This is a genomic window from Desulfovibrio sp. Huiquan2017 (assembly GCF_017351175.1).
Taxonomy (GTDB): domain Bacteria; phylum Desulfobacterota; class Desulfovibrionia; order Desulfovibrionales; family Desulfovibrionaceae; genus Pseudodesulfovibrio.
The window spans coordinates 57,672-100,927 of sequence record NZ_JAFMPN010000017.1 but is presented as its reverse complement, the minus strand read 5'-3'; the positions used below and the strand labels follow the sequence as shown (position 1 = coordinate 100,927).

The 43,256-nt window shown below is 62.6% G+C and carries 40 protein-coding genes; 14 read left to right on the top strand and 26 right to left on the bottom strand.

Translation table 11 applies throughout. The features are described 5' to 3' along the window. Positions 1–642 precede the first annotated feature (642 nt). The 8 genes from J0909_RS15165 to cooS all read right to left on the bottom strand — a co-directional run bounded on the left by J0909_RS15165 (position 643) and on the right by cooS (position 12,813). Complete coding sequence (locus tag J0909_RS15165; RefSeq protein WP_286182059.1) at positions 643–921, bottom strand: type II toxin-antitoxin system RelE/ParE family toxin; 279 nt, start codon at positions 919–921, stop codon at positions 643–645. Next, a complete protein-coding gene (locus J0909_RS15160) occupies positions 908–1,153 on the bottom strand; it encodes a CopG family ribbon-helix-helix protein (RefSeq protein ID WP_207264124.1) in 246 nt (81 codons plus the stop codon). Before J0909_RS15160 ends, J0909_RS15165 begins: the two co-directional genes overlap by 14 nt. 581 nt (positions 1,154–1,734) lie before the next feature. Beyond that, entirely contained in the window at positions 1,735–3,879 is a 2,145-nt protein-coding gene (locus J0909_RS18445) for a methyl-accepting chemotaxis protein (protein WP_286182058.1), read from the bottom strand. A 184-nt stretch (positions 3,880–4,063) separates the two neighbouring features. Next, a complete protein-coding gene (locus J0909_RS15150; protein WP_207264123.1) occupies positions 4,064–5,173 on the bottom strand; it encodes an NADH:flavin oxidoreductase/NADH oxidase in 1,110 nt (369 codons plus the stop codon). 165 nt (positions 5,174–5,338) lie between these two features. Then, positions 5,339–7,519 carry a sensor histidine kinase gene (locus tag J0909_RS15145; RefSeq protein WP_207264122.1) on the bottom strand — a complete coding sequence of 727 codons (2,181 nt, stop codon included), beginning with the start codon at positions 7,517–7,519 and terminating at the stop codon, positions 5,339–5,341. 164 nt (positions 7,520–7,683) lie between these two features. Next, positions 7,684–9,696, bottom strand: coding sequence for a methyl-accepting chemotaxis protein (locus tag J0909_RS15140; RefSeq protein ID WP_207264121.1), 2,013 nt, complete (start codon positions 9,694–9,696; stop codon positions 7,684–7,686). Between the two features lie 149 nt (positions 9,697–9,845). Beyond that, positions 9,846–10,634, bottom strand: coding sequence for an ATP-binding protein (locus J0909_RS15135; protein ID WP_207264119.1), 789 nt, complete (start codon positions 10,632–10,634; stop codon positions 9,846–9,848). 301 nt (positions 10,635–10,935) lie between these two features. Next, positions 10,936–12,813, bottom strand: coding sequence for an anaerobic carbon-monoxide dehydrogenase catalytic subunit (gene cooS / locus J0909_RS15130; protein ID WP_207264118.1), 1,878 nt, complete (start codon positions 12,811–12,813; stop codon positions 10,936–10,938). A gap of 405 nt (positions 12,814–13,218) precedes the next feature. On the opposite strand from cooS, the gene J0909_RS15125 reads away from it, so the two are divergent. Then, a complete protein-coding gene (locus tag J0909_RS15125) occupies positions 13,219–13,470 on the top strand; it encodes a hypothetical protein (protein ID WP_207264117.1) in 252 nt (83 codons plus the stop codon). On the opposite strand, the gene J0909_RS15120 is transcribed toward J0909_RS15125, so the two are convergent. Beyond that, positions 13,450–14,130 (bottom strand): Crp/Fnr family transcriptional regulator, encoded by a 681-nt coding sequence (locus J0909_RS15120; protein WP_207264116.1) that lies wholly within the window; start codon positions 14,128–14,130, stop codon positions 13,450–13,452. The genes J0909_RS15125 and J0909_RS15120 overlap by 21 nt on opposite strands. A gap of 116 nt (positions 14,131–14,246) precedes the next feature. Between J0909_RS15120 and J0909_RS15115 the strand changes: the two genes are divergently transcribed. The 3 genes from J0909_RS15115 to J0909_RS15105 are packed head-to-tail and all read left to right on the top strand — an operon-like array spanning position 14,247 to position 16,444. Beyond that, a complete protein-coding gene (locus tag J0909_RS15115; protein ID WP_207264115.1) occupies positions 14,247–15,050 on the top strand; it encodes a substrate-binding periplasmic protein in 804 nt (267 codons plus the stop codon). Positions 15,051–15,054: 4 nt separating this feature from the next. Next, positions 15,055–15,672, top strand: a complete 618-nt coding sequence (locus J0909_RS15110; protein ID WP_207264114.1) for a class I SAM-dependent methyltransferase — start codon at positions 15,055–15,057, stop codon at positions 15,670–15,672. Positions 15,673–15,730: 58 nt separating this feature from the next. Then, on the top strand, positions 15,731–16,444 hold the full coding sequence (locus J0909_RS15105; protein WP_207264113.1) for a TerC family protein: 714 nt from the start codon (positions 15,731–15,733) through the stop codon (positions 16,442–16,444). Positions 16,445–16,637: 193 nt separating this feature from the next. Here the strand turns inward: J0909_RS15105 and J0909_RS15100 are convergent, their stop codons facing one another. The 10 genes from J0909_RS15100 to J0909_RS15055 all read right to left on the bottom strand — a co-directional run bounded on the left by J0909_RS15100 (position 16,638) and on the right by J0909_RS15055 (position 25,026). Continuing rightward, positions 16,638–17,270, bottom strand: coding sequence for a redox-sensing transcriptional repressor Rex (locus J0909_RS15100; RefSeq protein ID WP_207264112.1), 633 nt, complete (start codon positions 17,268–17,270; stop codon positions 16,638–16,640). A 114-nt stretch (positions 17,271–17,384) separates the two neighbouring features. Then, a complete protein-coding gene (locus J0909_RS15095; RefSeq protein WP_071545633.1) occupies positions 17,385–17,693 on the bottom strand; it encodes an ATP synthase F0 subunit C in 309 nt (102 codons plus the stop codon). A 73-nt stretch (positions 17,694–17,766) separates the two neighbouring features. After that, complete coding sequence (gene atpB / locus J0909_RS15090; RefSeq protein ID WP_207264110.1) at positions 17,767–18,489, bottom strand: F0F1 ATP synthase subunit A; 723 nt, start codon at positions 18,487–18,489, stop codon at positions 17,767–17,769. Positions 18,490–18,516: 27 nt separating this feature from the next. Further along, positions 18,517–18,930 (bottom strand): ATP synthase subunit I, encoded by a 414-nt coding sequence (locus J0909_RS15085; RefSeq protein ID WP_353616784.1) that lies wholly within the window; start codon positions 18,928–18,930, stop codon positions 18,517–18,519. After that, on the bottom strand, positions 18,902–19,204 hold the full coding sequence (locus J0909_RS15080; RefSeq protein WP_207264106.1) for an AtpZ/AtpI family protein: 303 nt from the start codon (positions 19,202–19,204) through the stop codon (positions 18,902–18,904). The genes J0909_RS15085 and J0909_RS15080 overlap by 29 nt, the downstream gene beginning before the upstream one ends. A 313-nt stretch (positions 19,205–19,517) precedes the next feature. Further along, positions 19,518–20,690, bottom strand: coding sequence for a DUF3426 domain-containing protein (locus tag J0909_RS15075; protein ID WP_207264104.1), 1,173 nt, complete (start codon positions 20,688–20,690; stop codon positions 19,518–19,520). Between the two features lie 33 nt (positions 20,691–20,723). Then, on the bottom strand, positions 20,724–21,254 hold the full coding sequence (hpt, locus tag J0909_RS15070; protein WP_207264102.1) for a hypoxanthine phosphoribosyltransferase: 531 nt from the start codon (positions 21,252–21,254) through the stop codon (positions 20,724–20,726). A gap of 14 nt (positions 21,255–21,268) precedes the next feature. Continuing rightward, entirely contained in the window at positions 21,269–21,727 is a 459-nt protein-coding gene (locus J0909_RS15065; RefSeq protein ID WP_207264100.1) for an N-acetyltransferase, read from the bottom strand. 6 nt (positions 21,728–21,733) lie between these two features. Then, positions 21,734–22,261 carry a TlpA family protein disulfide reductase gene (locus J0909_RS15060; protein WP_207264098.1) on the bottom strand — a complete coding sequence of 176 codons (528 nt, stop codon included), beginning with the start codon at positions 22,259–22,261 and terminating at the stop codon, positions 21,734–21,736. Between the two features lie 353 nt (positions 22,262–22,614). Continuing rightward, positions 22,615–25,026, bottom strand: coding sequence for a homocysteine S-methyltransferase family protein (locus tag J0909_RS15055; RefSeq protein WP_207264096.1), 2,412 nt, complete (start codon positions 25,024–25,026; stop codon positions 22,615–22,617). Between the two features lie 297 nt (positions 25,027–25,323). Here J0909_RS15055 and J0909_RS15050 point away from each other — a divergent pair, with 297 nt between their 5' ends. The 7 genes from J0909_RS15050 to glpX are packed head-to-tail and all read left to right on the top strand — an operon-like array spanning position 25,324 to position 32,830. Beyond that, positions 25,324–26,424, top strand: coding sequence for a sigma-70 family RNA polymerase sigma factor (locus J0909_RS15050; protein WP_207264094.1), 1,101 nt, complete (start codon positions 25,324–25,326; stop codon positions 26,422–26,424). A 29-nt stretch (positions 26,425–26,453) separates the two neighbouring features. Continuing rightward, positions 26,454–28,208, top strand: coding sequence for a tetratricopeptide repeat protein (locus tag J0909_RS15045; protein WP_207264092.1), 1,755 nt, complete (start codon positions 26,454–26,456; stop codon positions 28,206–28,208). Continuing rightward, the gene (locus J0909_RS15040; protein WP_207264090.1) at positions 28,205–29,083 is read left to right on the top strand and encodes a hypothetical protein; all 879 of its coding nucleotides are present in this window, start codon (positions 28,205–28,207) and stop codon (positions 29,081–29,083) included. The genes J0909_RS15045 and J0909_RS15040 overlap by 4 nt, the downstream gene beginning before the upstream one ends. Continuing rightward, a complete protein-coding gene (locus tag J0909_RS15035) occupies positions 29,080–29,397 on the top strand; it encodes a hypothetical protein (RefSeq protein ID WP_207264088.1) in 318 nt (105 codons plus the stop codon). The genes J0909_RS15040 and J0909_RS15035 overlap by 4 nt, the downstream gene beginning before the upstream one ends. Before the next feature lie 12 nt (positions 29,398–29,409). Continuing rightward, complete coding sequence (gene rpiB, locus J0909_RS15030) at positions 29,410–29,850, top strand: ribose 5-phosphate isomerase B (RefSeq protein ID WP_207264086.1); 441 nt, start codon at positions 29,410–29,412, stop codon at positions 29,848–29,850. 25 nt (positions 29,851–29,875) lie between these two features. Then, positions 29,876–31,837, top strand: a complete 1,962-nt coding sequence (gene tkt, locus J0909_RS15025; RefSeq protein WP_207264085.1) for a transketolase — start codon at positions 29,876–29,878, stop codon at positions 31,835–31,837. Between the two features lie 9 nt (positions 31,838–31,846). Further along, positions 31,847–32,830 (top strand): class II fructose-bisphosphatase, encoded by a 984-nt coding sequence (gene glpX, locus J0909_RS15020; protein WP_207264083.1) that lies wholly within the window; start codon positions 31,847–31,849, stop codon positions 32,828–32,830. Between the two features lie 323 nt (positions 32,831–33,153). Here the strand turns inward: glpX and J0909_RS15015 are convergent, their stop codons facing one another. After that, positions 33,154–34,014, bottom strand: a complete 861-nt coding sequence (locus tag J0909_RS15015) for a 4Fe-4S ferredoxin (protein ID WP_207264081.1) — start codon at positions 34,012–34,014, stop codon at positions 33,154–33,156. Between the two features lie 100 nt (positions 34,015–34,114). Here J0909_RS15015 and J0909_RS15010 point away from each other — a divergent pair, with 100 nt between their 5' ends. Continuing rightward, positions 34,115–34,468, top strand: a complete 354-nt coding sequence (locus J0909_RS15010) for a PilZ domain-containing protein (protein WP_207264079.1) — start codon at positions 34,115–34,117, stop codon at positions 34,466–34,468. 10 nt (positions 34,469–34,478) lie between these two features. Here J0909_RS15010 and J0909_RS15005 read toward each other — a convergent pair whose 3' ends face one another. The 4 genes from J0909_RS15005 to J0909_RS14990 all read right to left on the bottom strand — a co-directional run bounded on the left by J0909_RS15005 (position 34,479) and on the right by J0909_RS14990 (position 38,147). Next, positions 34,479–35,372: a DMT family transporter gene (locus tag J0909_RS15005; RefSeq protein ID WP_207264077.1), complete on the bottom strand. Its 894-nt coding sequence runs from the start codon at positions 35,370–35,372 to the stop codon at positions 34,479–34,481. A gap of 44 nt (positions 35,373–35,416) precedes the next feature. Then, positions 35,417–36,184, bottom strand: a complete 768-nt coding sequence (locus tag J0909_RS15000) for a substrate-binding periplasmic protein (protein ID WP_207264075.1) — start codon at positions 36,182–36,184, stop codon at positions 35,417–35,419. A gap of 117 nt (positions 36,185–36,301) precedes the next feature. Further along, the gene (locus tag J0909_RS14995; protein ID WP_207264073.1) at positions 36,302–37,150 is read right to left on the bottom strand and encodes a TatD family hydrolase; all 849 of its coding nucleotides are present in this window, start codon (positions 37,148–37,150) and stop codon (positions 36,302–36,304) included. 10 nt (positions 37,151–37,160) lie between these two features. Then, a complete protein-coding gene (locus J0909_RS14990) occupies positions 37,161–38,147 on the bottom strand; it encodes a glycosyltransferase family protein (RefSeq protein ID WP_207264071.1) in 987 nt (328 codons plus the stop codon). 304 nt (positions 38,148–38,451) lie between these two features. Between J0909_RS14990 and J0909_RS14985 the strand changes: the two genes are divergently transcribed. After that, on the top strand, positions 38,452–39,258 hold the full coding sequence (locus J0909_RS14985; RefSeq protein ID WP_207264069.1) for a YkgJ family cysteine cluster protein: 807 nt from the start codon (positions 38,452–38,454) through the stop codon (positions 39,256–39,258). A 1-nt stretch (position 39,259) separates the two neighbouring features. Further along, on the top strand, positions 39,260–39,742 hold the full coding sequence (rfaE2, locus tag J0909_RS14980; RefSeq protein ID WP_207264066.1) for a D-glycero-beta-D-manno-heptose 1-phosphate adenylyltransferase: 483 nt from the start codon (positions 39,260–39,262) through the stop codon (positions 39,740–39,742). Between the two features lie 330 nt (positions 39,743–40,072). On the opposite strand, the gene J0909_RS14975 is transcribed toward rfaE2, so the two are convergent. Together J0909_RS14975 and J0909_RS14970 are read right to left on the bottom strand one after the other, a co-directional pair. Beyond that, entirely contained in the window at positions 40,073–40,843 is a 771-nt protein-coding gene (locus tag J0909_RS14975; protein WP_207264064.1) for a type III pantothenate kinase, read from the bottom strand. A gap of 95 nt (positions 40,844–40,938) precedes the next feature. Continuing rightward, a complete protein-coding gene (locus J0909_RS14970) occupies positions 40,939–43,134 on the bottom strand; it encodes a methyl-accepting chemotaxis protein (RefSeq protein ID WP_207264062.1) in 2,196 nt (731 codons plus the stop codon). Between the last annotated feature and the right edge of the window lie 122 nt (positions 43,135–43,256).

Sequence of the window (43,256 nt, the reverse complement as noted above, 5' to 3'; positions counted from 1 at the left end):
ATTCTACTTTTCAGAACAACTAGTTTTCGGGGGGGATTACCTAGGCAACCTCCTTGGGATATGTGGCTCGTATCATATGGTATGGAGCGAGTTCTTCGTGAAAATCGATCGAGTATACAGCGCGAGCCAGGTTCCTCTGCCTCCTGTACACACTGTATGTGAACTCCTCGAAATATTCATACCCAGGAGAACCACAACTATCCGACCTTGAAATCCGATCAAAACTCACGCGTTCAGGGTTCCAGATTGATTGGCCAGAGATGAAGTGAATTTTTTTCTTAGGCATATTAAAATGTTTCCTCTGCAACACGATTTGCTTTCTGACGCGCATTTTCCTGTTGCTTGAAAAACGTACACCAAGCGTCAAAACCGCCAAAGAACCGTTCATTGGCGGTAAAATCGACGTCTGGAGCCCTAAACGAAGTTTTTTTTAAAAGAGGCTGATGCAGGAAAAATTTCAGGATTTATTTCAATCTCAGAAATAACTAAGATAAAATCTGAGGTAAAAAATAAGACGCCGGGGGGTCATTACAAGAGGAGGGGGAAACACCGAGAGATACCCCAACTACATGCACTGCTGCCCCCCAAAATGCGGAGGCTGATAGCTCCGGCAAAGGGCCGGGAGAGGGTGAACCCAATCAGCTACCTTTTCTGCGCGGAATGGAAGATGTTCAGGATTTCGACGGCATCACCTTTGATACGATAGGGAATGACGTAAGGGGGGAGGATGACCTCTCGGGTCAGGGGGACGCGACCGGGGCGGCCGCTTTCAGGGAATTGCTTGAGGCGTTGGCAGCCGTCCCAGATGCGTTGGGCCTCGGAGAGCATGATTTCAGTACCGGCGTTCTCTGCCAAGTAGGCTCGTACCCGTTCAAGGTCCTGGAACGCGATCGGCGTCCAGCGTGTCTTAGTCGGCGTCAACGTTCAGGCCCCACTTGGCGAAAGCGCCCTTCACTTCGGCGTTGCTGGCGAAATTACCGGCATCGGCCTGGGCAATGCTCTCGTTGATACGGGCCACCTGCCATGCCTGCTCCTCAAGGAATTGGTCCAGGGCGTTGGCAACGATGAAAGACTTGCTGCGGTTGGTGGCCTTGGCAAGTGCGTTCAGCTTGGCGGCAGTCTCTTCCGGGATACGGGCGGTAACGGTGCTCATGGTCAACTCCTTGTATACAAGGTATTCATTGTGTACATTGTAGTCAATGTTTTCCTGGCCCAAGCAGTCCTAGGCCAGCCATGTGTAAATTCGCGTGTAAAATATCCGCCATTTTCTGGGAAATGAAGATAAGACGAGGCAACAAAACCCTTGCGGCAAGCCGCTCGGCGCTTGAACTTCCGTGAGCCCTGGTCGTTNCTGGGAAATGAAGATAAGACGAGGCAACAAAACCCTTGCGGCAAGCCGCTCGGCGCTTGAACTTCCGTGAGCCCTGGTCGTTCTTCTAAGCCGACGGCCGTGGGTTCGAATCCTACCTGGCGCACCAAAATTTAAGGGACTTACGGGGTGATACCGTAGGTCCCTTTTGTTTTCTCCTAGGCATACTCCTATGGCAGTACGGCATGGAATTATACTAAAAGCACCCTCTGTAAAGTCCCCCACCTCAGAGCCAGCTAGCAGTAGAGAGCCCCCGCATGGCGGGCGGTTCCCGTTTTAGGAGAGACGCCCCGAGCGAATGAAAGGAAAAGGGGGCGGGACCTTTGCGGTCCCGCCCCCGGAGGATCAATTACTCGCAGGGTCGGCTAGAAACGCTCGAAGTCGCCCTGGTCGTCCCCGTCCATGTCCAGAGCTAATCCCTGAGAAGACGGAGTGGTCTTCCCCTGGGATATGGCGGCGGGCTTGTTCTTGACCACCTTGGTGGTGGACTGCTGGAAGCCGTGCTCCTCCACGCGGAAGAAGGCCATGACATCCTGGAGATGCCGCCCCTGAGAAGCCAGCTCCTGGCTGGTGGAGGCCATTTCTTCGGACGCCGAGGCGTTCTGCTGGATGACCGTGTCGAGCTGGGAGATGGCGTGGTTGATCTGGCTTGCCCCGGCATTCTGCTCGTTGCTGGCGGCGGTTATTTCCTGAACCAACGTCGCGGTCTTCTCGATATCGGGGACCAGGAGCTTAAGCATCTGGCCCGCCTTCTCCGCCACGTCCACGCTGCTGCTGGACAACTCGCTGATCTCGGCGGCGGCTTCGCCGCTGCGCTCGGCCAGCTTGCGGACCTCGGCGGCGACCACGGCGAATCCCTTGCCGTGTTCGCCCGCCCTGGCGGCCTCGATGGCCGCGTTCAGGGCCAGCAGATTGGTCTGCCGGGCGATCTCCTCGACGATGGATATCTTCTCGGCGATGCTGCGCATGGACGCGACGGTCTTTTCCACCGCGTCGCCACTGACCCGGGCGTCATCGGCCGCCTTGGTGGCCAACGTGTCGGTTTCCTGGGCGTTCTGAGCGTTTTGAGAGATATTCGAGGACATCTCCTCCATGGACGAGGTGATCTCCTCGATGGAGGCCGCCTGCATGCTCGCGCCCTCGGACACGGTCTGCGACGTGGTGGACAGTTCGACGCTGCCGTCGGCCACGCTCTCGGAGGCGGTCTTGACGTCCACCACCACGCTCTTGAGCTTGTCGGCCATGTCCTTCAGGGTCATGGACAAGGCCCCGATCTCGTCCTTCTGCTTGACGTCGATACGGTTGTCCGCGAAATCGCCGCTTGCGATCTTCTCGGCAAAGGCAACGGCCTTGCGTACCGGCGCGACCAGGCTGTTGGCCAGGAACCAGAGGACCAGGCAGGCCAGGACCACGATACCCGCACCGGCGCTCACCCCGATGATGAGGTTCTGCCGCGAGTTGTCGGCCATGAATTGCGCGAGTTCCCGAGCGTCGGCAAAGACCACGTTGCGCTCGACTTCGATTAAAAGGCCCCAGGGCGTTTGGGTCCGCCCCAGGTCGATGGGCGCGCTGACTTCGACCATAGCGTTGTCCGGCGACAAATTGGCGTAGGACTTGCCGCCTTGAATGCTGTCCACAATGCTCTTCCAGTCGCCCTGATAAACATCTTTGAGGGGACGGCCCACCGCTCCCGCGTCGGCGCTGTCGGCGACCACGATGCCGAGATAGCTGACGACCTGTACCCGAGCCTTGCCGTCATACAACGACTTGGCCACCTCCTCGCTCAACTGCTGGATGAACTTGAGGCGCAGGTCGGTGCCTGCGACGCCCAGGAACTTGCCGTCGCTCAGGATGGGGGCGGACATGGTGGTCAGCCACTCCTGGCGGCCCTGGACGATGTACGGGAAGGGATCGAGGATATTCTCCCTGTGGCGCTTGCGGGGGAGCAGGTACCAGCCGCCCTTGATCACCCCGTTGGGATGGGTCGAGTCGTCCTCGTATCCGACCAGCGCCTGTCGCGCGATGCGGCCGTTCTCGTCCCGGTTCCAGTAAGGGACGAACCGCCCGGTATCGTCATGGGCGGAAGCCTTGTCCCCGGCGTAAAAGGCGTCCTTCCCGTCGAGGGCTTCAGACTCCCAGGCGCTGTACGCACCGAGAAACTCGGGGTTGTCTTCGAGAACCGTGAGCAGCACGTCGCTGAATGCCTTCCGCAGGTCGAGGGAAGCTCCCCCTCCCGAGATCTTGCGAATGGCTTTGAAGGCGTCGGCGAGGGTTCGGGCAGTGTCCAAGTTGATGTTCAGTTTCCGGCTGATGACGCCCGCCTCGCGTTGGGCCACGGCCAACAAGCTCTGATGGGTCTGGCGCTCGATGAGCGTATCAACCCGCTTACCCACGAATTGATCCGATCGAGACTGGGAAACCATCTGGATACCCACCAACACCGCAACGGTGGCGAGAAGACACCCTCCCGCCATGAAGACGATTTTCGTCTTGATTGATTTGAACTGCATACACCCACCTGTTTTTTAACGAACCCACAAAGACAACACACGCCCTGCCAAGTCGGACGACTATTGTACCCATAGAGAATATCAAATGCAGCAACACCGAGCTATTATTATTATGAAGATGAAGACAAGGCCCCGGGAAAGAGCTCCCGGGGCCTTGTTCCGCCCGTTCATTCCGCGGGCTGTTTCAGCGTTCGTCGCTGGATCGATAACGATCCAGCCAGTGAGCGTAGGAGTCGGGCAAGGTGGCCCGGGCCGGCTTCTCCACCCCGAGGGCCTTGGCCAGTTCGTAGGGATAGTGTGGGTTGGCCAGGTGGCGGTGGCCGAGCATGACCAGATCCAGTTGCTCCTTTGCCAGGACGTCGCGGACCAGTTCCGGGGTGTCGATATTCCAGGCGGAGGACACCGGGATGCCGACCTCTCGGCGGATGCGCCCGGCATAGGGCGCGAGCAGGGCCGGGCCCCACGGGATGCGCGCATCCGGAGTGGAGAAGCCCAGGCTGACGTCGAGCAGATCCAGGCCGAGCGCCTTGAAGTCCTTGGCCAGGCTGATGGCGTCAGCCAGGGTCTCTTCGTCGCGGCCGTCGAACTCAATGACCCCGAGACGCGCGGTGAAGGGCAGCCGTTCGGGCCAGACATCGCGCGCTGCGGCCAGGGTCTCGCGTAAGAACCGGCCGCGTCCCGCAAGGTCGCCGCCATACTCGTCGGTGCGCTTGTTGGCGTGAACGGACAGGAAGCTCTGTCCCAGGTAGCCGTGGGCGAAATGCAACTCCAGCCATTCGAACCCGGCGTCCCGGGCGCGGCGCACGGCGCTGACGAAGTCCGCCTGGACGCGCTTGATATCCTCAAGGGTCATGGCCCGGGGGACGCGCGGCAGATTGGCCCCGAAGGGCACGGCCGACGGGGAGATGGTCTCCCAGGCCGCCGGGTCGTCCCCGGCCATGTGGTCGTCGCCCCGCCACGGCACGCGGGCGCTCGCCTTGCGTCCGGCGTGGCCCAACTGGATGCCAGCCACGGCCCCGGCCCGTTTGATGGACGCCGCGATTCCGGCCATGGCCTCGGCCTGAGCCTCGTTCCACAGGCCGAGGCAGGCCGGGGTGATGCGTCCCTCGGGCGAGACCGCCGTGGCCTCGACGATGACCAGGGCCGCTCCGCCCCGGGCCAGGGACGGGTAGTGGACCTCGTGCCATTGGTTGGGCAAGCCGTCCACGGCCTGGTATTGGCACATGGGCGGCACCACGATGCGGTTCTTCAGGGTAATGTCTTTCAGCGTAAAGGTATCGAATGTATTGGCCATGATTGTTTCCTCCGTTCGCAAGCGGGTTGTCGTCACGTCGTCTGACGCCGCCCGGCCGGTCGAGGGGCCGGGAAACTCCACGGCCTTCAGAATAGGCCCGCAGCCCGGTCTTGTCACGGGCCTTGCGAAGAAAACGGAAGACGGCGCGCTCCCCGGAAAAGGGGATCACACCTCCGGCAGGAAAATGGAAATGACGGTTTCGTCGTCCTCGTCCGAGGTATCCAGACGCAGGCCGTAGCCCATGACGTCGGCCATGAGCTTGGAGGAATAGGTGCCCAATCCGGTGCCGTGCTTCTTGCCCCAGGTCTTGTACTTCTCGAAGAACTGATCGCGGATGGCCGCAGGAACCGCGCCCCGGTTACGGATGCGGATGCGCCGGCACGGGACCCCGCCCAGGGTCACGGACACGATACCGCCGTCGGGCGAGGCGTCCACCGCGTTGGCGATGAAATTGGACAGCATGTGATAGAGCAGGTCCTTGTCCGAGCGGATGCGGCATTCCGCTGCATTATCCGCTCCCCCCACGGACAGGTCCAGGACCACGTCCTTGGCCCGGGCGGGCCCGGCATGATCGTCGAGCACCATGCGCATCACCTCGACCGCGTCCACTTCGGTCGGAACGTACTCGTAGACCCCGGTCTCCATCTTGAACAGATCCAGCGAATGTTCGACCATACCGAGGATCCGGTATCCCGTGCTCTCGATAAGCCGAATCAGGGTTTCCTGCTGCTCGGTCAGGTTGCCGTCTTCCAGAAGCAATTGAGGAATGCCGACAATCCCGTTGAGCGGGCTCTTGAGGTCGTGGCGCATGATCTGTTCCACATCATCCTTGAGCTGCTCCAAGGCCTTGCGGTCGGTGATGTCCTCGAAGGTGGCCACGAAATTGACCAGGGTCCCCTGCCGGTCGGTCACGGGGGCGATGAGGACGTGCTCCCAGACCAGGTCGCCCCGGCGGTTGCGCCGGGACACGTCCCCCTGCCAGACCCGCCCGGGCAGCAGAAACTCGCGGGCCTCGTATCCGGCGGCGCCGTCCGGGCCCTCGCCCAGGAACGGACCGATGTCCCGCCCCAGAACATCCGCCCCCGTGATTTCCCGACGCTCGAAAAAGACCGGGTTGCCGTATTCGACGAGCCCCTCCACGGAAATGATGACGATGCCGATGGGGCTGTTCTCCACGGCCCGCTGGAGCTGTCGGAGTTCGAGCTCATGCCGTTTGCGTTCGGTCACGTCCCGATCCACCCCCCGGTAGCCCCCGGGTCGGCCGTCCGGGCCCGGGATGGGCACGCAACGCGTTTCCATGACCACCTCCCGCCCCTTGCCGTCCAGAAAAACGATTTCGCTCTGCATCGGCGCCGCGTTCCCGGCGCCTCGGGCAAAGGCCTCGCGAGCGGCCCGGGCCACGTCCGCAGGCATGAAGTCGAAGGGTTGTTTGCCGAGCATGTCTTCCGGCGCGTGGCCGAGGATGGTCCGCGCTCGGGGGCTGACATAGGTGTAGCACAACCCTTCGTCCACTTCCCAGATGATGTCCCGCGAGCTTTCCACCAACCCCCGGAACTTGGTCTCCGAGTCCCGCAAGGCGCGAAAGAGGACCGCGTGGGGCGCGGTGATGCCCGTGGCCACCAGGGCCCGGTAGATGAAATAAAAGGAGAAGAGCTTGAAATAGTGGCCCACCAGATTCGAAAAGCCGTAATTGCTGATGTAGATGGTGAAGGCCAGCTCCGAAAGGATGGTGCACAGCAGGGACCCGGCCAGCCAGCGGAAAACCACCGGGTCGAACCGGTCGCGCGTGCGCAGAAGCAGCCAGCCCGCAGCCCCGAGGATCAGGCAAATGATGTACTCGTTGACCTTTTTGAATGTGGTCAGGCCGACTCCGTCCACGAAGCAGACCGGGAATATCTTCCACCAGAAGATGGTGGCCACGATCAGGGCCGTGAGCCCGAAATAGGCCGTAAACACCCGAACCGCATGCACGGTCCGGCTCTCTTTCATGAACCAGAAAGCGGCCAGCAGGGAGAGGCTCTCCATGTAGCGCGTGGCGATCCATACCTGATTGGCGTAGTAGTCGTAATCCGTGAAGATGCCCATCCCCTTGTAGGACAGGGTATGCAGGAGGTCGAGAAAGGCGATGAACAGATAGGCCACGGCCAGGAAGAGCAGGTAATTGCTCTTGATGAAGTGGCGCGAGTTCCAACCGATGGTGAAAATGCCGAAGGCCACCACGATGGAGAACATCTCCACCATGGTGTGAAAGAGCAGATAATTTTTCAGGCTGGCCAGGTACAGTCCGAACAGGACGATAACGGCCATGGAGAACCTGAAGAAGAAGGATGAGGACGTCGTGCTCACGCGGCTCCCGTTGTATCCCCTAAACCCACCGGGCGGTCTTGAGGTTTCAACGGATATACTCTCCCGCCTCGACTGGCACAATTATAACCCGATGACGATAGTGCAACACTCCAAGGCGTTTCGGGGCGGTCCCGCAGCAGAGGGCGGAACGGGCACAGGCGTCCTCAGAACCGATCGAACTCCCCGTCCCCATCGGGACCGTCGGGCCCGGACTTGGCCCGGTCCTGTTCCGGCGTCCCGGAGGGAAGCGCTCTGGCCGCCGTGCGCCGAGCCACTACCGAGGCCCGGGACCCGCCTGACGCAACCTTGAAAAATGTCATGGCCTCGGCCAGCATCTGGGCCTGAGCCGACAGTTCCTCGGCCGTGGAGGCCATTTCCTCCGAGGCCGAAGCATTGCTTTGAACCACGTTGTCCAGTTGGTGGATAGCCGCACTGATCTCGGCCACGCCTTTATCCTGCTCCATGGAGCTGGAAGCGATTTCCTGGACCAGTTCGGCAGTGCGCCCGATCTGCGGAACCAATTCGCCGAGCATGCGCCCGGCCTTGTCGGCCACGCCCATGGAAGTCTCTGACAGGCCGCCTATCTCCTCGGCCGCCTTGCCGCTGCGTTCGGCCAGCTTGCGCACCTCGGCCGCCACCACCGCGAACCCCTTGCCGTGTTCTCCGGCCCGGGCGGCCTCAATGGCCGCGTTGAGCGCCAGCAAATTGGTCTGCCGGGCGATTTCCTGAATAATGGTGATGCGCTCGGCTATGGACTTGAGCGCGTCCATGGCCTCGCCCACGGCCAGGCCGCTCTCCCGGGCCCCTTCGGCGGCCTGGGACGCGATGGTCTCGGTCTCGCTAGCCGAAGTGGCATTGGCCCGCACCCCGGCGCTCATCTCCTCCATGGACGCTGAAATTTCCTCGATGGACGAGGACTGCTCCACCACGGACTGAGACAGCGACTGAGACGAAGCCGACAGCTCCTCGCTGCCCGCCGACACGCTGTCCGTGGCCGCATTGACTTCGGCCACCACCTTGTTCAGGCGGTCGGCCATGCGGCTCAGGGCATCGGCCAATTGGCCCACCTCGTCATTCTGGTGCAGGTCCACCACGGCGGTCAGGTCGCCGGAGGACACGACCTGCGCGAAGTCCATGCCCTTGCGCAATGGGACCACTATGCCCCGGGCGATGATCCAGGCCAAAAACACGCCGAGAACGATGGAAACGGCACCGAAGATCATGACGCCCATGCGGGTTCCGTCCGCCCTCTTCAACATCTCTTCGTCGGTCATGATGTTCGCGGAAATAAGGTCCATACTCTTGTTCAGCAGCTCCTGGACCTTGGCCAGGGCGGGAACCGTGGTCCCGGCATAAATCGCCTTGGCCGCCTCATATCCCTTGATCCGGGCGTCGTTCAGGGCGAGCACCCCGTCGATGGTTTTCAAGGTCTCTTCGCCCAGCGGGCCGGTGATATCCCGGAACCATTCCTGAGCGGCGGCCCGGTTCCCCGCGGCCAGGTCCGCATCGATCTCGGAGGCGGACTCATGCAGGGAGCGATGCGGCTCGATGATCTTCTGGACCAGTGCGCCAAACTCGGGATCGGCCTGCATGCGCCGGGCCGTCTCTTCGGAATAGAGCCACTTGCCGAAATCGCACTTGTGCGGGTCGGCCTGCACGCCCGTCTTGGTGGCTTGGGGGTCGATGAGCGCGTCCTTGACCTTACCCATCCAGCGCAGATGGTCGAGCTTCTTGTCGCGCAAAAAAGCCCCGAGGGCCACATCCGCCGGGGCATATTGCTTGGCGATCTCCACCGCTGATTCATGGAGGGTATTGTGAAATTCTTCAATCTCGCCCATGAGCCGGCTCAATCCCGGCACGAGCTTCTCGGCCCGGAGCCGGGCATCGCTGTAAAACCATTTGCCGAAGGCGCACTGGTGCGGATCGGTCTGCACGTGCAGCTCGTGCACGTTGGGATCGGTCAACAGTTCGTTAACCTTCTCCGACCACTTCAAATGATCCACCACCTTTTGCGTGAAGTTGCCGCGAAGCTTGTTCCCGGTAATCACCTCCCGCGCATTGCCGACGATGCCGCTGATGCCGAACAGCGACCAGCCCCCGAGCACCACCAACAACAGCAACACCGAACCAAAACCCACAGCGAATTTGAAACAGAGTTTACAATCCTTCCAACCCATCCAACACCTCCAGGACTCTCACCATTGCACGACATCCCCCCACTTCTGAACCTAAAAAATGCTCTCCATGATAGGTTTACGCAATTATAAATATCCACAAAAATGGAATAAAACGAGGCCCTCAGGCGCACGCGCCGGTGATCGGCGGGTCAACCTGCGAGGTGTTCCAGCAGGTCACGCAGCAGGTCACGCACCAGGCCGTCCAGCCTGTCGCTCTCGGGCAGCCCGAGCACGGAGCCGTCCGTCATCTGACGCGCCGCCAGCCCGGCCAGCATCGGCACGGCCAACCAGCGCCCGGGTAATCCGTCCAGCCGGGGCGGCTCCCCACCCCCGTGCCGGTTGAGCACCAGCACTTGGTTATCCAGCCCCAAGTCCGCGGCCATGCGTCCCACTTCGGCTCCGGTCTGCAAACTGCGCATGCTCGGTTCCGACACCACCACCAGCCCGTCCACATGGGCCACGGTGCCGCGTCCGAGATGCTCCACGCCCGCCTCCAGATCCACCAGGACCCACTCGTCGCGGTCCATGACAACGTGTGCGAGAAGCGCCTTCAAAAGCGCGTTGGCGTCACAGGCGCACCCGCCGCCCGCATTGGTCACCGCGCCCATGACCAGCAGCCGCTTGTGTCCCGCCGTCACACCCGGCATCGGCTCGCCGCCCAGCGGCAGGTCCACGGCCAGTTCCTCGGGCAGGTCGCCCACCTCTGGATTCAGATTCAGGAAACCGCCCGCGTGAATGCGTTCGCGCACCAGATCACCGCGCCGGACAAGCGGTTCGGGCAACGCCGCGGGGGAAAGCCCCGAGGCCTGCCCCAGGGACAAGGCCGTGTCCGCGTCCACCAGCCACACGTTCCTGCCGCTACGGGCCAGCCAGTCCGCCACCCACGCGCACACCGAGGTCTTGCCCACGCCGCCCTTGCCTGCAAACGCTATTTTCATGAGAGATGCCTCCGGCGGCCGGGGAAGGGGAGAGGGAAACCCTTTGAAAAGGGTTGTCCCTCTCCCCTTCCCCCGGACCCCCATCCCCTCTCCTTTCCTAAATTTTTTATGTCGCTTCGCGAGGGGGATACGGGAGCGGCAAAGAATCCTGTCGTCTTGACGATGAAGCAAGAGATCGGGTGCCCCGGCACTCCCCGCCGCAACCCTCGCACGCGCGGATGCGCCTGCAAAAAGTTTTGAAGGGGAGTCCAGAGGGGAAACTTTTGCAAAAGTTTCCCCTCTGGCCGCCGGAGGCCTCCCTCTACTCGCTCAGGCCGAGGCCTTTGCGCTTGGCTTTGATGCGTTCGTCGAACATGTCGGCGGCCTTGACCATGTCCCCTTCGATGAAGAAGGTCGCGCCGACCAAGTCTTCGAGTCCGGACACGGCCAGGTCGGTGACGGCCTTGGAGCCGAGGATGTTCGGCGGATGGCCCAGGTGCGTGTAGATGCCCGAGGCCACGGCGTAGAGGCCGATGGCGGCGGCTTTCTCGGAGTACCATTCGGGCGAGGACGCGCCCACGGGCAGGTCCGAGATGTCCACGTTCAGGGCATTGGCCAGGGCCGCGCACAGTTGGAGGATGCGGGCGTTGTCCACGCAGGAGCCGTAGTGCAGGACCGGCGGGATGCCCAGCGCGCCGCAGACCTTTTTCAGGCCCGGTCCGGCCTTTTCGATGGCGTCGGGCACGAGCAGCCCGGCCTTGCCCGCGGCCGTGGTCACGCAGCCGGTGACGAGCACAAGGATGTCCTTCTTGATCAGCTCCTCAGCGAGCTTCACGTTCATGGAATCCTGTTTGATCTTGGGATTATTGCAGCCAACGATGCCCACCGCGCCGCGGATGTCGCCCGAGGCGATGGCCTGAACCAACGGGTCCAGCGAGCCGCCAAGCGCGGCCGTGACCGCCTCGTTGGAGAAGCCGGTCATGATCTCAATGGGCTCGCAGGGGATGTCCACCCGGCCCGGATCACGCTGGGCGAACGCCTCCACCGCGATGGACACGATCTCGCGGGCCTGCTCCATGGCGGTCTTGGGCTGGAAGTCGAAGTGGATGGCCCCGGTGAAACGCGCCTTGTTGGCGGTGTCGATAAACTTGGTGTGGTAGCAGCCGGAGATCTGGACCAGGGACGGCATGATGCACTGGTAATCGACCACGATGGCCTCCACCGCCCCGGTGATGATGGCCAGTTCGGTCATCAGATGGTTGCCCGCCATGGGGATGCCCTGGCGCATGAGCAGTTCGTTGCCGGTGCAGCACAAGCCCGCCACGTTGATGCCGGTCGCGCCCAGCTCCTTGGCGCGGTTGACCAGTTCGGGCTCGCGGGCGGCGGCCAGGATCATCTCGGAGACCACGGGATTATGACCATGGACCAGCAGATTGACCTTGTCGGCCTTGATGACCCCGAGATTGGCCGTGGACATCTTGGGCGTGGGCACGCCGAAGATGACGTCGGACAGTTCGGTGCCGATCATGGAGCCGCCCCAGCCGTCGGCCAGGGCCGTGCGGGCCGCATGGATGAGGGTGTTGGGCGCGTCGTTGTCGCACCCCATGTGAGTGCGGTGCATCATCTCGGCGATCTCGCGGTCCACGCCGCGCGGGGTCATCTTGAGCGCCGCCCACTTGTCCTTACGCACCTGGGGCACCCGGGACAGGAAGGAGACCTCCCTCTTGCGCGAACCGAAGTCCGCAAAGAAACATTCCATGACGTCGTGGGCCACGTCCATGGTCGGGCGGCCGTCAGTCTCGATGCCGATTTCCCCGGCGATGGCCCGCAGCTTGTTCTCCTCGGTGATCTTGTAATCTTTGGTCTCGCCCTCGACGATGGCCTCCAGGACCTCGATCAGGTCGCGCCCGTGGTCGGAATGTCCGGCCGCGCCGCCGGTCACGAACCGACCGAAGTTGCGGGCCACGATGACGTCGGCGTCGGCGCCGCACACGCCCAGCGGATTCTTCTCGCTGACCCGGCACGGGCCCATGGTACAGTTGCGGCAGGTGGTCCCCAACTCGCAGAATTTGCAATGCGGGGTCTGCCTGTCCAGCCGGTCATGGACGGTCTGGATGCCTTCGGCGCGGGCCTTCCTGAGCATGGCCTTGGCGTCGTCCCAAATGGTCAGTTCTTCAATAGGTCTCGGTTCCTTTGCCATGGATGTACCTCCTATCCCTTTTGCCGGGCTTGATGAATGCAACCCGCCCGGGCCGTGTACTAAGTTTGCGGCTACTGCGACCAACAATACCGATTCTCGCGGTTGGCGTATGTCGGCTGGCCGACAAATAAGGCGGAAAAACGGCTGTTTTCCGAAAAACGGCCAGGAAACAAGGGGATGTTTTGCCGTTTTACTGGAAATATATCTCCTCAAAGCCCCTTTTCGGGACAAAACGGCTGAACAAGTGAAAAATCGTTCAGAAGATGGGTGGCGGCACGGTGGACGACGGGACGACTCCCAAAATTTTGCATTTTCAGGATGACTTAGTCTGTCCATACATATAACGATAGAAGGAAGAAAAAAAGAAACAGACAGATCGATCACGAAACGAACCCAGGAGACGACATGGCAAAATACAATGACATCAAAGGCGTTCTGGACTTCATCCGGCAGGGATATTCAAACGATGAATCCCCCTTCCGTTTTACGGTCTCCGACATCGTGAGCGAACTCAACCTCTCGGAGACAAAGGCGAAAGACGTTATCCGGACGATCAATACCCGCGCCCGGTTCTGGCGGGGCGATTTCCCGGCGGGCAGCGACGGATTCACCGTCAGCCCCCAGGTTTACGACCGGTTAACCGACTGGTTTGCCTGATCGTTCCGAATCTCCGCCAGCGGCCTTGGCCAAAGCGTCAAGGTCGTGGATGAAGTATTCGCCGCGACCGCGTTTTTCCATCAGTCCGGCCCGCTCCATGTCGTTGAGCAGGGTGGACACGGTCTGACGCGTGGCGCCCATGAGGCGTGAGAGCTGCTCGATGGTCAGGTCCAGCCGGAGCAGGCAGCCGCCGTTCTCCGGTGCGCCCAAGGCCCGAGCCTCGGCCAGGATGAAATCCATGAGCCGGTTGTAGATATCCTTGAAGGCCAAACCGCCGATAATCGAGAAGGAGTTGCGCAGGATATGCCCCAACACGCGGACCATGGTCCGCGTGAACAGGGGGATTTCGGCCATGCAGCGCTTGACCGAGCGCACATCCGTGACCAGAATTTCCGCATCCTCCATGGTCTGGATGTAGCAGCCGGAGTGGGTCGAATAGGGATCGCCGGGGTTGAGGATGGCCAGGGTGAACTCCTTGTCCTCATAGGCCAGATAGACCCGGATGCGGCCCGAGGCGACCACAAAGACCAGATCCTCGCCCTCGTCCGGCCGAAAGATGACGGTGTTCTTGGCAAAGGTGCGCTTGCGGAAAACCGATCGCAGATCGGCCAGCTCGGGCCGGTCCAGTTCGTCGAGCAGATTGACCCCGGTGAATTTCATGCCTTCCCCCCTGTGGATCGGAGACTAGCACAGTTGCCGAAACGCAGTCCAATGGGGGCACCCTGGTCTCAATCCGGCACCGGGCAAGATGGATGACTTGATCTCCCGGGGATGCTATGCTTCGTACCATGCCCCCCCTACGAATACTTGCCGCCGCACTGTTCGCCCTGCTCCTGTCCGCGCATCCCGCCCGCGCAGGCGCCACGGCCCCCATCGCGCCCGAGGACGACTGGTCGCCCGTGCCCGTCTGCGTATTCGGCATGCCCGAGTCCGGGGACGCCGTGCGCAACGACAACACCGGCTTCGTCACCGAAGTGCTCCGGGCCGCCCTGGCCCCGGCTGGCTACGACCTGATCCACCGGGACATTCCCTACCTCCGCGCCCGCGATGAACTGTCCAGGGGGAGCATCCAATGCACGCTGACTTCCAAAGGCACACCGGAAGGGGCAGGCCAGGCCCGATCGGTCATCATCGCCTACGACCTGGCCGTGGTCTATGTCTCTGCCCGGGGATTTTCCGGCCTTCACGACCTGGCGGGCCAAAAAGTCGCCCACCTGTACGGCCACGACTTCCAGCGGCTGCTGCCGGTGCGGATTCGACCCCAGACCACGTATGACAGAACCTCGGCCATCCACATGCTCGACCGGGGACGCGTCCGCTATGTCGTCGGCGAAGAAACCATGCTCAAAGACGCCGTGCGCAAATCCGGCCTGCCATCGACCGAATTCGGTTTTTCCCGGTTCATGAGCATGGACGTGGTCCCGCTTTTCGCGCCCACGTCCGAGGGAATCCGCCTGCGGGACATCTTCGACCGGCGCATGGGCGAGATGGCCAAATCCGGGGAACTGGCGGCCATCTATACCCGACATGGGCTTCCCGAGGACCGAATCCGGCACATTCTCTCGACGGCCGGAGATTGATCCCATGGATGAATACGGCCGCATCGCCACCCTGTACGATCCCCTGGTCGGCGCGCCCCTGCGCCCCATCCACCAGGCCATGGCCGAACGGCTGGCCAAGGCGGGCGGAAACATCCTGGACCTGTGCTGCGGCACCGGGCTCCTGGCCCGGCAAGCCCTCGCTCTGGGCTTGTCCGTGACCGGCGTGGACCTCTCCCCGCACATGCTCGCCGTGGCCGGGCGCAAGCGGCCCGGCGCGACCTACATCCTGGCCGATGCCGCGGCCCTGCCCCTGCCGGACCACGGCTTCAACGCCGTATCCATCAGCTTCGCCCTGCACGAGAAGCCCCTGCTCACGGCCCGGGCCATCCTGACCGAGGCCCGCCGCATGATTCAACCGGGCGGGCTCGTCCTCGTGGCCGACTACATCTCGGCGGGCCCGAACCAGTCCTGGCTCACGGGCCGGGCCATCCGCATGGTCGAACGACTGGCCGGACGCGAACACCACGCCCGGTTCCTCGACTACATGGCCGACGGCGGCGCACTCCCCCTCCTGGGCCGCGCCGGGCTGACCGCCCGGCTGGAGCGTACCTTCATGGACGGATGGGTCGGGCTGTACGCGGCTTCGACACCGGCCGATTGATTCCGCGCCGGGCTTCCTTCATACTGGCCCCATCAAAACCCCAGACCGAGGAAACGGCATGTTCGAAGGACTGTGGACCCTGGAAAACGGTATCGCCCTGGTCACCCTGGCCGGGCTGGAGATCGTGCTCGGCATCGACAACATCGTCTTCGTGGTGGTGGTCACCAACAAGCTGCCCGCAGCCTCGCGGGACGCGGCCAGGCGGCTGGGCATCGGGCTGGCCATGGTCACCCGCATCGCCCTGTTGTTGGCCATCTCGGCCATCATGGGGCTGACCGCGCCGCTGTTCACCCTGCTCGGGCATGTGGTCTCGGGCCGCGACGTGGTTCTGCTGACCGGCGGGCTATTCCTGCTGGCCAAGGCCACCCACGAAATCCACGATAAGCTGGAAGGACCGCCTCCGGGCGAGGGGACGGACCGGGCCGTCCGCTCCTATGCCGGGGCCGTCATTCAGATCCTGCTGCTCGACGTGGTCTTTTCCCTGGACTCGGTCATCACCGCCGTGGGCATGGCCCAGCACCTCACGGTCATGATCGCGGCCATCGTCATTGCCGTGGGGGTCATGCTGTGGTTCGCCGGGCCGGTTTCGGCGTTCGTGTCCGCCCATCCCACGGTGCAGATGCTCGCCTTCTCCTTCCTGCTGCTGGTCGGCATTTTCCTCATGGCCGAGGGCATGCACAAGCACATTGATCGCGGGTACATCTATTTCGCCATGGCGTTCTCGCTGTTCGTGGAGTTCATGAACCTGAAGGTCAGAAAGCGGACCGCCTAGCCGCTCCCTCCCCTCGGGAAAAGACGAAAAGGCCGCCCCCGGGGGCGGCCTTTCTGTTCCATGCGCACGGCGGGCTCTTCCGCAAAACGACAAAAAGCCGCACGATTCGGCAGTCTCCCGAACCGCGCCGCAAGCGTAACGGCTGACCTTCGAAGGAAACGAAGGCGACCCTCGGGACAGGTGCGCGCCTGTCCTAATCGCTGCCGAGGGTTATCTGGAACGCAATGGAATACAGGTGGTCGAAGAAATCAACGTACTCCACGGGGATGTGCTTGGGCACGTTGATCCTGGACGGGGCGAAGTTGATGATACCCCGGATGTTGGCCTCCACGAGGTGGTTGGCCGCGCGTTGCGCCCGATCCGGGGGGGTGGCGATAATGCCGATTTCAAGGCCCAATTCCGGGGCCTGCTCCTTGAGGTGCGTGGGGCAGACGATCTCCATGCCTTCGAATTCAAGCCCGATCTTGTCCGGATCGCAATCGAAGGCGGCGCAGATCTTGAACCCGCGCTTCTCGAAATCGTGATGGCGCAGCAGGGCGCTGCCCATGTTGCCCACGCCGATCAAGGCGCATTTCCACTGCCGGTCGATGCCCAGCGACTGCTTGATGGAGGTGATCAGCTCCTGGACGTAGTATCCTACGCCACGGACGCCGAATTCACCAAAGTACGCCAGATCCTTTCGAATCTGGGAGGAATTGACGGAGCAGGCGCGAGCCAGGCGCTCGGAAGAGATAACCTCGTTGCCGTCACGCAGGAGGTTTTCGAGGACCTGGATGTAGACGGCAAGCCGTCCGATGGTCGCTTTGGGGATGTGTTCGCTTTTCATATCTTAGAGCTCTTTCCGGTCAAGATCGGCCTAGCCATGTGAAATTCTTAACATGAAAGAGGCTGAAAAAGGGAGGCCGAAGCCTCCCCTTCAAAAGCTTTCGTAAACCTGAAATTAGACCACGAAGAGCAGGATCAGGTTAACAACCAGGGCGTAAATGGCCAGAGACTCGATGAAGGCCAGGCCCAGAATCAGGGTGGTGGACAGCTGACCACCGGCTTCGGGGTTGCGGGCGATGCCTTCGCAAGCACCCTTCACGCCCATGCCCTGGCCGATACCGCACAGACCGGCGGCGATGCCCATGCCGATGGCGGTGGCGTAGGCCTTGGCGGACATGACCGGATCGGCGCCTTCAGCGGCGAAGGCAACGGAAGCAACCAGAACCATAGCCAGGGTGGTGAACAGAATCTTCGCGATTTTCATGTGAATCCTCCAAATGGATTGCATAATATTGTTTTGGTCCAAGGACCATTTCCCCAAGATTGGCGGACCGCTCCTAGTGCGCGTGCTCGATGGCGCCTTGCAGGTAGAGCATGGTCAGCATGAAGAAGATGAACGCCTGGATGGTCTTCGCCAGGACGAACAGGAAGTACATCGGCAGGGAGCCGAGGATCGGCGCCAGGAAGAACATCAGGATCAGGACGATTTCCTCGCCGCGGATGTTGCCGAAGAGACGAAGCGTCAGGCTGAGCGGGCGGGCAAGGTGGGAGATCGGCTCAAGGATGAGCATGAGCGGAGCCAGGAACCCGACCGGGCCCATGAAGTGCTTGATGTAGCCGAAGCCCCATTTCTTGATGCCGGTGAACTGGTAGAAACAGAACACGATGATGGCCATGGCCGCCGGCGTGTTGATGTTCGCGGTAGGCGCGTCGCAGCCCGGGATCAGCCCGAGCCAGTTCATGCCCAGGATAAAAATGAAAATGGTACACAGGAGCGGCATGAACTGACGGCCTTCCTCGCCCAGGTTGGCGACGACGAAGTCCTCCAGCCCGCCGATGATGGTCTCGAAGACGTTCTGGAGACCGCCGGGGACCAGCTGCAAACGGCTGCGGACCATCAGGCCCAAGCAGAGAATGATGGCCATGACCAGCCACATGTAGAGCACGTGGTTGATGCTGTCTACGCCCAGGAGCTGCTCAACGTGGGCACCCCAATGGCCGACGCTTTTGAGCATATCCATGTACAAGAGAGGATGCGGCAATCCGCCTGAAAAACCCATATCGAAGCCTCCTTAAAAGCAGCTCGGCTATTTCTTCCCCAACTGACTCAGACCGGTTGCCGTAATGTTGACCACCACGGTGCCCAAACCCGTTATCAACCCCCAGTGGGGAACCCGTTCGACTCCGATCAGCCACCAGAGGGCCAGCCCGCTCAGAGTCATTTTTCCCATGAATATGACAAACAGAAGATATGGTCCTCGCTTCCTGTCGTACACCAACGACTGGGTCACGCGGGCAAGTGTCCAGAAGTTGATGAGGGCGATCAACGCCCCCGCCAGATAGGCCAGGGACCACCGGGAAAACAGTGTTACCAGCATGATCACTAGAGAGGTCCCCAGCGACACATAAATCTGATTGCGGACAACGATGCGCACGTCCGGCTTGGTGAAGCCGCTTTTGACGAGCAGCCGCTCAAGCCTTTGGTTCATCCTGCCCAGCACTCTTTTCTCCATCCTGTTTCAAAGAACTTGCTTTTTTTGCCTCTTCACGCCTCTGGAGACGCCGGAAATCCTCGAAGACCATCTTGAACCCGGCGACGATCCCCAAAAAGAAGAAGGTCATGATCAGCCAGGGCTTGGTCCCGAAGTAGTCGTCCAGGAAATACCCGATGGTCAAACCGACGACGGTGGCCGAGACGATATGCAGTCCCATCGTTCCAGCGGTGCCGCCGAGCTGAGTGATCTGCACCACTCGATCATCTTTTGAAAAGAGCATGTTCGCACCTCGTGAAGGCCGTTTCCCACACGCGCCGGCGGCGGTTTAAACCCGATATCGGCATTTCGTGCAATCCTTCACAAGTGGAGGAGAAGTAGCACACGCCGCCGATTCCCGTCAACGTCTTTTTCCGCAAGAACGGCTCTTTTCCTTCTCCCCGATCACGCTGATAACCCCTTGTTATTCCGCTTGTTATTCGGGAAAAGCAAGCCTTATGTGAAAAATATCCCGTTTTTTGTCCGAGCCCTCAAAAAAGGCGGGTGGATATCGGCATCCACCCGCTGAATTTCCCATTTGCCTCCGACGGGGGCCCCTACTTCGGGTCGCCCACGTCCACCACCTTGACCATGAACTCCTTGACGCCCTCGGGCGGTTTGAAGAACACGGCCATGAACGGCGTGGACGCTCCGGGCCGGATGAAGGTGTTGTTGGACAAGATGCCCACATCCGAGGCCAGGCCGTCGGCGATTTCCTTCTCGGTCTGCACCTGGAGCTGGAACTGAGAGAGCACGTTGCCGCACAGGAACGCCTGGGAGGTCAGAACATTGTTGGCCGCATCGTAGAGGATGACCTCGACCTTGATCCGCTCCTTGGGCTTGGAGAACGTGTTGACCGCCTTGCCCTCGACCACGAACAGGTCGCCGACCTTCTCGTTCCTGACGTAATACTGCTTGACGTTCTTCAGCTCGATCTTGCGCACGCGCTCGGCCGGAGATTCGCCCGGCGCGGCCTGCTCGCCGCCGCCGGTCTCCTCCATGAACAACTGGCCCACGAAGGGCACGTTCTTGAGCATGTCGCCCAGGTCTACGCCGGCCATGGTCCAGACCCGGAAATAGATGGCCGCGCCGACGCCCACCGCCAGAACGAGCAGAACGATCAGGCAGCCCAGGGATTTGCGCCCGGCGGGTTCGGGGGTCTCGTCGAGCTCCAGGCTGTCGCCCAGTCCGCCCGCAAGCTCGTCCTCGTCCTCGTCCGCGTCGGCGTCGGTGAACAACGCATTGCCGTCGTCGGGCTCGGCTTCGTCCGCGTCCTCGAAAAGATCGCCATCGTCCTCCTCGCCATCGTCGGCAAAGAGATCGTCGGACTCCTCCTCCCCGCCGCTCACCTCGGCGAACAGGTCGTCCTCCTCCGTCTCGGGCTCGTCACCGGCCGCCGCATCGGGCTCCTCGTCGTCGAACAAGCCGTCCATGTCGGACATGTCTTCCACGACCTCGTCGGCCCGGTCGTCCTCCGCAGGCGTGGTGGCCTTACCGACCGCCGCATCCGCACCGGCGGCAACGTCCTCGAAAGTCTCGTCAAACGCTTCGCCCGCGTCCGGGGTCTCGTCTTCAAGCAGGGCCTCGAACTCCTCTTCCGGAGACGGCGGAGGCAATTCGACCTTGAACACGTGCGCGCACTTGGAGCACTTGACCTTGGCCCCGCCCGCTGGGATCTTCTCATCGGGCAGGTTGTAGTTGGTCTCGCAATTCGGGCAGGTGACGATCATAACACGATCTCCAGAAAATCCGGTTAGTTGGCTCTAAGAGTCGGTGGACAGCTCAAAAATACCGCCCAGCTCCCTGTATCGTTCGTCATAGTCCAGGCCATAGCCGACGATGAATCCGTCGCTCAGCTTGAAACCGGCAAAATCGACGGTCACGGCTTTTTCCCGTCGCTCATGCTTATCAATAAGCGCACAAATTTTCAAACTCTTTGGATTTCTGCGCCTGAGTACGTGGAGCAGGAAGTCCATGGAATGGCCGGTGTCCACGATATCCTCGATGACCAGGACATCCTTGCCCTCGATGGATATCTCCAGATCCTTGGAAAAAACGATGTCCTCGGACCTGGCCGTGGCCGATCCGTAGCTGGCCAATCGTACGAAATCTATTTCAATATCGCGGTCGATGCGCCGGATGATATCCGCAAAAAAGAGAAACGCGCCCTTGAGCACGCAGATACAGACGAGGGGGCTGTCGCCAGTGTAGGACGCGGTGATTTCGCGGCCCAGTTCCGCGTTGCGTCCGGCTATCTGTTCGGCGGTAAGAAACGGAGTCAGTTTATGTGCCATGGTCTTGTCGAGAGTTACAGGTTGATGATCATGGCCACTTCATTGCAGAGGTCGGGGAACCTCGGACAGTTGAGGCAGTCCAGGAATATTTTCTGGTTCAGGGTGTCCATTTCCTCCTGCACGAAGCCGACCTTCTTGAAGAAGCCGGGCACCTCGGTCAGGGTGTAGACCTTGTAGATGCCCAAGGTGACGGCCTCGGACAGACAGGTCTCGACCAGCGTGCGGCCGAGATTCTTGCCCCGGTGGGAGGACATGACGACCAGCGATCGGATCTCGGCCAGATTGTCCCAGATGATGTTCAGGGCGCAACAGCCGATGACCGTGCCATCGTCGTCCAGGGCGACCAGAAAGTCGCGCAGGTGCGAATAGAGCTGACTGAAGGACCGGGGCAGGACCAGGCCGTCATGCTGATCGGTGAGCATGAGCAGGCCGTGGATGGCCTTGACGTCCCCTATGCGTGCTTTGCGAATCATAATTGTCTATTGGTTGAGGTTGTCGGCCATGGCACCGAGCATGGAGCCGGGGAAGACCCCCGCCTGGGCGAAGATCTGTTTGCCGTTCTTATCGAAGATGACCAGGGTGGGGATGGCCTCCACCCGGAACTTGCGGGCCAGGGCCTGGTCGCCCCAGTAGACGGGCACGCCCAGGGGGTGCTTGTCCAGATACCGCTTGAGGGCGTCCTCGTTCTCGTCCACGGACAGGGCGATGACGTTGATCCCGTCGCCCCTGGTCTTTTGCAGTTCCGCCAGTTCGGGGATCTGCTGCTTGCAGGACGGGCACCAGGTGGCCCAGAAAAAGAGCATGGTGGGTTTGCCCGCGTTGGCCTTGAGGTATTGATCGAGTTCGGATTCGCCCAGGAAGGGGATGGAGCCTGACGAAGCGGCCGTCCCGTGGGCGGGGGCCAGGGCCGCGCCGCTGGTCTTGGGGTCGTCGCCGGATTCGCCGGAACAGGCGCTCAGAGCCAGAAGCCCCAGGGCCAGGGCGGTGATGAGCCATATTTTCTTCATGAAGCACCTCGGGAGTGGGTTTGGGGCACTCTACCAGAGTTGAATACCAAATAAAAGCACGTGCACCCCTCCCCCAAATCCACCACGGGGTCAAGTATCTTGTCGCGGCGCGGGCCTCGGCAGGGCGGCGGCGAACCTCAATTTTCTCATGACGCATCTCGATGTTCGACTTGGGGTAGCAAAGTCGCACTCCCAATAGAAACGCCCGCAATCCCCGGTCAACTCACGATTGCGGAAGGACGGCGTCCGTAGGGGGCGCAAGTCGTCTCTTGATGGAGAAATTGGAAGGTCCGGCGGAAACGGGAAGGGAATCTTTTTCTCAAAAGCCCCCCCGCTTCCCCGGCCATCGGAAGCTACTGCGTCAGCCGCTGGGCCAGCTTGACGGCGGCCACGGCGTCGGTGGACCAGCCGTGCGCGCCGATGGCCTTGCAGAATTTCTCGGTGACCACAGCCCCGCCGATGATGACTTTGGCGCGGAGATTGCGTTCGGCCACGAGCCGAACGGTGTCCTCCATGCGCACCATGGTGGTGGTCATGAGCGCGGACAGGCCGATGAGCACGGCATCGTGTCGCTCGGCGGCGTCCACGATCTTGGCGGCGGGCACGTCCTTGCCCAGGTCCACGACCTCGAAGCCGTAGTTCTTGAGCATCAGGCAGACGATGTTCTTGCCGATGTCGTGGATGTCGCCCTCCACCGTGGCCATGACGATGACCGGGCGCGCGCCCGCCCCGCCGTCCTCCTCCAGCAGCGGTTTGAGACGCTGGAAGGCGGCCTGCATGGTCTCGGCGGATTGCAGGAGTTGGGGCAGGAAGTATTCCTTGGTCTCATATTTGTCGCCGACCACGAGGATGCCGGGGATAAGCAGGTCGTTGACGATGTCCATGGCGGACATGCCCTTGCCCAGTTCGGTCTCCACCAGCCCGACCACGTTGTCCTTGTCGCCCTTGACCACCGCGGCCTGGACCGGCGGCATGGAGGCGGTCCCGGAGGGCGCGGCCTGGGCTGATGCGGCCTGGGCCCCGCCCCCGCCAACCCAACCCGAGAACTTATCGATGTAGCTGGCGGCCTGCGGGTCGCGGTTGAGCAGGACCTCGGCGGCGTGCAGGGTCTCCTGGATGCGCGCGGAGTTGGGATTGGAGATGAACGAGCACAACCCCGAGGCCATGGACAGGGACAGGAAGGTGGAATTGAGCAGTTCGCGGGCGGGCAGCCCGAAGGATATGTTGGACAGGCCGATGGTCGTGGGCAGCCCCCAGGCATCGCGGCAATGGCGCATGACGTCCAGGGAATGCCGGGCCGCCTCGGGCTTGGACGAGACGGTCAGGGCCAGGGCGTCCACCATGATCAGGCGGCGCGGGATGCCGAGCGCGTCGGCCCGGGCCAGGAGGTCCTCGATGACCGCCAACCGTTCGGCCGCGGTCACCGGAAGCTTGTTGCCCACGATGGGCAGAAGGATGAACGGCGCGCCGAAGAGCTTGCACAGGGGGCCGAGCCGCTCCATCTTGCCCGGCTCCCCGGAGATGGAGTTGACCAGGGGCGAGCCGGGATAGGCCCACAGCCCGGCCTCCACGGCCGCCGGGTCGTTGGAGTCGATGGACAGGGGCGTGGTCACCCGGCCCAGCAGGGCGGTGATCAACTCGGGCAGCAGCGCCGTCTCGTCCACCAGGGGCGCACCCACGTTGACGTCGAGCACCGGGGCGCCCAGCTCGGCCTGCTCGGCGGCCAGGCGCAGGGCCTCGGAAAACACCGATTCCTGAAGCTCGGCCGTGAGCTGTTTCTTGCCCGTGGGATTGATGCGTTCGCCGATGATCACGCCGCGATGGTCGAATCCCACGGGCACGGACACCGAGCGGGAAGTCAGGACCAGTTGGGCGGTGTCGGTCCGGCTCGGCCGTTGCCAGCGGGCGTCGCCGACCTTGTCGCGCAGGGCGCGAATGTGCGCGGGCGTGGTCCCGCAGCAACCGCCGATGAACTTGGCCCCGAGCCCGGCGAACTGCGCGGCCTGCGCGGCGAAGGGCCCGGGTTGCAGGCGGAAGGCGGTATTGCCGTTCGCGTCCAGTTCGGGCAGGCCCGCATTGGCTTCGGCAAAGGTCGGGGTCGAGAGACGCGGCGCCCAGGCGCGCAGGGTATCGCGCATCTGCTCGGGCCCGGCCGAACAGTTGGTGCCGATGAGTTCGACGCCCATGTTCTGCATGGTGTCCACAAAGGTCAGCGGCGAAGTGCCTGTCAGGGAGGCCGCGCCCTCGAAGGTCATGGAGATCGCAACGGGCAGGTCGCAGACCATGCGCGCGGCGATGACCACGGCCTTGGCCTCGGCCAGGTCGAAGTGGGTCTCGCCCAGGATGAGATCCGCGCCCCCGGCCACGCACCCCTTGATCTGCTCTTTGAAGATGTCCACCAGCTCGCGGAAGGTCATCTCGCCCAGCGGCTTGACGAAGTGCCCGGTGGGCCCGATGGAGGCGGCCACGAAGGCCCGGTCCCCGGCCACTTCGCGGGCGATGGCGGTCATGGCTCGGTTCAGCTCGAAGGGATCGGCGCTCAGGCCGAGCTTGGGGCGCGACCCGCCGAAGGTATTGGTGGTCAGGATGTCCGCCCCGGCCTCCAGGTAATCCTGGTGCACGGCGCGGATGACGTCCGGCTCCTTGAGGCCCCACAGCTCCGGGGAAAGCCCGGCGGGCAGCCCACGGCTCTGCAACAGGGTGCCGTAGCCGCCGTCGAAATAATAGATCCTGTCGTCGTCGAGTATTGACCTGAAATCGGGCACTGGTATCCTCCGTCCATTCGAGCGTGCGGCCGGGTGGACGCCCTTCCCCGGAGGAGGAGCCATTCGCGGGCCGACGTATTCTTATATCAAGATGTCTTGATGTAGCGATGGAACCGCCGGAACGCAAGCCTTTTCTTGATCATTTACAGTCACCCCCGGGCACCGATGCGCATTGTTTTGCACAAGTTGCGCTCTCTTGAAAATCATTGATAAGGTCGGGCAAAATCTATAGTGTCACCTTCTTGCTCTTATATTTGTATTGAACCGGGCGCCCTTGCGCCGCATCCATATTGCACAATGATATCTGAAAAAACGACTACGGTGGTCGAACCGGAAATCGTCGAGGACGACGACTTCGAGGAGACCGACTTCAACGAGGATGATCTCGACGGCGACGACTTTGACGGCGGCTTTGACGAGGACGACCTCGACGCCGACGACACGGCGAGCGACATCGCCGCCGGCGTCCCGGCCAAGGCCGACGGACTGGAGAAGCGGCTCCCGGCGCTGAAGCTCGCGCCCTCCTCCAAGGCGGTGCGGATTCGCGACCCGCTCCAGATGTACCTCAAGGAGATCGCCCGGTTTCCCATGCTGGAGCCGGAAGAGGAATACGCCCTGGCCAAACGGGTCCAGGAGAACAACGACCAGGACGCGGCCTTCAAGCTGGTGTCCTCGCACCTGCGTCTGGTGGTCAAGATCGCCATGGACTTCCAGCGCCGCTGGATGCAGAACGGGCTGGACCTGATTCAGGAAGGCAACGTCGGCCTGCTCAAGGCCGTGACCAAATTCGACCCGGAAAAGGGGATCAAGTTCTCCTACTACGCGGCCTTCTGGATCAAGGCGTACATCCTGAAGTACATCATGGACAACTGGCGGATGGTCAAGATAGGGACCACCCAGACCCAGCGGAAGCTCTTTTACAACCTGAACAAGGAGCGCCAGCGCCTCCAGACTCTGGGGTTCGACCCCTCCACCGAGGCCCTGAGCGAACGGCTCGGCGTGTCCGAGGCCGAAATCGACGAGATGGACCAGCGGCTGTCCAAGAACGACATGTCCCTGAACACCCCGCTGGGCGACGATTCCGACGCCACCAAGATGGACTTCCTGCCGTCCCTCTCCCCGGGCGTGGAAGAGTCCATCGCCAACGACCAGATCGTCGATCTGCTCATGAACAACATCAGGGAAATACGCTCCTCCCTGAACGACAAGGAACTGGCCATCCTCGACCGCAGGCTCCTCTCCGACGACCCCGTGACCCTGCGCGAGATCGGCGAGGAATTCGGCGTGACCCGGGAGCGGGTGCGCCAGATCGAGGCGCGGCTGATGACCAAGATCCGCGAGCACCTCACGGACAAGGTCAAGGATTTTTCCAGAGACTGGGTGCTGGAACACGACTAATCGGCGGCAACGCCAATCGGGACGCATGGATGAAACGATTCTCTAGGCCTGACCCTCACACCGCACTGGCCGCGTTGGCGCTCTTCGCGCTCCTGGCCATGGCCGGCTGCGCCGCGCAGACCGCCGCGACCAAGCCCCTGCCCGCCCCGTCCATGACCGACTCGGCCCGGCTCGACTACGATTATTTGGTCTATCAGGACCTGCTGCACAAGTTGCAACGCCACATCCAGGAAGGCGAGCGCTCGGCCCTGACCACTCCGGAAGTCAACGACATCCACACCCGGGCCGTGGCCGCCCTGGACCGGATACTGGCCCAGGCCCCCACTCCCGAGCTGTATGTGGAGAAGGCGGGCATGTTCTGGAACCACCCCGAGGGCACCGGCCGGTCCCGCGCCGCCCTCAAGGAAGGGCTGGAGAGATTCCCGGACAATCGACTGCTGACCGTGTATCTGGCCAATTCCTATGTGGCCGACAACCGCCCCGACGATGCCATCGCCATCATGGACGGCTTCCTGGCGCGGCATCCGAAAGACGGCGAGGCCCGGGAACGGCTGGGGCAGATGCTCATGGACGCCGGCCAGGACGCCAAGGCCCTGGATGTGCTCAAGAAGATCCCCGAAAAGGAACGCTCGGCCGACGCCCTGTACGCCATGGGCAGGGTCCAGGGGAACCTGGGCATGCGCAAGGCGGCCATCGCCAACCTCAAGAAGGCCGTGGCCATGGACCCGGAATTCACCGAGGCGCTGGTCGAACTGGCCTACCAGTACGAACTGGCCAAGGACTACGTGGCCGCCGAGGGCATCTACGGCTCCATCCTCGAACAGAGCGATTCCTTTCCCGAAGCGCGGCTCAGGCTGATCAACCTGAACCTCAAGCTGAACGATCCGGGCAAGGCGCTTGACCTGGCCCTGGCCGGACCGCCGACCAAATCCTTCATCCTGGACGCGGTGCTCATGTTCATCAACGACGGGTTCTTCGCCCAGGGGTCCACCGTCCTCGACATGCTGACCACCGGCGGCACCGTGCCCGCCGAATACTATTTCTACAAGGCGGTCATCGCCGACGAGGGCGAAGGCGACCAGGCCAAAGCCCTGAGTTATCTCGACGAGGTCCAGCCGACCGATCGCCTCTATCCCCACGCCTTGCGCTTCAAAGCGCAGCTCATGGCGGCCCAGGGCAAGGACGCGGAGGCCCTGGCCATGGCCGCCCAGGGCAAGGCCCTCTACCCCGACGCCTCCATCTTCTATATCCTCGAATCCGGGCTGAAGAAGCAGCAAGGCGACCTGGCCGGAGCCGAGACCTCGCTCAAGGAAGGGCTCGAACGCCTCAAAAACGATCCCGAGCTGACCTATGAACTGGCCATGGTCTACGAGGCCATGGGCCGCCGTCCCGAGGGACTGGCCCTGATGGAGACCGTGATCCGCGCCCACCCCGACCACGCCAACGCCCTGAACTATGTGGGCTACACCCTGGCCGAGGAGGGCCGTGAGCTCGACCGCGCCCTGGTCCTGGTGACCAAGGCGTCCACCCTCGACCCGGAGAACGGCTATATCCTCGACTCCGTGGCCTGGGTCCACTTCAAGATGAAGGACCTGAAAAAGGCCTGGGAATACATCGGCTACGCCGTGGACGTGGTGGACAAAGACCCGACCCTCTGGGAGCACTACGGCGATATCGCCGCGGCGCTGGGCAAGAAGAAAGAGGCGCGCAAGGGATACAATTATTCCCTCAAGTACCACTCGCCCGAGGCCCAGGCCGTCCGGGAGAAACTGAAGAAATTATGAGTCGATTCGGACCGACGCTCGTTCCGGCGGCGGCAGCGGCCGTCCTGATCCTGGCGGTCCTCTCCGGGTGCGCCACGCGGATACCGCCGGGCATGGAGCTGGATACCCCCAAGGCGGCCTGGACCGCCTTCCGCCGGAACTATTGCGTCCGGCCCGAGGGTGAAGGGCTGCGCGTCCGGGCCAGCCTCTATTATTCGCGGACCACGCCGACCAAGCGGACCAACCGGACCCTGGTATCCCTGTGGGGCGACTTCGGTGGCCCCATGCGACTGGACGTATCCGCCTCCATCGGCACGCTCCTGGCGCACATCCGCGAGGACAAATCCGGGCTGCTGGTCTTCTACCCCGAGGACAACCGGGCCTACGCCCACAAGAATCCCGTGCTCGGGGCAACGCGGCTAGGCATGCCCTTTCCCTTTTCCCTGGCCGAACTGGCCCACACCCTCGTGGGCGACTTCTCCGGGCTGGCCCCCCGGCGCTATGACGCGACCGCGTCGGAAGGTGAGAACTTCGCCTACACCTTCGACAAGGGATTGGTCCGGCGTATCGTCCTGGACCGCCTGGGCCGACCGGTGCGGCTGGAGGGACGGACCGTCCCCAAGCGCGAAGACGCCCGGCAGTGGGCCTTCGCCATAGATCGTTACGAGGACGCCGGGCCGGACGCGATCGCCCTGCCCGACAAGCTGACCCTGTCCATGGACAACGGAGAGCGCGGCGTCTTGCACATAAAGTCCCGGGAGCTTATGCTGGCCCCCTGGCCCGCCGAATCCCTGGCCTTGAAACTGCCCGGGGATATCGCCCCCATCCGGCTGGACAACGGCCATGCGGATGGGAAAACCGGGGAACTCCCCGTGATCCAAGAGGACAAGCAATGAACACACAGCCGAAGGAAACGGTGATGGGCATCTTCCGGCTCGGCCTAAAGACCTGGCTGGCCGAGATGAAATGGCTGGTTCGCTCCCTGTCGGGGAGGTTCGAAGTCGGCAGGCTTGAAAAAGAACTGGAACGGGAATATGGCATCCTCGGGCGTATCGCCGAGGCGCCCAGGGGCCAGATGGCGGAGAAGGAACTCTGCCTCAAGCAGATCGCCTTCCTCAAGGAGGAGATCGCGGCCCTCAAGGAAGAATTGGCCAATGACCGCGAAGAACGCATGAAGCACATCCGCCGCGAAGACGGCGGCGCGGCGTAAAGGGGAGAAACAGTGAGCAAGACCATCGTCATCGGCTCCGATCACGGGGGCTATCATCTCAAAAAGGCATGCATCAAGGCCCTGACGGACTGGGGCTGGACCGTGGAGGACGAGGGACCCGACTGCCTGGATTCCTGCGACTACCCCATCTATGCGGCCAAGGTCTGCAACAAGCTCAAGGCGGACGAAGGCAAGCTCGGCGTGCTCATTTGCGGCACGGGCCAGGGCATGACCATGACCGCCAACCGCATGGGCATCCGGGCCGCGCTGTGCACCAATGAATTTCACGCCCGCATGGCCCGCGCGCACAACGACGCCCGCTGCCTGTGCATGGGCGAGCGCGTCACCGGACAGGGGCTGGCCCTGAGCATCCTCAAGGTCTTCCTCGAATCGGACTTCGAAGGCGACCGGCACCAGCGGCGCATCGACCTCATCGACACCGTCTCCCAATAACCTCTCCAACAAAGGGTATCGACCAATGACACAGACGGACAAGACCATCGCCGTGGTCAAGGGATTGATCATGGACGGCGTGGCCAAGGCCAACTCCGGCCACCCGGGCGGCGCCATGTCCTCCGCCGACTACGCCACCATTCTTTTTTCCGAATTCCTGAACTTCAATCCCGACGACCCGCAGTGGTTCAACCGCGACCGCTTCATCCTCTCCGCCGGGCACGAGTCCATGCTGCTCTACAGCCTGCTGCACCTGAATGGGTTCATCTCCATCGAGGACATCAAGAATTTCCGCCAGTTCGGCTCCCTGACCCCGGGCCACCCCGAGGTCCACCTGACCCCGGGCGTGGAAGCCACCACCGGCCCGCTCGGCCAGGGGCTGGCCATGTCCGTGGGCTTCGCCTCGGCCGAGGCCTACCTGCGCGACAAGCTCGGCGCGGACGTCATGGACCACTACACCTACGTGCTCGCCTCGGACGGCGACTTCCAGGAACCCATCGCGCTTGGCGCGGCCTCCCTGGCCGGGCTCTGGAAGCTGGGCAAACTCATCGTCTATTACGACTCCAACAAGATCCAATTGGCCGGGCCCACCTGCAAATCGGACTGCACCGACCACCGTAAGGTTTTCGAGGGGTTGTGCTGGCACGTTCTGGAAGTGGACGGCCACAACCACGACGAGATCCGCGCGGCTATCAAGGCCGCCCAGCAGGAAACCGGCCGCCCGACCTTGATCATCGGCCACACCACCATGGCCAAGGGATGCGCCACCATGGAGGGCAGCCACAAGACCCACGGCGAGCCCCTCAAGGCGGACGAAATCGCGGCCACCAAAAAGAAGCTCGGCCTGCCCGAGGATCCCTTCTACGTGCCCGGAGACGTGGTCGCCGAATACCGGACCCGCTTCGACGGGCTGCGCAAGAACGCGGCCGACTGGCAGGCCATGCTGGACGGCAAGCTCGCCGACGCCGCCTTTGCCGAGTTGTGGGGCCATGTGACCCGCTCCCGCTCCGATCTCAAGATCGACTGGCCCGAGTTCACCCCCGGCGAATCCATGGCCACGCGCAAGGCATGGGGCACCTGCCTGGACACGGTCATGGACTCCCTGCCCACCCTGGTGGGCGGCTCCGCCGACCTGGATCCGTCCAACCAGACGGCCAATTTCCGCAACACCTACGGCGACTTCTCCGTGGACGGCTTCGGCGCGCGCAACATGGCCTTCGGCGTGCGCGAATTCAACATGGCCGCGATCATGAACGGCATGCAGCTCCACGGCGGGCTGCTCCCCTTCGGGGCCACCTTCCTGACCTTCTCGGACTACTGCCGCAACGCCATCCGCATGTCCGCCCTGCAGGAGCTGCCGGTCCTCTACGTCTTCACCCACGACTCTTTCTGGGTGGGCGAGGACGGCCCCACGCACCAGCCCATCGAGCACGTCAGCAGCCTCCGGCTCATCCCGGACCTGATCGACCTGCGCCCGGCCGACGCCAACGAGACCAAGGTCTGCCTGGACATCGCCCTGACCCAGGAGAAGATGCCCTCCACCCTGTTCCTGACCCGCCAGGGGCTGCCCATCCTGGACCCGGCCGAATACCCGGCCCTCCTGGACGGCCCGCGCAAGGGCGGCTACGTGCTCAAGGATTGCGAAGGCACTCCGGATCTGATCCTCATCGCCTCCGGTTCCGAGGTCTCCCTGTGTCTGGAAACGGCCAAGCTGTTCAAGCGCAAGGTCCGCGTGGTCTCCATGCCGTCGGCCAAACTGTTTGACGATCAGCCCGAATCGTATAAAAATGCCGTATTGCCGCCCGAAGTCACCGCACGGGCCGCAGCCGAGGCGGGCCGCACCACCCTGTGGCACAAATATGTCGGTCTGAACGGCGTCGTTCTCGGCGTGGACCACTTCGGCGCCAGCGCCCCGGGCAAAATCCTGTCCGACAACTACGGATTCACCCCGGAGAACTTCGCCCGGGTGATCCGGGAGAAATACTAGGAGATGCTCATGGAAGCCCCACAGAAAAACCTCGCACTGGACCTTGTCCGTGTCACCGAAGCCGCCGCCCTGGCCTGCGCCCGCTGGCTCGGCAAGGGCGACAAGATCGCCGCCGACCAGGCAGCCGTCGACGCCATGCGTCTGTGCTTCAACACCCTGGAGATCGAAGGCCAGATCAAAATCGGCGAAGGCGAGAAGGACGAAGCGCCCATGCTCTACGCCGGTGAGAAACTCGGCCTGGGCTGCGGTCCCAAGGTAGACATCGCCGTGGACCCGCTGGAGGGCACCAACCTGCTGGCCAACGGCCGCCCCAACGCCATCTCCGTGGTCGGCGTGGCCCCGGCGGGCGCCATGTTCGATCCAGGCCCGAGCTTTTACATGCAGAAGCTGGTCGTCCCGGCCCACGCCAAAGACGTGGTGGACATCGAAGCTCCCACCGGCCACAACCTCAAGCTCATCGCCCGGGCGCTCGACAAGGATGTGGACGATTTGGTGGTCTTCGTCCTGGACAAGCCGCGCCACAAGAAACTCATCTCCGACATCCGCGAGGCGGGCGCGCGCATCCAGCTGCACACCGACGGCGACATCACCGGTTCGCTCATGGCCATCGACCCGCGCTGCGAAGTGGACGTCATGATGGGCACCGGCGGCACCCCCGAAGGCGTGCTCTCGGCCATCGCCATCCGCATCATGGGCGGCGAGATGTTCGCCAAGCTCGACCCGCAAAAGCAGAACGAGAAAAACGCCCTGGCCGAATTCGGCATGGACATCCGCCGGGTCCTGACCGTCAGCGACCTGGTCAAGTCCGACGACCTCTTCTTCGCGGCCACCGGCATCTCCGGCGGCACCTTCCTCAAGGGCGTGGCCTACCATGGCCACGGCGCCGAGACCTCGTCCCTGGTCATGCGCGGCAAGACCGGGACCATCCGCTACGTGGAAGCCATCCACAACTGGGATACGCTCATGCGCTTCTCGGCCGTGGAATACGACTAGGCCGCTCCGACAAGACGATACAAAGCCGGTCCCCCGTTTTGGGAGACCGGCTTTTTTTTTGGAGATTTATATAGTGAACTCCCTTTCCGCAGGCGAAGCCGCGTGGGGGGAAAAAGATCGCGCCAAAGGCGTAAAAACGGGATGCAAGGGCGCGAGCCCTTGCCCGCCGGAGGCGAAATCATTTTGATTTTCGCCGCAAAGCGGCTTTCAACGCCTGGTTTTTCCCCAGGGAGTTAAGGGGATAGTTCCCTTTTGGCGGGGGAAAACTCGCAAACCGGGAAAGACAGCGACACGATGCCCGAACCGTGGCGCGGCCTGCCGCCCTATCCTTCCCGACGGGCCGTGGGGTTGCGGTGTTCACACGGCACGCGGACCTGACACAGGCCGCAGCTGTTGACGCGGAAGCCCAGTTGGCGCTCTTCCACATACGGGGCGGTGATGGAGCGGATGTAGGTCTTGCACTTGACCTTGTCGTGCCCCTTTTCGGAGATGGCCCCGGCCGGACAGCGCTTCATGCACGCCCGGCACTTGCCCCCGGCGAAGAAGAGGCACCACTCGTGATGGTCGGTGTAGGTCCTCGGGGTGGGCGTCAGCCGAGCCCGCACCACCACCGACCCCACGCGGATCGCCTTGCCCCGGGGCGTGATCAGCCCGTCCGACAGGCCGAAGGTGCCCAGGCCGCAGACATGGGCCGTATGCCGCTCGGACCAGGTGGAGGCGAATCCGTACTTGGGGGACTCGGCCCGGGTCCACAATGGCAACAGGGCCGGGGCGCAGGCCTCCACCCCCTCCTCGGCAAAGAGCTCCACCACGAACCGGCGAAGCGCCTCGTTGACCTTTTCGCCGTAGTGGCGGGCGCGGCTCCATTCGATGCTCGGCATGTCTCCGGTCCGGGCATGGGCCCGGCGGGTGTGCTCGGTCTGGGGGAGAACCCAGGAAACCACGCTCAGATCGGTCGAGACGGCTTCGGTCCCGGGAAAGGCGTGGGCAAAGGCCTCGACCGGGGTCCAATAGAAGCCGGGGCCGATATCCCGCTTGAGGAAATCGAACAACGGATCGTCCCCCGGGGCGCACCCGACCAACGGAGCGTCGAAGGCGGGCAGATCCAGACCCGGCCCCAAGGAATTATTTTCGGGAACGGCCATCCAGCCGACGAGGCGGGCGGCGAGAGAGGGAATATCCATGTTCAATTCATAAACTTGACCGCACGGCGGCGTCAACCCGGCCAAGGCCATTGAACCAGTTACGCTTATTGGGTATGCTTTGGAAAAAGGGGACTCCACCATGGACAACAAGCGACACAGTACCCGCGTCAATGCCGACTTCGAAGCCTACATCGCCGTCGACGAGGTGGTCACGCCGGTATCCACCCGCAACCTGAGCCTCAAGGGCGCGCTTCTGTATGGCTGCGAGGACTGCGTGGCCGGGGCCGGCTGTGAGCTGCATCTGCCGCTCTCGCCCGGCATCCGCATCGTGGTCAACGGTGAGATCGTGCGCGTCAAGGGGAACTACGCGGCCATGTCCTTCAAGGAAATGGACGAACTCTCCTTCACCTTCCTGCACCGGCTGGTGACCCTCAACGCAGAGCACCCCGAAGAGGTGGACGAGGAACTTTTGCGGGTATTCGAGAAGTTCTGAGCCCGGCGGGTCAGGCCGCTTTCGCGGCGCTCTCCCTCAGCCGTTCCCGGACCCCGCTGCGCCCAAGCAGGAGGATGCCCGAGACGATTAATGCCCCGCCGCCGAGAGTCCACAGGTCCGGGATCTCCCCCAAAAACATCAGGCTCCATATGATCGCGAAGACGATCTCCAGGGTGGCCATGCCGCTGATGCGCGCCGCGGACTCGATGGCGTACCCCTTGGTCATGAAGAACTGACCCACGTTCATGAACAACCCCACCCCGCACAGCACCCACCATTCGGAAACGGTCGGCATGACCCAGCCCTCGGCGAAGAACGGCGAAAGCAGGGATATGGCGATGGGCGGATAGAGCATGACCACCACGGGCCGCTCGGTCTTGGCCAGCACGCGCACGGCCAGGATGGCCCAGGAGGTCAGGAACACGCTGAGCAAGGCGGCCAGAAGCCCCCAGGTATCCAGATCGGGGCTGCCCGTGCCGAACAGGAAGTCGGGACGGCAGACCAGGGTCACCCCGGCCACGGATGTCAGAATGGCGACCATACCGCCCTTGGACAGGGTCTCGCCCATGAGCAGCCAGGCCAGCAGGGCCACGGTCACGGGATGCGAAAAAAGGAGCACCAGCGCATCGGCCAGGGGCAGATGCACGATGGCGTAGAAGTCGGCGAACATGGCCCCGAAGCCGAGCAGACCGCGCGCGGCCAGCAGGACCTTGCGCCGGCCGAACATGCCCACCCCGGACTTGCGCAGCATGAACAGGCACAGGCCCACACCGATGACCCCGCGCACGAAGAGTATCTCCATAGCGGGCAGACGGCTCCCGGCCAGCTTGACGAACAGTGAGCCGAAAGAGAAGAAAAAGGTGCCGAGCAGCATGAAACGCATGCCCGGAGTCAAAAAATTCATGACCGGAGACTATGCCTTTCCATCCGCCAGTCAAGCGGAATTCTTCAAGGAGCCGCGTCGAGCAAGGGATGGATTCCCGTGACGTTGCCGTAATGCTCCCGCATCATGTGCAGCTCGATTTCCTTCATCCGCCCCGCGGCGGCCATGCGGCGAAGTTCGTCGTTAATCAAGGGCACGAGTTCAGCGTGCTTCCTATTCAGATAATGGTACATGGGATTGGAGGCCATGGGCCTGTCCAGGATGCGCACCCCGTTCAGTCCCTGGGCATCCAGAACGGGCAGGATGTCGAAGTATTCGGCCAGGGCCACTTCCACCCGGCCGTTCTTGAGCAGTTCAAGCATCTTCTCGTAGGAAGAGACGTGGTGGCAAGACGTCCCCTTTACCTTGCTCTCCAAGAATTTGTAGCCGTTGCGGATGCACGTCCGGTGGTGGGCGAACTGGCCCCACCCCTCGGCCGGATCGATGTCCGCGTTCCCGACCAGGACCGCGATGCGGTTGACGTACAGGGGCGTGGGCACCCGAACGAGCATCGGATATTCCCGCTCCACCACGTTGACCCGGCCCGCTTCGCCGTCCACCAGCCCCTCGTTGGCCATGAACAGAGCGCGCTCGGCCGGATAGCCTTGCAGCTCTATTTCATAGCCGAGCCGGGCGTAGGCCTCGGTCAGGATATGGTTGAACAATGCGCTCAGGCCGCCCGACGGAAAAGTGGAAAAGACCAGCCGATGCCCGCGGTCGCGGGGCTCCGCCCGGGCTGGGGACGCCCACACCGACAGAACGGCTCCGCACAGGATCAGGACGACCGACAGCACAGCCCAAGCGCGGAGGATCCCGGCGGGCTTCGCTACAGGTATATGCAAAACCGGAACTGTCATTACGGACCACCCTACCCGCAAACGCCACCCAACGGAAGAGGGCTACGGCATAATTTATTTGTCCGCTGCGGGGCACTCCAGAGCCTGGAGACCGAAGAAACGCCGGGCGTTGTCCCCGGCCATGCGCCAGACGTCCTCCACGGATCGGCCCTTGATCTGGGCCACGCGCCGGGCGGTGAAGACCGAAAGCGCCGGATGGTTGCGCTTGCCCCGCCAGGGTTCGGGCGCGAGGTACGGGCAGTCGGTTTCGAGGAGCAGCCGTTCGAAGGGAATGCGGGCCACGGCGGCCTGCACATCGTCGGAAATCTTGCGGAAGGTTACCGTGCCGGGGATGGACACATACCAGCCGTTGGCCACCAGCCGCTCGGCCAGGTCCATGCCCGCCCCGAAACAATGCCACAACAGCGGGTAGCCGCCGAACCCTTCGGCTTCGAGAATTTCCACGGTATCGCCGTTGGCGTCGCGCGAGTGAATGACGATAGGCAGGGAAAGCTCCCGGGCAAGATGGATCTGGCGCACGAAGGCGTCCTTCTGGACGTTGTGGGGCACGCGTTCCCAGTAGTAATCCAGGCCGATCTCGCCCACCCCCTTGAGACGCGGCTCCGCCCGGAAATGGGCACGCATGCGCTCCATGATTTCATCGGTCAGCAGATCCGCGTCGTTGGGGTGCACGCCCATGAGAAAATCGATCTCCGGATGCGCGTCGAACAGGCCGCGCCCGCGCTCATAGGCGTCGGGCCCCAGGAATACATTGACGATGCGGCTCACGCCCGAGGCGTGAGCCCGGGCGATGATCTCCTCGCGGTCCTCGTCGAAATCCTCAAGGTCCAGGTGCGCGTGGGAGTCCACCCCCACCAGGGGCAGCTCCAGGGATTCGGGTTCGGGGCGTTTGGTCTTGGACATTAGCGCGTTCTCACAGTTGTTCCCACAGGCCGAGGACGGCCGCTTTCTGCGCTTCGAGGGAATAGGCGTTGGCGGTCTTCTGGCCCGCAGTCAGGGCGGCCATCAAGGCCGGGTCCTTGTCCTGGAACAGGCGCACGGCCTCGCCCAGGCCGAGAGCCGCGTCGAGCACGTCGCTGTCCGCGCACCACAGCCCGTTGCCCTTCCACGGGACCTTGCGCAGGGGAATCCACGGCTTGTAGTGCGGCTTGGCCTGCAACTGGCGCATGTAGTCCCAGCCGCCGAATCCAGCGAACCCCACGGGCAGGCAGCCGCAGGCCATGGCCTCCAGCGGCGGCAGGGGACAGCCTTCGGGAAAACCCGTGGCCAGAAAGATATGCGCCGCGCGCAGGGCCTCGGCCACGCCGTGGGCGTCCAGGCCGTCAATGGGCATCCAGTTGACCTGATGCGCCCCGCAACGATGCTCGTGAATGGCCCTGATTTGCTCCACCAGGGCCTTGTTCTTGCGCGGCATGAAGGCCACGTTCACCCGCCCGCCCGGCTTTGACTCGGGCGCGCAATAGATGGTCCGGTCGATGCCCGGGCGCAGGATCGGGGCGTCCTTGCAGGTGGTTTCCTTGATGAATTGCGAAACCGGATCGGACACGGCCAAAAATTCCACGGGCAGACTGTGCCAGTTCACGCCCTCGGGCATGGAGGAGAAAAGATAGGCCCAATTCTGGACATAGCTGAAGCAGTGGGCATTGGCATACAGCCCCGGGGCCAGAGCGTTGATCCACCCCTCGGGAACCACCCAGACGTCCGATTCGGTCAGCTTCAGCTTCTGCCACTCCAGCACCGGAGCGGCGTCGGCCAGCCCTTCGGGCCGCCATCCGCCCTTTTCCCGGGCCACCAAAAAGGCCTCGCGCCCGGATTGATGCAGGATATCGGCCAACTGTCGAAGCACGGTGACGCCCCCGGTCGGCTTGGAGACCGGCGGCAGGAAGATGTAAGTTTTCATGGTTGTTTCCTGTGAACCACAAACCGTCATGTTTGGCAAGGAGAGGCTGCGGGGCGGGCGGACATGGGGAAGGCCCGCCCCGCAGTGGAGGAAGGAATTTCAATTCCGTGCTGGCTGAAGATTTTCTACCCCACTCTCCGCTAGCGCGCCCGTCGTTTCCATCACGGCCGGGCGACAATCGCGTGACGGCCGCCGAACCCCGGTGCCGCGCCAGCCTTTGCCTTTCCCCCCCTCAAGTGATAGGAGGACTCACGCTCGCCGCCCACCAGCGGGCAAAAAGGGAAGAATACCCCGGAGAAACACCATGCAAGAAGACGAGACCAAGGAATTTCTGGATTCGCTTCCGGAACTGGAAGCGGGCAAGACATACTGTTTCAAATGCTACCCCGGCATCGAGTGCTTCAACGCCTGCTGCTCGGACCTGGACATGGTTCTGACCCCCTACGACATCCTGCGCATGCGCGCCGCCCTGGGCATGTCCTCTCTCGACTTTCTGCGCGTTCACACCCAGAGCTTCCACACGCCGGACACCAACTTCCCGGTGTTCAAGTTCAAGATGCTCGACGACGCCCGGCGTTCCTGCGCCTTCGTCTCCCACGAGGGATGCCGTATCTACGCCGACCGGCCCGGCGCGTGCCGCATGTATCCGCTCGGCCGAGCCACCCGCCCCGACGGCAAGGGTGGCGTGCTCGAACAGTTTTTCATCGTCAAGGAAGACCACTGCAAAGGCTTTCTCGAAAAGGACGAATGGACCGGCGAGGCCTGGAAGGAAGATCAGGGCTTCAAGGACTACACCGCCTTCAACGACCGATACATGAACATCCTCTCGCGCACCCGCCAGCTCGGCCGGCCCATCTCCGACAAGCTCAGCCAGATGGCCATTCTCGCCTTCTACAAGATCGACGAGTTTCAGGAGTTCATCCAGAAGATGCGGCTCTTCGAACGCGTCGAGGTGGACGAAAAACGGCAGCAAGCCATCCTGACCAACGAAAACGTGGCCCTGTCCTTCGCCATGGACTGGTTCGAACTCGTGCTCTTCCAGGACACCGCCAAACTCAAACCCAAAAACGTGCCCCTGCGCCGCAAAGGCGTCCGGCCCGAAGGAATGTAACATGGCCCTGCCCGACAATCCCAAGTTGATGTCCATCCGCACCTTCCTCAAACGGAAGGCGGACTTCGCGCCCGGACACCGGCTCGTCTTCACCAACGGCTGCTTCGACGTCCTCCACCCCGGGCATGTGGATCTGCTGCAACGCGCCCGTGCCCTGGGCGACGCGCTCATCCTCGGGCTGAACTCCGACGAGTCGGTCAAGATGCTCGGCAAAGGCGACGACCGGCCCCTCAACACCGCCGAGGAGCGCGCCTTCGTCCTCGCGGGACTCGCCTGCGTGGATTTCATCGTCATCTTTCACGAATCCACCCCGCTTGAACTCATCAAGGCCTGCCGCCCGCAAATCCTCGTCAAAGGAGGCGACTGGCCCGTGGACCAGATCGTCGGCAACGACGTCGTCGCCAAGGCGGGCGGACGGGTCCTCAGCCTGCCCCTGCTCGAAGGCTATTCCACCACGGCCTTCCTGGAAAAAGTACGGAGCTAGCGGACGGACGAATGCCTCCGGCGGCTTAAGAACCTTTTGAAAAAGGTTCTTAAGAATCTCCAAAACTTCTTGGGTCGCTCCGCGAGGGGCGTGCGACGACGGGAGGCTCTACCGGAAACGCCTTCCGCCGTGTCTGCGGATGATTTCAGACAGAAAAAACGGCGTGCTTCCCTGCGAAAGGGAGCACGCCGTTTTTTTTGTCTCACATGGCGAGTCTTACTCTTTTAAGAAAAGAAGTCCGGTTCCCTCGGGCTTGAAACGCCGCTGAACAACGTGGGGCAACCGGCGCAACCCATTCAGGACAGCGCCCCTGCCGCCGGAGGAACCCGGCTATCTGTTGTAATAGGCCATCCACAGCCCTTCCATGACGAGGTCCGGGCGCAATTCCCTGATGGTCCCGGAGAGCTGGGCGATGGTCGGGGCGAGGCCGCCGGTGGCGACCACGAAGGGGTCCTCGATCTGTGCGGAGAGTTTTTCGACCAGGCCGTCGATCATGGACGCGAAGCCGAAAACAAACCCTTGATTAAGGCACTCCGCCGTACTTTGTCCCCAGTGAAGGGTGCTGCTTTTGACCGTGAGATCGACCTTGGGGAGCTTGGCGGTGCCCGAAGCCAGAACCGAAGCCGAGGAAAGCAGCCCCGGGCAGATGAGGCCGCCCTTGAAGGCGTTGCCCTGGATGCAGGCGCAGGTGGTGGCCGTGCCGAAATCCACGACGATGATGTTTTTCTCGTCGTAGGTCATGCGCGCGGAATAGCAGCCCACAAGCACGTCCGCGCCCACCTGTTCGGGATGGACGTATTCGTTGTCTATGTCCAGGGGGAGGTCGCGGCCCGCGAACAGGCAGTCACATTCCAGGAACCGGGCGGCCATGCTGCGGATGAGCGGGTCCAGCGGGGGGACCACGGAGGAGATGACGCATGCCTCGATGTCCGTGGGGTCCACGCCTTCGCGCAGAAGGATGGATTCGATCTTGAGGCCCCAGTCGTCGTCGGTGTTGGCCGGGCGGGTGGGAAGGGTGTAACTCTCGTTGAGTCCCTGGTCGTCGGCCAGGCAGAGTTTGGTGTTGGTGTTGCCCGCGTCGAACAGCAGCGTCTTACCCATAGATATCTCCTTTCGGGGAGGTTCTAACCTTTTTTGGGCAAAAAACAAGGCCCGCGCCTAGGAGGGAGGACGCGGGCCTCGGGCCGGAAGGGCCGTTAGAATTTCTCGAACTCGTCGCCGTCCATGTCCAGATCCATCCCGCCCGCGTCTTGAGGCGCGGAAGGGGAAGCCGGGGGAACGGCCTTGGGCGCATCGGACGGAGCAGAATGCGCGGACAGGGGTTTGGCCTTGGGCCGCTTGACCGAGACCTCGGCCCGGGGCGCAACGGCGGACGCGGCTGCCAGGCGGAAGTAGCCGATAATCCGTTGCAGTTGCAGGGCATATGAGGACAGGGTCTGGGAAGCGGCGGCCACGTGTTCGGACTCGGCGGCGTTCTGCTGGACCACACGATCCAATTCGAGGACCGCGTCCTTGATCTGGGTGGCTCCCGCGTTCTGCTCGTCGGAACTCTGGGATATCTCGCGAATGAGCTCGGCGGTACGGGTGATGTCCGGGACCATCTTGTCGAGCATGGCTCCGGCCTGTTCGGCGATGCTCACGGAATGGGCGGACAGTTCGCTGATCTCGGCCGCGGCCACGCCGCTGCGCTCGGCCAGCTTGCGCACCTCGGCGGCGACCACGGCAAAGCCCTTGCCGTGTTCACCCGCCCGGGCGGCCTCGATGGCCGCATTGAGGGCAAGGAGGTTGGTCTGGCGCGCGATCTCCTCGATGATGGCGATCTTGTCCGCGATCTGCCGCATGGCCTCCATGGTCTGGTTCACGGACTGGCCGCCCTCTTCGGCGTCGCTCGCGGCCTGGCGGGCGATCTCCTCGGTTTCCCGGGCGTGGTCCGTGTTCTGTTCGATGTTGGAGGTCATCTCTTCCATGGAGGCGGAGACCTCCTCCACGGCGCTGGCCTGGTTGGCCGCGCCTTCGGCCAGGGCCTGGGAGGTACCGGTCAGTTCGCCGCTGCCCAGGGTCACGGACTGGGCCGCCGCCTGGACCTGGGAGACCACCTCACGCAACTTTTCGCCCATGGCGTTGACCGCTTCGCCGAGCTCGTCCATCTCGTCGCGCATGCGGCCCGTACGCGCGGGAAGCCGGGGCACGTCCAGGTCGCCCTGGTTGATGGCGCCCATGACCGTTACGGTCGCGCCGATGGTCCCGCTCAGTTTGCGGGCAAAGACGATAAAGGCGAACATGCCCAGCAGGAGCATGACTCCGCCGATGCCCACGGTCCACCAATTGGTGGCGTCGAGCGCGCGCGAGGTGGCCCGCTCGCCCTCCATGAATTCATCGAGATAGCCGGTGCCGAGGATAACCCAATCCCAGGGCTTGAAGTATACGGCGCTGAGGATGGTCGGGCGGGGCCCCTGGGGCGAGGCCAGCTCGGTCTCGATGGTGACCACCTCACCGCCCGCTTCCTTGGCCTTGGCCGCAAGATTCTTGTACACGGGCCCGCCCGAAGCGTCGGTCTCGGTCAGGATGTTGCCGCCCTCGGCCTTGTCGTCCCTGTGCATCTTGATCACACCCTCGGACGAACCGGAGCCGCCGAACACGGTCAAAAAGCCCGTGCGGCCAAGCCGCACGTTCTTGAAGGCCTGGCGCAACTGCTCCACGCCCTCCTGGAGGATGCCCACGTACAGGCAGCCGATGATCTTGCCGGACGCATCCCTGATGGGCCGGTACTGGGTCAGATACCAGGCGTTGACCACGAAGGCCGTGCCCCGGTAGGTCTCGCCGGATTTGACGGTCCGGGCCACGGGCGAAGAGCCGGGGATGAAGGTGCCCACGGCCCGTTTGCCGTCGGTCTTGAGAATATTGGTGGCCACGCGCAACAGGTCGCCGTTCTCGTTCATGGTCTGGAAGACCGTGCAGGTGGTCCCTGTCAGCTTCATGATCTCGTCCACCAGGGGAGTGGGCGTGTTCGGATCGCTGTTCCGGCCGAGCCAGGTGGCCCCCAGAGCCATCCGGGGCAGGGTCACGGAGGAAGAGGCCTTGCTGATCTGGTTGATCGCCTGCCATTCCACGGTCTCGGGCAACAGGTCCAGCCCGCCGCCGCGCCGCTCCATATCCAAGACTACGCGCATGTCGCTTTCGAGCTGTTTTCCCAGAGTGGCGTGTTGGGTATCAAGCAGGTTGCGGGCGTCGCCCACGGCCAGAGTCATCTCGGCCTGGGCCTGAAGGTCGAAATGGGTTGTCAGGGTTTCGGAAACTTTGGAGCTCTGCCACAAAAGAATGGCGAGGATTCCGGCTGCCGTGGTGCCTACCAAGGCGGTGCCGAGAAGGGTCAGCTTGGGTCCTATCTTCATGAAATTCCCCCTCTGCTTCGATAGTTGAGTTCAAAAAAAAGGTAACAAGCACAAGGTTGCAATCAATTATAATCAGAGAGAAAATCAATACCGCGCACCGACGCAAAATGCGAGGCTTGGTT

Excerpts from the sequence above, each read along its gene's own strand:
- J0909_RS15160 (WP_207264124.1), bottom strand. The coding sequence starts at position 1,153 with ATGAGCACCGTTACCGCCCGTATCCCGGAAGAGACTGCCGCCAAGCTG.
- J0909_RS18445 (WP_286182058.1), bottom strand. The coding sequence starts at position 3,879 with ATGCAGTTCAAATCAATCAAGACGAAAATCGTCTTCATGGCGGGAGGG.
- J0909_RS15150 (WP_207264123.1), bottom strand. The coding sequence starts at position 5,173 with ATGGCCAATACATTCGATACCTTTACGCTGAAAGACATTACCCTGAAG.
- J0909_RS15140 (WP_207264121.1), bottom strand. The coding sequence starts at position 9,696 with ATGGGTTGGAAGGATTGTAAACTCTGTTTCAAATTCGCTGTGGGTTTT.
- J0909_RS15135 (WP_207264119.1), bottom strand. The coding sequence starts at position 10,634 with ATGAAAATAGCGTTTGCAGGCAAGGGCGGCGTGGGCAAGACCTCGGTG.
- cooS (WP_207264118.1), bottom strand. The coding sequence starts at position 12,813 with ATGGCAAAGGAACCGAGACCTATTGAAGAACTGACCATTTGGGACGAC.
- J0909_RS15125 (WP_207264117.1), top strand. The coding sequence starts at position 13,219 with ATGGCAAAATACAATGACATCAAAGGCGTTCTGGACTTCATCCGGCAG.
- J0909_RS15120 (WP_207264116.1), bottom strand. The coding sequence starts at position 14,130 with ATGAAATTCACCGGGGTCAATCTGCTCGACGAACTGGACCGGCCCGAG.
- J0909_RS15115 (WP_207264115.1), top strand. The coding sequence starts at position 14,247 with ATGCTTCGTACCATGCCCCCCCTACGAATACTTGCCGCCGCACTGTTC.
- J0909_RS15110 (WP_207264114.1), top strand. The coding sequence starts at position 15,055 with ATGGATGAATACGGCCGCATCGCCACCCTGTACGATCCCCTGGTCGGC.
- J0909_RS15105 (WP_207264113.1), top strand. The coding sequence starts at position 15,731 with ATGTTCGAAGGACTGTGGACCCTGGAAAACGGTATCGCCCTGGTCACC.
- J0909_RS15100 (WP_207264112.1), bottom strand. The coding sequence starts at position 17,270 with ATGAAAAGCGAACACATCCCCAAAGCGACCATCGGACGGCTTGCCGTC.
- J0909_RS15095 (WP_071545633.1), bottom strand. The coding sequence starts at position 17,693 with ATGAAAATCGCGAAGATTCTGTTCACCACCCTGGCTATGGTTCTGGTT.
- atpB (WP_207264110.1), bottom strand. The coding sequence starts at position 18,489 with ATGGGTTTTTCAGGCGGATTGCCGCATCCTCTCTTGTACATGGATATG.
- J0909_RS15080 (WP_207264106.1), bottom strand. The coding sequence starts at position 19,204 with ATGCTCTTTTCAAAAGATGATCGAGTGGTGCAGATCACTCAGCTCGGC.
- J0909_RS15075 (WP_207264104.1), bottom strand. The coding sequence starts at position 20,690 with ATGATCGTCACCTGCCCGAATTGCGAGACCAACTACAACCTGCCCGAT.
- hpt (WP_207264102.1), bottom strand. The coding sequence starts at position 21,254 with ATGGCACATAAACTGACTCCGTTTCTTACCGCCGAACAGATAGCCGGA.
- J0909_RS15065 (WP_207264100.1), bottom strand. The coding sequence starts at position 21,727 with ATGATTCGCAAAGCACGCATAGGGGACGTCAAGGCCATCCACGGCCTG.
- J0909_RS15060 (WP_207264098.1), bottom strand. The coding sequence starts at position 22,261 with ATGAAGAAAATATGGCTCATCACCGCCCTGGCCCTGGGGCTTCTGGCT.
- J0909_RS15050 (WP_207264094.1), top strand. The coding sequence starts at position 25,324 with ATGATATCTGAAAAAACGACTACGGTGGTCGAACCGGAAATCGTCGAG.
- J0909_RS15045 (WP_207264092.1), top strand. The coding sequence starts at position 26,454 with ATGAAACGATTCTCTAGGCCTGACCCTCACACCGCACTGGCCGCGTTG.
- J0909_RS15040 (WP_207264090.1), top strand. The coding sequence starts at position 28,205 with ATGAGTCGATTCGGACCGACGCTCGTTCCGGCGGCGGCAGCGGCCGTC.
- J0909_RS15035 (WP_207264088.1), top strand. The coding sequence starts at position 29,080 with ATGAACACACAGCCGAAGGAAACGGTGATGGGCATCTTCCGGCTCGGC.
- tkt (WP_207264085.1), top strand. The coding sequence starts at position 29,876 with ATGACACAGACGGACAAGACCATCGCCGTGGTCAAGGGATTGATCATG.
- glpX (WP_207264083.1), top strand. The coding sequence starts at position 31,847 with ATGGAAGCCCCACAGAAAAACCTCGCACTGGACCTTGTCCGTGTCACC.
- J0909_RS15015 (WP_207264081.1), bottom strand. The coding sequence starts at position 34,014 with ATGGATATTCCCTCTCTCGCCGCCCGCCTCGTCGGCTGGATGGCCGTT.
- J0909_RS15010 (WP_207264079.1), top strand. The coding sequence starts at position 34,115 with ATGGACAACAAGCGACACAGTACCCGCGTCAATGCCGACTTCGAAGCC.
- J0909_RS15005 (WP_207264077.1), bottom strand. The coding sequence starts at position 35,372 with ATGAATTTTTTGACTCCGGGCATGCGTTTCATGCTGCTCGGCACCTTT.
- J0909_RS14995 (WP_207264073.1), bottom strand. The coding sequence starts at position 37,150 with ATGTCCAAGACCAAACGCCCCGAACCCGAATCCCTGGAGCTGCCCCTG.
- J0909_RS14990 (WP_207264071.1), bottom strand. The coding sequence starts at position 38,147 with ATGAAAACTTACATCTTCCTGCCGCCGGTCTCCAAGCCGACCGGGGGC.
- J0909_RS14985 (WP_207264069.1), top strand. The coding sequence starts at position 38,452 with ATGCAAGAAGACGAGACCAAGGAATTTCTGGATTCGCTTCCGGAACTG.
- rfaE2 (WP_207264066.1), top strand. The coding sequence starts at position 39,260 with ATGGCCCTGCCCGACAATCCCAAGTTGATGTCCATCCGCACCTTCCTC.
- J0909_RS14975 (WP_207264064.1), bottom strand. The coding sequence starts at position 40,843 with ATGGGTAAGACGCTGCTGTTCGACGCGGGCAACACCAACACCAAACTC.
- J0909_RS14970 (WP_207264062.1), bottom strand. The coding sequence starts at position 43,134 with ATGAAGATAGGACCCAAGCTGACCCTTCTCGGCACCGCCTTGGTAGGC.